Here is a 57,671-nt window from a genome sequence, read left to right as displayed (position 1 = left end):
GGGCTGGTGGACGCGACCGTGCCGCAGGTGACGATTAACGACTTTGTCACCGATACCAACACCGTTAACCAAATCGCCCATTCACAGGCGCAGATCCTGAGCGGCTCCGTCACCGGTGCGGCTGCGGGCGACAGGGTAACCATCTCCATTAATAACGTGGATTACACCACCGTGGTCGATGCGGCAGGTCACTGGAGCCTGGGACTGCCTGCGTCAGTGGTGCAAGGTCTGGCTGACGGTACCTGGACGATTAACGTCTCCGTGACCGACCAGTCCGGTAATACCGGAAGCCATTCACTGGATGTGGTGGTGAATACCGTGACGCCTGTCATCGGCATCAACACGCTGGCGGCGGACGATGTGATCAATGCTACAGAGAAAGGCGAAGATCTGCTGCTCTCCGGCACCAGCAACCAGCCGGAAGGCACCACCGTTACGGTGACCCTGAACGGCATTCACTACACAGCCACTACTGACGCCAGCGGAAACTGGAGCGTCACCGTGCCGGCTTCCGCGGTGAGCGCGCTGGGTGAAGCCCATTACACCGTGACGGCGGACGTCACCGACAGTGTGGGTAACAGCGCGTCAACCTCACACGACGTGCTGGTGGACAGCTCGCTGCCGGCTGTCACGATCGATACGCTGGCGGGCGACAACATCGTTAACGCAGCGGAAGTGGCGGCAGGGCAAACCCTGACCGGTAAGGTAACGAACGCGGCGTCAGGTGACACTGTCACTATTATCCTGGGCGGCCAGACATACACCGCTACCGTGCAGGACGATCTGACCTGGAGCCTGCCGTTAAGCGAGAGCCAGCTGACCGCGCTCGGCAACGGCGACCTCACCGTATCCGCCAGCGTCACCAACGCGCACGGTAATACCGGCTCTTCTTCTCTCGACTTCACCATCGACGCCCAGCTCCCGGGACTGCGGATTGATACCGTGGCGGGTGACGACGTGATTAACGTGATCGAGCACGCTCAGAACCTGATTGTGTCCGGCACCAGCACCGATCTGGCCGCGGGCAGCATCGTCACCGTAACCATTAACGGCAACACTTATTCTGCAACCGTGCTGGCGGACGGTTCCTGGCAGGCGGCGGTACCGGCGGCGGATGTATCTCAATGGGCGGACGGTTCGCTGAAGATCACAGCAAGCGCACAGGATACCTCCGGTAATCCGGTCGCTATCGGGACTGTCGTGGATGTCGATCTCGCACCTGTGGCTATCACCATCAACAGCGTGACCGATGACAACGTGCTCAACACGGCGGAAAAAGGCCAGGATCTGGTGCTGTCCGGCACCTCATCCAACGTTGAAGCGGGTCAGACCGTAACCATCACCTTCGCGGGTAAAACGTATACCACCACGGTGGATGCCAACGGGGACTGGACGTACACCGTACCGGCAGCCGATTTGAGCGGCCTGAAAGACGGTGACGCCAGCGTGCAGGTCAACGTCACCAATGCGAACGGTAACGCGGCGTCTTCGGCGCAGGAATTCAGCGTCGATACCACCGCGCCGACGGTGACCATCAACACCATCAGCCAGGACAATATGCTGAACGCGGCCGAGGCGGCTCAGGATCTGACCCTGAGCGGCACGTCTACTGCCGAAGCAGGCCAGACGGTGACCGTGACCTTCAACGGCAATCAGTACGCTGCGCAGGTGCAGGCCGACGGTAGCTGGACGCTGGACGTCCCGGCGGTGGACATGGCAGGCATCACCGACGGCAATGCGGCGGTCACGGCGACGGTGTCCGATAAAGCAGGCAACCCGGCCAGTGCGGGTGCTTCTGTGCTGGTTGACACCACCGTACCGCAGATTACCTTCAATATCGTCGCGGGCGACGACATCGTGAATATTGCCGAGCACGGCCAGGCGCTGATTGTTTCCGGTAAGGTTACGGGGGCACAGGCGGGCGACGTGATTACCGTGACCCTGAACGGTAAAGACTACACCGCGATGCTGGATGCGTCCGGAAGCTGGAGCGTGGGTGTTCCGGCGGCGGACGTGAGCGTGCTGGCTAACGGCGACCAGACAATATCGGCGACCCTCACCGATAAAGCGGGCAACAGCACCACTGCCACGCATGATTTTGACGTCTCCCTGACCGCACCGGTTATCGCCATCAATACCCTGGCGGGTGACGATGTGATCAATGCGGCAGAGAAAGGTGAAGATCTGCTTCTTTCCGGTACCAGCAACCAGCCGGACGGAACCACCATTACGGTGACGCTGAACGGTATCAATTACAGCGCCATTACTGACGCCAGCGGTAACTGGAGCATCACCGTTCCGGCGGCAAACGTCTCTGCGCTGGGAGAAGCAAGCTACGTCGTGGCGGCGAGTGTAACTGACGCCGCAGGCAACAGCGCGAGCACCAGCCACAGCGTACTGGTCGACAGCGCGTTGCCGCAGGTCACCATTAACCCTGTTGCTACGGACGATGTTATTAATGCAGCGGAAGTGGCTGCCGGGCAGACCCTGAGCGGCAAAGTGAGCGGCGCAGCGAGCGGTGACACTGTCACTATTAGCATCGGCGGAAATACGTATACGGCGACGGTTCAGGACGATCTGAGCTGGTCGGTCAACGTGCCGTCTACGGTCTTAACCGCCATCGGTAACGGCGAGCTGACCGTGTCAGCCAGCGTCACCAACGGCCACGGCAACACCGGAACAGTCGAGCGCGACATCACCATTGATGCCAACCTGCCGGGCCTGCGCGTTGATACCGTAGCCGGCGACGATGTGATCAACAGCATCGAGCACGCTCAGAACCTGATTATCACCGGCTCCAGCGAGGGCCTGGCAACGGGTGCGGTGTTAACCGTGACCGTCAACGGCAAAACCTACGCGGCGACGGTGCTCGCTGACGGCACCTGGGCGGCGGCCATTCCGGCGGCAGACGTCAGCGCGCTGAATGCTGGCACGCTCACTGTGACCGTTGAAGCCCAGAGCGCAGCGGGTAACCCGGTTTCTATCAGCCATGACGTGAAGGTGGATCTGGCGGCAGTCGCCATCAGCATTGACCCGATTGCCACAGACGACGTGATTAACGCGGCGGAGAAAGGCGCGGACCTGGTGCTGTCCGGCAGCACCACTAACGTGGAAGAAAACCAGACCGTCACCATCTCATTTGGCGGTAAGTCTTACACCGCGACGGTGGATGCGGACGGCAACTGGACGGCGACCGTACCGTCTGCCGATTTGGGCAGCCTGAAAGACGGCGACGCCAGCGTGCAGGTAAGCGTCACCAATGTGAACGGTAACAGCGCGTCGGCGGGCCGCGAGTACAGCGTGGATGCAACCGCACCGACGGTGTCTATCGAAATTATCAGCGATAACAACATCATCAATGCGGCCGAAGCGCAGCAGGATCTTGTGATTAACGGTGTGACCAACGCCGAAGCGGGCCAGACCGTTACCGTCACGCTGAACGGCGCGAATTACACCACCACCGTGCAGGCAAACGGCAGCTGGAGTGTGACCGTACCGTCTGCGGATCTGGGGGCGATTGCCGACGGCAACTATACCGTCAGCGCCGCCGTGTCTGATAAAGCGGGTAACCCGGCCTCAGCGGATCGCGATGTGCTGGTTGATACAACCGTACCACAGCTGACCATTAATACCGTTTCTGACGATGACGTGATCAACAGCGCCGAGCATGCGCAGGCATTGATTGTTACCGGCTCTGTGACCGGCGCGGCGGCGGGCGATGTGGTCACCGTCACCATCAATAACAAATCTTACACCGCCACGATCGACGCCGCTGGCAACTGGAGTGTGGGCGTGCCGGCAGCAGATGTTACGGCTCTGGCCGCCGGGGATTACACCATCACCGCGGCGCTGACGGATAAAGCGGGCAACAGCAACAGCGCCACGCACAGCGTGGAAGTCAACCTGACCGCACCGGCGCTGACCATTGACACCGTTTCCGGTGACGATGTGATCAATAGCACCGAGAAAACGCAGGATCTGATCCTTTCCGGTACGGCGTCCGGGCTGGCTGCAGGCGCGGCCGTGACCGTGATGCTCAACGGCAAAGTTTACAGCGCTACGGTTGATAGCAACGGAAAATGGACCACGACCGTTCCGGCTAACGAGGTGGGGCAACTTGGCGAGGCGCTTTACACCGTTACCGCATCGGCAACGGATAGCGTCGGCAACAGCACCAGTACGTCGCACACCGTGAACGTGGAGTCCGTATTGCCGGGCGTGATTATCAACACCGTTGCGGGCGACGACGTGATCAACGCTGCTGAGCTGGCAGCCGGCCAGACCATCAGCGGCAAAGTGGTGAATGCCGAAGCGGGCAACACCGTGACCGTGACGATTGGCGGTAACAGCTACACCGCAACGGTGCAGAGCGACCTGACCTGGTCCGTTAACCTGCCGTCCGACGTTCTGACCGCGCTGGGTAACGGCGATCTGACTGTGACCGCTAGCGTCACAAACGGCGTGGGTAATAGCGGAACGGGCGAGCGCGATATTGCTATCGACGCTAACCTGCCAGGCCTGCGCGTGGATACCGTAGCGGGTGACGACGTGATCAACAGCATCGAACACGGGCAGAATCTGATTATCACCGGCACCAGCGACGGGTTGGCGACTGGCGCGGCGTTGATCGTGACCGTTAATGGCAAAACCTACCCGGCTATCGTGCTGGCTGACGGCTCCTGGAGCGCGGCGATCCCGGCGGCAGACGTGGGGGCACTGGCTGCAGGCACGGTCACGGTGACCGTTGCAGGCCAGAGCAGCGCCGGTAACCCGGTCTCCATTAGCCACGATGTGACGGTGGACCTGGCAAACGTCGCCATCAGCATTGACGCCATTGCCTCAGACGATGTGATCTATGCGGCTGAAAAGGGCGCGGATCTGGTGCTCTCCGGTGCGACTACGAACGTGGAGGAAAACCAGACCGTCACCATCACCTTCGGCGGCAAGAGCTACAACGCGACCGTTGGCGCTGACGGCAAATGGACCACCACGGTGCCCGCCGCCGATCTGACCAACCTGAAAGACGGCGATGCCAGCGTGCAGGTGAGCGTGACCAACGTGAACGGCAATAGTGCATCGGCGGGTCGCGAGTACAGCGTGGATACCACCGCGCCCTCCGTGACTATCAATACGCTTGCGGCTGACGACATTCTGAATGCGACAGAGGCTCAGGCTGACCTGACCGTGTCCGGCACCAGCACCGCCGAAGCAGGTCAGACGATAACGGTGTCACTGAACGGCAAAGACTACACCACAACCGTGGGCGCTGACGGCGGCTGGACGCTGAACGTCCCGGCGGCGGATGTTGCGGCGCTGAAGGACGGCAGTGTGACCGTCACCGCATCGGTAAGCGACAAAGCGGGTAACCCGGCATCGGTTGATCACAACCTGACGGTGGACGTCACCGTGCCTGCAGTGACCATCAACACTATCGCTGGCGACGACGTGATTAACGTGGCTGAACACGCGCAGGCGCAAATCATCAGCGGCTCCGCCACCGGCGCGGCAGCAGGTGATAAGGTGACCGTCACGATTGGCGGGCAGACTTACACCACCGTGCTGGATGCGGCGGGTAACTGGAGCGTTGGTGTACCGGCGAATGTAATTTCCGGCCTCAGCGACGGCACCGTTACGGTCACTGCGTCAGTTACCGACGCAGCGGGGAACACGGGCAGCGGCACCCATAACGTGACCGTCGATACCGGCCTGCCGTCGGTTAACTTCAATGCCATCAGCGACGATAACGTGCTGAACGCGGTGGAAAAAGGTCAGGATCTGAGCGTCAGCGGCACCAGCGCCAACCTCGCGGAAGGCACCGTGGTGACCGTGACCCTGAACGGTAAAAACTACACGGCCACCACGGCGGCAGACGGCACCTGGAGCCTGACGGTACCGGCGGCGGATCTCACTGGTCTGGGCCAGGCCAATTACACCCTGAATGCGACCGCCACCAACGGCGTGGGCAACAGCGTGAGCAACACCGCGAACCTGCTGGTGGACACCGCGCTGCCGACCGTCACCATCAATACCGTGGCGGGTGATAACGTCATCAACGCGGCGGAAGTGGCTGCAGGTCAAACCCTGAGCGGTTCGGTGGCAAATGCCGAAGCGGGCAATACTGTCACCGTTACTATTGGCGGCAACAGCTACACCGCAACGGTGCAGAACGATCTGACCTGGTCCGTGAACGTGCCGTCTGACGTGCTGACCTCGCTGGGCAACGGTAGCCTGAACGTAACGGCGACCGTCACCAACGGTCATGGCAACACCGGAACCGGCGAGCGCGGTATCACCATCGACGCTAACCTGCCGGGTCTGCGCGTGGATACCGTGGCGGGTGACGATGTCATCAACAGTATTGAACATACGCAAAACCTGATCGTCACTGGCTCCAGCGACGGGCTGGCGGCAGGTACGGCGCTGACCGTCACCGTCAACGGTAAAGACTATGCGGCCATGGTGCTGGCGGACGGCACCTGGAGTGCGGCGATCCCGTCCTCCGACGTGAGCGCGTGGTCGGAAGGCACCGTCAAAATCAGCGTTACCGGCGACAGCTCAGCGGGCAACCCGATTACCATCAGTCACGATGTGACGGTGGATCTGGCGACCGTTGCCATCAGCATCAATGCCATCGCCACCGATGATGTGATTAACGCGGCGGAGAAGGGCGCGGATCTGGTGCTGTCAGGTGCAACCACCAACGTGGAAGCCGGGCAGACCGTGATCCTGAGCCTGAACGGCAAAATCTATACCACCACCGTGGACGACAGCGGTAACTGGACCTACTCCGTACCATCTGCGGATCTGGCACACCTTAAGGATGGCGATGCCAGCGTGCAGGTGAGCGTCACCAATGTGAACGGCAACAGCGCCTCGGCGGGCCGCGAGTACAGCGTGGATGCTACCGCGCCGTCCGTGACCATCAATACGCTTGCGGCTGGCGACATCCTGAATGCCACCGAAGCGCAGGCTAACCTGACCGTGTCCGGCACCAGCACCGCTGAAGCGGGTCAGACGGTGAACGTGAGTTTGAACGGTAAAGAGTACACCACAATCGTGGGCGCGGATGGCGACTGGACGCTGAGTGTTCCGGCGGCGGATCTGGCCGCGCTCGGCGACGGCAGCGTCACGGTGACGGCGAGCGTCAGCGATAAGGCGGGTAACCCGGCGTCGGTTGATCACACGCTGACGGTGGACGTGACCGTGCCAGCGGTGACCATCAATACCGTGGCGGGCGACGACGTGATTAACATCACTGAGCACGCTCAGGCGCAGATCATCAGCGGCTCCGCCACCGGTGCGGCAGCGGGTGATAAGGTCACCGTCACGATTGGCGGACAGACTTACACCACTGTGCTGGATGCGGCGGGTAACTGGAGCGTGGGCGTACCGGCGAATGTGATTTCCGGCCTCAGCGACGGCACCGTAACCGTTACTGCGTCAGTCACCGACGCGGCGGGCAATACCGGCACCGGCACGCATAACGTGACCGTCGATACCGGTCTGCCATCGGTCAACTTCAACGCCATCAGCGACGATAACGTGCTGAACGCGGTGGAAAAAGGTCAGGATCTGAACGTCAATGGAACCAGCGCCAACCTGACAGAAGGTACTGTAGTTTCCGTGACCCTCAACGGTAAAAACTACACCGCCACCACGGCGGCGGATGGCAGCTGGAGCCTCACGGTTCCGGCGGCGGATCTTGCCGCGCTGGGCGAAGCCAACTACACCCTGAGCGCGGTAGCGACCAACGCCGTGGGCAACAGCGTCAGCAACACCGCGAACCTGCTGGTCGACACCGCGTTGCCGACCGTTAGCCTCAACACCATTGCGGGTGATAACGTCATCAACGCGGCAGAAGTGGCTGCGGGGCAGACCATTAGCGGCAAGGTAGCGAACGCGGAAGCAGGCAATACCGTCACCGTATCCATTGGCGGCAACACGTACACGACAACCGTGCAGAGCGATCTCACCTGGTCCGTTAACGTGCCGTCCGACGTTCTGACCGCGCTGGGCAACGGCGATTTGACTGCGTTAGCTTCCGTCACCAACGGCCACGGCAACACCGGCACAGGCGAGCGCGAAATCGTTATAGACGCCAACCTGCCGGGTCTGCGTGTGGATACCGTGGCGGGCGACGACGTGATCAATAGCATCGAACACGGACAGAACCTGATCGTCACCGGCTCCAGCGACGGGCTGGCAGCAGGTACCACGCTGACGGTAACTGTTAATGGTAAAACCTATGCGGCATCGGTGCTGGCGGACGGCTCCTGGAGCGCGGCGATCCCGGCGGCAGACGTCGGGGCGCTGACAGCAGGCACGGTAACCGTGACCGTTGCAGGTCAGAGCGCGGCGGGCAACCCGGTAACGATCAGTCATGACGTGACCGTCGACCTGGCGGCGGTGGCTATCAGTATTGATGCAATTGCCACCGACGACGTGATTAACGCGGCGGAGAAAGGCGCGGATCTGGTGCTGTCCGGCAGCACCTCGAACGTGGAGGAAAACCAGACCGTTACCATCACCTTCGGCGGCAAGACTTACACCGCGAAGGTGGATGCCGACGGTAACTGGACCGCAACCGTGCCTTCTGCGGAGCTGGCGGGCCTGAAAGACGGCGATGCCAGCGTGCAGGTGAGCGTGACCAATGTGAACGGCAACAGCGCGTCTGCGGGTCGTGAGTACAGCGTGGACGCCACCGCGCCAACCGTGACTATTGATACGGTCGCAGGCGATAACGTGATTAACGCCAGCGAAGCGTCCGCAGGTGTGACCCTCTCCGGTACCACCACGGCGGAAGTCGGGCAGACGGTCAGCGTGACGCTGGGCGGTAAAAGCTACACCACGCAGGTACTGCAGGGCGGCATCTGGAGCGTGAACGTGCCGGGTACCGATCTGTCAGCTCTGACGGATAACGGCTACACCGTGCAGGTCAGCGTGAACGATGCTGCCGGTAACCCGGGCAGCGCGGGCAAAGCGATTACGCTTGATACCACGCCGCCAACCGTCAGCTTTAACGTTGTCGCGGGCGATAACGTCATTAACAGCGTGGAGCACGGACAGGCACAGATTGTTAGCGGCACGGCAACCGGTGCGAGCGTTGGCGATAAGCTGGTCATTACCATCGGTTCGAATCAGTACACCACTACCGTTGACGCCAGCGGTAACTGGAGCGTGGGCGTTCCGGCAAGCGTGATTTCCGCGCTCACCGACGGCACCGTGACCCTTAGTGCGACCATTACCGACAGCGCGGGCAACAGCAGCACCCAGACACACGATGTGGTGGTCAACACCGCGTCTGTGGCACTGACGGTTAACACCCTCAGCGGGGATGATGTGATCAATGCGTCTGAAGCCGGTTCGTCACTGGTGATTAACGGTTCCAGCGCCCAGTTCGCCAGCGGGACCCAGGTCACCGTGACCCTGAACGGCAAGAGCTATACGGCCACCATCCAGAGCGACGGCAGCTGGACGACCACCGTACCTGCCGCCGACGTGGGCGCGCTGGCCGATGGCGCGAGCTACCAGGTGTCTGTGTCGGCGCAGGACAGCGCGGGCAACAGCGCGTCGGCGACGCACAGCATCAGCGTAGATACCACGGCGCCAGTCGTGAGTATTGCGACGCTGTCGGGCGATGACATGCTGAACGCGGCAGAAGCGCAGCAGCCGCTGACGGTGCATGGTTCGTCCAGTGCAGAGGCGGGTCAGACCGTCACCGTGACGCTCGGCGGGAAAACCTACACTGCAACCGTAGCTAACGATGGCACCTGGACGCTCGACGTGCCGGCAGCCGATCTGGCTGCGTTGAGCCAGGGCGCTCTGACCTTGACCGCATCGGTCAATGACAAAGCCGGTAACAACGGCCAGACCACGCACACGTTAACGGTCGATACCGTCGCGCCAACCGTGACCATCAGCACCGTGGCCGATGACGATATCGTCAACAACGCAGAGCAGCTGGCGGGCCAGACCATCCGTGGCACAACCACAGCGGAACAGGGGCAGACGGTGACCGTCTCCTTCAACGGACATAGCTATCAGGCGACCGTCGGGGCAGATGGTTCGTGGTCGGTCTTCGTGCCGGGACGTGATTTCCTCGGTCTGAGCGACGGGGATTACACGATTACCGCCTCGGTGAACGATAAGGCGGGTAACCCGGGAAGCGCCACGCACGACGTGACGCTGAACGGCGATGTCCCAACCATCACCATTAACACCTTTGCGCAGGACGATATCGTCAACGCCGCCGAGCACGGCACGCCGCTGGTTGTCAGCGGCACCACCGACGCCCCGGCGGGCCAGACGGTGACCATCACGCTGAATGGTAAAACCTATGCGGCGACCGTGCAGGCGGATGGCAGCTGGAGCTATACGGTCGGCAGTGCAGACGTGACCGCGCTGGCAGACGGCGGTTCGTACGTGATTAACGCGCAGGTGAGCAACGCCATCGGCAACAGCGCCAGCGAAAACCACAGCGTTACCGTGGATCTCACCGCGCCGTCGATGGGCATCAGCATTGATTCGCTGCAAAATGACACTGGCCTGAGCGCGAGTGATTTCATCACTAACGATAATCAGGTGGTGGTGAATGGCTCGCTGACCGCGCAGCTCGGCAATAACGAGAAGGCGCAGATCAGCCTTGACGGCGGGTTAACCTGGATTGACCTGACGGTGACGGGTACCACCTGGCGCTACACCGATGGCCGCAGCCTGACGGACGGAACGTATCAGTACCAGGTTCGCGTGATCGATAACGCGGGTAACGTGGGGGCAACGGACAGCCAGGACGTGGTGATTGATCTGACGAAGCCTGCGGCAACGACCATTACCGTGGATTCCATCACTCAGGATACCGGTCTGTCCGGCAGCGACTTTATCACCAGCGACAACCAGATCAGCCTGAAAGGGACGCTTGGCGCGGCGCTGGGCGCTGGCGACCACGCGCAGATCAGCCTCGACGGTGGCGTTACCTGGACAGATGTGAGCATCAGCGGCCTGAGCTGGACCTATGTGGATGGGCGTACCCTGGCCGACGGGGATTACAACTACCAGCTGCGCGTGATTGACGACGCGGGCAATATCAGCGCCACCGCCAGCCAGGTGGTGACCATTGATACGGTGGCACCGGACGCCAGTAAAACGATCGCCATCGACAGCATCAGCGACGATACCGGCCTGAGCAGCAGCGACTTTATCACTCGCGACACGTCCCTGACGCTGCACGGCTCGCTCGGCGCGACGCTTGCGGACGGCGAGTATGCCCAGATCAGCATCGACGGCGGTGTGACCTGGCAGAACGTGATTGTCACCGGCAACAGCTGGTACTACGTGGACGGCCGCACGCTGGGTAACCAGACCTATGACTACTATGTCCGCGTGGTAGATGCCGCCGGTAACGTGGGGGCCAGCGCCCATCAGCAGGTGACTGTCGATACGGTCGCCCCGGATGCGGCCATTACGGTGACCGTGGATAACATCACCGTGGATACCGGCTTCGACAATAACGACTTCCTGACCAGTTCGACCTCGTACACGCTGCACGGAACGCTCGGCGCAGAGCCTGGCGCGGGTGAATTCGTGCAGGTGAGCATGGACGGCGGCAGCACCTGGGTGTACGCCACCGTAAGCGGTACGCAGTGGAGCTACAGCGACACCCGTACCCTGACCGACGGTAGCCATAACTATCAGGTGCGGGTCGTCGACCAGGCGGGGAACGTTGGGGCAACCACCTCGCAGGCGGTAACGGTGGATACCCAGGCGCCGCAGTACGGCATCACAGTTGACAGCATCAGCGAAGATACTGGCCAGTCCGGCAGTGACTTCATCACCATGGACACCACGCTGACCATCAACGGTTCGCTGGGCAGTGCGCTGGCAAACGACGAGCGCGTGCAGATCAGTCTGGACGGTGGAAACACCTGGCTCGATACCACGGTCACCAACCAGCGCTGGAGCTACACGGATACCCGCGTTCTGCCTGATGGGGACTATACCTACCAGGTGCGGATTATTGACCAGGCGGGCAACGTGGGTTCCACCGCCTCTCAGGTGGTGACGGTGGACACCACGCCGCCAACCACGGTAGGCACGGTAGTGAGCTATACCGATGGTGAAGGCGAGCGTCAGGGCACCTTTGGCAGCGCGGTGGCAACAGACGATAACTCGCCGCTGATCAACGGGACGCTTAACCGCGCTCCGGACGACGGTGAAATTGTGCAGCTCTATCGTGACGGGGTCCTGCTCGGTCAGGTGACCATGAACGGCAGTGCCAGCTGGTCCTTCCAGGACAACGGCCTGAGCGACGGCAATCACACCTACATTGTGCGCGTCACCGACAAAGCGGGTAACTACACGGAATCGGACGGCTTTGTGCTGAACGTTGATACCAGCATCCCGACCACCACGGCGGCGATTACCGCGCAGACCACATCGGATACCACGCCGATTGTCAGCGGTACCGTCTCTGCCGATCTGGTGAACGGCGAATACCTGGTGGTAACGGTGAACGGCAAAACCTACACCTCCCAGACGGGCGGCGCGGTAGTGGTCGACCCGGATCACAACACCTGGTATCTGCAGATCCCGGACGGCGATGCGCTGAGCGTGTCGAGCTACAGCGTGACGGCGCAGGTGAAGAGCAGCGCGGGTAATGGCAATACCACGGGTACAGCGACCGGTAGCCTGGTGATTGATACCACTTCGGTGAATACCGACTGGGCAACCACGGCAGGGAACAGCAACAACTCCACCATGATCCTCGGCATGAACAGCAGCGGTCTGTGGAATATCATTGCTAACGGCCAGTCTTACTCCAGCAGCGATAGCTCGAGCTATGCCGGAAATACGCTGACCAACACCCGTAATTACTACATGGTGAGCCAGACCGCCGCCGACTTTGACCGTAACGGCACGCAGGATATTTTCGCGACGGAGAACACCTACTCAGGCTCAACGCAGGTGATGTGGACCTACGATGGCAGTACCTATAACGCCAGCCAGCTGGCGGTGGGGACCACCATCTGGTTCGGCGGTGTGATTGCGTACGACAAAACCGGCGATGGCTATCTTGATCTGGCGTACGGCGACTCCGGAGCTGACTCTATCACCTATTTGATCAATAACAATGGGGTACTCTCGCCTGATGGTACCTACGGCGGTGCGGGATTCTGGGGGCAATTCACTACCATGCGTGAAATCTCCGGCGTCGATATTAACAATGACGGCACCGTGGATGTGGTTCAGCACACCAACCGCAGCGGCGCGAACTCGTTAACCGTGATCAACAACAACGGTAACGGCACGCTCTCCATCGGTCAGAACCTGACCAACGTGTTTGTGACTAACGCCTCGAATACCACCACGGCGGCATCCATGACGTGGGCGGACTTCAACGGCGATGGCTACATGGATCTGTACCTGGGCAGCAGCTACAACAACAACGGAGGGGTGATCTACTACAACGACGGCACCGGGAAACTCTCCACGACTAAGAGCGCGGTGGAAGCCTCTAACGCCACGGCAGGTTATCTGTCAGTGGCGGTGGACTGGAACGGCGATGGGCAGATGGACATCATCAAGCTCAGTACCTATGGCGCTTCACAGACAGCCACTCTGTTCACCAACAACGGTTACGGTTCCACCTGGACCTCAAGCCAGTTGGCGTCAGGACTGGCGAACGTCACCGGCGTGGCGGCCGTGGACTACAACTGGGACGGCGCACAGGATCTGCTGGTGTCTCAGCAGAATGGCAAGGTGGTGCTGGTACAAAACAGCAAAACCATTGCCGACGGTACCGCGATGCACCTGCACATTGTCGACAGTGAGGGCATCAACGCCTACTACGGCAACACGGTCAATCTGTATAACGCCGCGGGCGTGCTGGTGGCATCGCAGATCATCAACGCCCAGTCCGGTATCGGTTCGAACGATACCTCTGCACTGGTGAGCTTCTACGGGCTGGATCCGAATGAGACCTACTCGGCGGAGATTGTGAAGATCACCAACGGCGTGTCGGACAACGTCACCTGGAGCGGCCTGGAAGCGGGCAACGGCAAAGAGGGCTATGTCCTGACGGCCGAAGCCGCTACCGGCGGCCACAGTGGGACCATCACCGGAACCGGATATAACGACACCTTTATCGCAGAGAATGGCACCTATACCTGGAACGGTTCTGGCGGCTGGAATACCCATTCCGACTACGATACCTGGAGCAATACCGGCGGGATGGACGTGGTGGATTACCGCAACGCAACGTCCGGGATTACGGTTGACTTACGCCTCTCAACCGCCCAGGACACCGGGTTCGGTACGTCGCGACTGCTCAATATTGAAGGGATTAACGGCTCGGATTACGACGACGTTATCACCGGCAACAGCGGTGATAACCGGTTCGAAGGACGCGGCGGAAACGACACCTTCAACATCGGCAGCGGCGGTCACGATACGTTGCTCTATAAGTTGATCAACGCGTCGGATGCCACGGGCGGTAACGGTCACGATGTGGTAAACGGCTTTACGGTAGGGACGTGGGAAGGGACCGCGGACACGGATCGTATTGACCTGCGCGATCTGCTCTCCGGCAGCGGCTACACCGGCACGGGCTCGGCGAGCTATGTGAACGGCGTGGCCACGCTGGACAGCAGCGCGGGCAATATCAGCGATTACATCCGCGTGGTGCAGAGCGGCAGCAATACCGAAATTCAGGTGGATCTGGACGGTACCGGCGGTCAGTTCACGCCAACCACCCTGGTGACACTCAACGGCGTACAGACGGATCTGGCGACGCTGCTGGCGAATCATCAACTGTTAATTGCGTAAAACAACGCCGCGGGGAGCGATCCTCGCGGCTTTTTGCGTTTCTTTACAGGAATGGTAATAACCCTATATTTCACAAGATTATTTTGCGGGCTCGTTTAGAGAAGGTTCGATTTTCAATCATCCCGCAAAGGTATCATTTCAGTGCGTAATTATCGCACTGGACAGGACGTAGCATTATGAAGACACATCCACAGTACGAACCCTGGCTGCAGGGCATGTTCATCATCGCGAAGCATTATCGGCTGGATTTTTCGGCGGAGCATGTTCGGGTCACTATTAACCATGAAAGTCAGTCTCCGCGCCAGCTGGTGCTGGAGGAGATGGCGCGCCAGCTTGGGCTGGGGATGCGTATGGTCGCAGCAGATGCTGTATCCCTTGACCCGTGGCGCTTGCCGATGCTGGCGGAATTCACCGGCGGGCAAATCGCGGTGATCGCTCGCATGGACGGTGAAGGTAATGTCAGTCTGCAGTTCAGTGGCGACGGAGGTCTGGAGACAACGCTAACGCGTGAGGAGCTAGGTTCACGGTTAACAGGACTGATGGTGCTGCGCCCGCTTGAATCCGCGCCGGATGCCCGCGTGGATGACTACATCAAACCGTATGAAAAAAACTGGTTCTGGCAACTGGCGCTGAAGGACTGGCGACGCTACAGCGACATTATGCTGGTGGCGCTGGTCGCTAACGTGCTGGCGCTTTCCGGCATGGTCTTCTCCATGCAGGTGTACGACAGGGTGGTACCGTCGCAGTCTGAAGCCACGCTGTGGGTGCTGTTTGGTGGCGTCATGATCGCCATCGTGTTCGAATTCATCATGCGTATGCTGCGCGTGCATATTTCTGACGTGGTGGGGAAGCGTGCCGACCTGCGCATCTCCGAACGCGTTTTTGCACATGCGCTACGGATTAAAAACGGCGCGCGCTCTAAATCAACCGGATCGTTTATTGCCCAGATCCGCGAGCTGGAGTCGGTGCGCGAGCTGATCACCTCCACCACCATTGCGGCACTTTCCGATCTGCCGTTTTTCCTGCTGTTTGTCTTTATTCTGTGGATGATTGGCGGTCCGCTGGTGCTGGTGGTTCTGCTCGCCGTACCGTTACTGCTCATTCCGGGTCTGCTGGTGCAGCGTCCGCTGGGTAAACTCTCCAGTGAGGGGATGCGCGAATCCGCCATTCGTAACGCCACGCTGGTTGAAGCGGTGCAGGGCATTGAGGACATCAAGCTGATGCGCGCCGAGCAGCGTTTCCAGAACCAGTGGAATAACACCAACGACGTTGCCGCCAGCGTCGGTATGAAGCAGCGCTGGCTGACGGGCCTGCTGCTCACCTGGACGCAGGAGGTGCAGTCGATTGTCTATGCGGTGGTGCTGCTGGTGGGCTGTTATCTGGTGATCAGCGGTGACATGACCACCGGCGCATTGGTGGGGACCTCGATTCTGGCGTCGCGCACTATCGCGCCGTTATCGCAGATTTCAGGCGTGCTCTCGCGCTGGCAGTCGGCAAAAGTGGCCCGCAAGGGGCTGGACGACCTGATGCAGCGTCCGATTGACGATCCGCAGAACGGCAAAAAGGTGCACAAAGCGCACCTGCGCGGCGACTACAGGCTTGAGGACGTCGGGTTTTATTACGACGAAGAAGAGAAACTCACCGTACTCAACATCAGCAAGCTGCAGATCCGTGCCGGAGAACGGGTTGCGGTGCTGGGGCGAAATGGTTCCGGTAAAAGTACGCTGTTACAGCTTCTGGCGGGTATGCAGGAGCCGCAGCAGGGGAGCATTCTGCTGGACGATATTGCCCTGAACCATCTTGATCCGGCCGACGTGCGTCGTGATATGCAGTTGCTCAGCCAGCAGGCGCGCCTGTTCTTTGGCTCGGTGCGTGACAACATCCTGATGGGGAACCCGCTCGCCACTGACGATGAAATTCATCATGCGCTGGTCAACAGCGGTGCGCTGGAGTTTGTGCGCAAACAGAAAATGGGGTTGAACACCATCATCAACGAGGGAGGCACGGGGCTATCGGGCGGCCAGCGCCAGGCGCTGTTGTTGGCGCGCGCCCTGATCACCTCACCGCATATCCTGCTGCTGGATGAGCCTACCGCCTGGCTGGATGAAGTGAGCGAGAAGCAGTTTATTCAACATCTTCACAAGTGGCTGGGTAAACGTCGGACGTTGGTTGTGGCAACTCACCGCTTGCCTATTCTGGACCTGGTCGACCGTATCATTGTGCTGGAAAACGGTAAGGTGGTGATGGACGGTCCACGTGACGCGATCCTGCATCAGCACGGTATGGCACCGCAAAAAGCGGCTCAGCGCACCGTGACCATGAAACCGGCAGCGGTGGCAGAGGAGGGCGCGGCATGAATGATTTCTCACGTTTCAATAGTCGTCTGAAGGAGCCGCGCTTACCGCGATCGTCCCTGGTGGCATGGTCGCTGTTCGCCCTGCTGGCGGTGTTTATCATCTGGGCGAGTCTTTTCCAGCTTGATGAAGTCACTACCGGCAACGGCAAAGTTATACCTTCATCGCATGAGCAGGTGATTCAGTCTCTTGAGGGCGGCATTATTCACAGCCTGATGGTGCGCGAAGGTGACATTGTTGAACGCGGTCAGCAGCTTGCGCAGCTTGACCGGACCAAAACCGAGTCGAGCGTGCTGGAGAGTGAGTCTCGTCTGAATGCCGCGCTGGCAACGGCTGCGCGCCTGAAGGCCGAAGTGAACGATACGGAGCTCGCATTTCCTGAGGAACTGGATGACGACGTTGAGCTGGTCAAGCAGGAAACGGCGCTCTACCAGTCCCGTCGCGAGAGTCTGGAAAAAGGGCTGGCTGGTTTGCGTCAGGGGGCTGAACTGGTGCAGCGAGAGCTGTCGTTAACCCGACCACTGGTGACCCAGGGGGCGGCCAGTAAGGTTGAGGTATTACGTCTTGAGCGTCAAAAAAATGAGCTTGAGAATAAAATCACCGAGATGAAAAACCAGTACTACGTTCGCGCCCGTGAAGAGCTGGCAAAAGCCAATGCGGAAATTGAAGCCCAGCGTTCGGTGATGAAGGGCCGTGAGGATTCCCTGACCAGACTGACCTTCAATGCGCCAGTTCGTGGGATCGTTAAGGATATTGACGTTACAACCGTTGGCGGTGTTATTCCCCCCAACGGCAAACTGATGAGCCTGGTTCCGCTGGACGACCAGATGGTGGTTGAGGCGAAAATCTCACCGCGTGATGTGGCGTTTATCCATCCAGGCCAGAAAGCGCTGGTGAAAATTACGGCCTATGACTACTCCATTTATGGTGGGCTGGAAGGGGAAGTGACCATGATTTCCCCGGACACCTTACAGGATGAAGTGAAAAGAGACGTCTACTACTATCGCGTTTACATCCGTACCGACAATAACCATCTGACCAATAAGCAAGGCAAAGAATTTCCGGTCTTTCCGGGCATGATAGCCACGGTTGATATTAAAACGGGCAGTAAAACTATTCTGGATTATCTGTTGAAACCATTGAATAAAGCGAAAGAGGCGTTACGAGAGCGATAGGTGAATGGCGTTCGGAACACCGAACGCCTCCTGAGTTAAGCGGTTGACGTCACGTGATGAGCGTGGCGGCGATCTTTAGGAACAACGTTAATGTAATGCGTGACATATGCAAAATATAATCCGGCATAATTTTCGACGAGTTCGATAAACGCCGGGTATATTGACATACGCCCATCGCCACGATCTTTCAGATAGCCTGCCTCTTGTGCCGATTTGATGATTCGGTTGACGTGAATTCTTGAAACAAAAAATTCTTTTGCGAGTGTGCTTGCTGAATATTCAATAGTTGCACCATAGGCAGATTTGTTTTTTATGGCCTGCAGGTATAGATAGAGCATAATCATTCGACCGCCATCTTTATCGATAAATAATCCCACTTCAGGTAAAACCTTTCTGAACGTTAATCCCCGAAAAAGATATTCTGCCGCGCGACGGAAAAAATTATTTCTCAACACGTCATTATCCAAAAGGTTAACATCAATATTAAATGCCGGATAAAGAATGCTGACCGGCAGAAATGCCCCGGACATATATCGCTTTAGTTCATTCAGGCCTTTTTCAGTTGGCGCTATTCTCGTTTTACGCCTGTCTTCCGTGCAGCGCCAGGTGCTGATGCGCCCGGTGGTTCTGAGTATCGTAATGATTGCAATAACGCTGTTGGGGCTGGCTATTTTATAGCGAGAACATAACTCTTTTATTTCCGAGACAGATTCGGCCTGATTTCCAAAAATAAAACAACACATGGAAAGGATAATGTTAAATCGAGATTCCTGCAGCATTGTTTTGTAGAACAAAGGTTGTTTTTTGTAGATGGTGTCATTAATTGTGTAGTGCTCTAATATTGCCTCACTGAATCGCGGGTTGTTCTTTATAACATCCCTTCGATGTAGTAAGGCCCTGGATGAGATATGATTATCCATAGCGTATTTCTCGTATTTGAATGAGCCGATAGATGAAGTATCCAGTCTTCTTTTTCGGAATTTTCATTATACCCTGAGAATGAAGGATTTGCCGTGGTTATTTGAAAAGAAAAGTATATTTGCACGTTGTGTGGCGTGAGGTGATTAACGCAAAGAAGTTCCAGTAAGGACTGTATCTTACCTTGAAGTTGTACGGTAAAATTAATATTCACATCAGGTGCATGACATTTTATGCATTCACAAATGGAAATGGCGCGTTGGTGCCCGGGAGCAAGTTATGACCCACAAAATTTCTCTCAGAAATGGGGCTTGCGATGAACAAAAATTTGTCATCTCAGCCTGCGGTTTCACATTTCAGGGGTATCGTCTGATCCTGGAAAAATACGGGGTAGAGGCTTCGCTTATTCGCTTTGTCGGGGATGAGATATCTCAACGAGACAGAAAAAATATTCTTATAAATCAGAGTGCTCACATTGTGGTGTTCCTGGGGAAAGGTATTGTCAATCTCCTTGAGAGTCTGAAACGACTGGCATCCGTACTTAATTCGCTACCCGTTATTCAACGCGTCACCCTGTATGGTGATATACCGGACAGTTGGCTGTATCGCACCCTGGGTAGCCTTTTAAATAGCAACCGTCAGTTATCATTGATCCGCATCGCCCGTATTTCTGATGTAATGACCTGTTTCAACATACACAATGATATATTTAAGGATGGTTCACGCTTATTACGGGATCGCTATCTGAATTTTTCTTCTAACGAAAACTTAAAATGGCTAACCAAAAGAGAAATTGATGTTTTATTAAATTTCTACCGAGGCATGTCTGTTAAAGAATTGTGCGACAAAATGGAACTTTCAAATAAAACGGTTTATACTCACCGTAAGGAAGGTATGCAGAAATTACATTTGATCAAGCAATGGGTAAACGACCCACACAATTTCAATGTGAGTGATAGTATTAAGCGCAAAAGTCAAAAAACAGGGTTTACGGTTAAAGAAACGGAAATTTATAATGCGTTACTTAAACGGGAAATATTTCCTGTGTATCAGATTATTACCGATCGGGACAAGAAAGGTGTCGGTTTTGAAATACTTATACGCTGGAATAAAAATGGTAAAATTGTCAAGCCAGCCAGTTTTTTGACTGATATTTCAAATAATGAAATATGGCTAAAGATTACGGCGCTAGTTATCCATGCTGCAGTGTCAGGTATTAATAAATATAACGGTAAATATTATTTTTCAGTTAATATACCACCCCGACTGGCTTCCGGGAATGCATTGCCTGATATGGCAAGGAAAGCCATCGATATGCTACTCAAACCGCGTTGGGCCGAAAATTTAGTCTTTGAATTCGCTGAGGATATTGATGTCACGAAGGACACCAGGATCCCTGAAACCATGCGACATTTACGGAGCACTGGGTGTCGATTGTTTTTGGATGACTGCTTCTCTAACCATCAAACCATGTTCCCGGTGCGACAGGTACATTTTGATGGGCTCAAACTGGACAAGGACATTGTTAAGCACTTCGTAGCAAATGACAATGACTATCACCTTATTAAAGCGATACAGCTTTATAGCGATATGACCGGAACGGATTGCATTGCAGAGGGAGTTGATAGCGAAGAAAAATTTGAGAAATTAGCTGCCCTGGGCGTCAAAAACTTTCAGGGGTATTATTTATCTCGTGCTGTGAAAGAAGATGAGTTAGACCGTATGGTTAGGATTTTTAGTTAAATAAAAATAAAGCCCCGAAGGGCTTTTAATGATTTCCATGCTGGTGGTGAACCTGAGACTTGTGGTGCAAGTTACTGTCTCTGAACGCACATATGTATCAACAATGTTTCGACTGAATTTATTTCAGTGGAAGATAGATATCCGTTTGCAACTCATATTCCGGCACCTCATTAATAAAATTAAGGTAGTGGAAAAATACCGGTGCATCGCGTAGCGTTTCGCCGCTGCCCGGTAACCAGTTACGGAACAGCGCCCAGACCGTCTGGGAAATGTTATCCAGCGTGCCGGTATGACGCCCAACGGCGTATCGTCCACCTTCAATCTCACCATTGGTTACACCGAATTCATTCTCCGCAATGGCTTCAGAAACGCTGCCACAAATATCGAAGCGGAAGGCGTCTGCTGCTGTTGTTGCAGGGTCGTCCCATGCGATGCCAAATGTTCTGCTTTCGCGTACTGGCGATAAGCCCGTACTTTTGCGCCAGGCGATAAATTTCGCCGCGCTCTCATTCACCAGATCGGGGCTGCCGCGGTGATGCAGTATCGCCACTTTAGTTTGTGGGAAATCGACAATTTTTACTTCCATCGTTTGTTGCTCCTGAAAGGTCATTTTCGGTACGCGCTGGTGCCAGCTCAGCCAGTCCGGCTGTTGCCGAAACTGACGGGGGCTTTTTCCAAATGCGTTTCTGAAGGCGCGGCTGAACGATTCGGGGTTCTGGAATCCGGCATCGAGCGCAATATCAATCACCTTGTCCTGTGGATTAAACGCCAGTCGCCAGGAAGCACGACGAAGGCGTAGCCACTGGATATAGCGATACAGCGGCTGGCCGCTGAATGCCAGAAACTGCCGGTGAAAATGATAAGGCGAACAGCAGGCTATCGCGCTGAGCTTCTCCAGCGTGAGCGGCTCATCGAGATGGTGAGCGATATAGTCGCACACCATCGTGAAGCGCTCGCGGTAGGCCGTTTTAATTGCATCGTTCATTGCATCCTCCTGATGACCCACTTTGCCTCACCAAACGGCCAGAATCCTGACCGATCTTGCTAATTATGGAGAAGTTATACTGGCCGCATATCGTTGTGCGGCAGCAATCGCCCTGTCGTCAAAAATATACTGTTCGAAATGATGGCTCGTATCGGTGACGCGATAAATTTTCCATTTACCGTCTTCATTGCGCAGATACACGTTTAACCGCTGTTTTTGCCCATTACCTGCACCCAGCTCGACGTTAACAACTTTTCCGGACACTGAGTTTATTGCGCTGCTTACGCTCAGGTCAGGGATCCACTCCGCGGCATAGTCTTGTGTATAGGTAAAATAATCGGAACCGATAATTTCCTGCTCATTGAGAGAAAGAATTTTCTTCAGACGGAAGAGCGTGTCGTGCGCAATATACTCACGCATTTTTGGTGAATCGAGATTATCTTCATGGGTATCTGTAACGAAGGCCGTAAGGTAGAACGAATAAAAATCATTGATACGTTTTTCCGGCGAATCCATCTGTGCTGAACATCCCGCCAATAACAGGCACATCAAAAGAACGTTACGCATCAGTTTTTCCTGTAAATTTTGTAAGAAGGGCGCGCAGAACGATATCCCGGACCACCCCACATATCTCTTTGTCTGAAATCTGAGTACCAGGTAGTGCCGTCGTAAATTGCCATGTGACCCGCAGGATTACCGCCATCATAGGGCTGAATAACAACCACATCGCCTTCCTGTAATGTTTCGCCTTGTCCTAAAATTCGAAAACCTGCCCGTTCAATATTACCGCCGTAATCTTTTGCGTTAGGTGCATTGCCAATATCCACGCCACCTGCACGTATAGCCTTACGCGTAAATTCTCCACAGCGTTTTTGCGAGGAAGTACCGGCATTCTGTCGTGCATACAGGGCCGCTGCGTGTTTGTTCCATGCCATGTGTTAACTCCTGTTGTAGATGAAAGTGTCACTAAACAACGAGAGTTTCAATCCGATTAGGCAAATAATGCTATTGAAAAATTATATATTTCAGCGGGTTATTGGTTTTTATATTTGATATGTGTAGTTAATCAAATGCTGAAAATGATCTGTTGTTATCACAATCCAAAATGGATGGTTTACATCGCCTGGTAAATACAATTACGCCCTCATATGTAAGGTGAAAGTCATCAGTCTAACTTAAATTTTATGACAAAATAAGAGCTTCTGATGGTGGGGAGTATAAAGAACGAAGTCCAAATCAAGCATTATTTATCATTTCCACATGTTCGCGATAGAACCCTTTAACCCAAGTTAGATAAATGAGATGCGCTCTATTAAAACTTTATCTGCTTAAACCAGATAGAAAAAGTAACTCGCACGAAAGCGAGTTGTGAGGCGCGAGAATGTGCTGGACGAGGAAATTTTTATATGTTGCAGTCTGAATTATGTAAAATATGTGACAGAAAAATTATTGGGCCTGCAAAAGCATTTTTCCATTTGGTTCACAATTCCATCATGCCCATTAGGATGTTATCTTAGTTCCTCATCATCATACAGACGTAAGGATAATCTATGTCTTGGCAAGGCGTACCATTCAAGCTTCTTGAAGCCGGCAGTGTTGAACAGCTTTTTTTGAAACTAACGTCTCTTCCTAAAATAACTATCGACACGCCTACTGACTACAGTCAACTCTGGTTAACGGTTGGAGCTACTTTTCTTGGCGGTATCATTCCTGCACTGATTGCTTGGAGAACGTTTCACGTAAATGCAAAAAATGTAAGAAAAGAAAGAGATGAGCAGCAGCGGTTCTTAAAATCTGAAAGGGCAAAGCAACAGTTGTTTATGATGGGAGAGCGTGCTTCTCAATTTGCCTCATTGAAAGAAGAACGTGAAATACAAAAAATGCTAACCCAAAAGACAATTAATGCACAAGTTATTTCTGCTAACAGGCAGAAATGGATTAATGATTTTCGTGATAATATTGCTGAGTTTTGTTTGTTAATGTTCAATCACTACGATGCCCGTTCAAGCTATCTGATTACTGAGCGTAAGTTGCGGGTAATAACTGATATCTATAAAGGCACTAATTACTCAGAGGATTTTAGAGCTCGTTATCAGGATGCAAGTGATGAATTTGCAAGTTGCCTGGAGAGATCTCAATCAACTCACAATGGAATGGATAAAATGAAATTCCTTATACTGCTAAGTTTGAATCCTAAAGAAAAAGAAACTCACGAAATTAAACGATTGATGATTTTTTTAAAGACTTCAATAAATAGATTGGTTATTGATGAAGCTTCGGGTGGATTGGCTAATGTAACCGAAGTTTATACAGACTTATTAAACGGTTCAGAGGAATTAATGGAGGTAGTGGGGGGGATTCTTAAGAGAGAATGGGAAAGAGTGAAGTTATGTGAATAGACTAAAGCTTTTGTGAAGGCTGAATATTAGATTTAACAATTTAGAATTGATGCATGATAACCACGGAAAACGTAATGTTTACAGACAGTTGTTTGTGATAGTACCATACCCCCCTATAGTATCAGGAGGGCGTGTGCCGCATTCACCCGAAGACAAAAAACGTATCCTTACCCGCGTCCGTCGCATTCGTGGGCAGGTTGATGCCCTTGAACGTGCGCTGGAGTCGGGCGAGCCCTGTCTGGCCATCCTGCAGCAAATCGCCGCCGTGCGCGGTGCTGCCAATGGCCTGATGGGCGAAATGGTCGAAATTCACCTCAAAGATGAGCTGGTGGCGGGGGAAACCACGCCGGATCAGCGAGCTGTACGCATGGCAGAAGTCGGCCATTTGCTGCGCTCTTATCTAAAATAAACCCACATACCTGACATAAAGGGAAGACAATATGAAATCTCGCGCTGCAGTTGCCTTTGGCCCCGGCCAGCCGCTCAAAATCGTTGAAATTGATGTGGCACCGCCAAAGAAAGGCGAAGTGTTGATCAAAATAACCCATACCGGCGTCTGTCATACTGATGCGTTTACGCTGTCGGGTGACGATCCGGAAGGTGTCTTCCCGGCGGTACTCGGTCATGAAGGTGGCGGGATTGTGGTAGAAGTGGGCGAGGGCGTGACCAGCCTGAAACCAGGGGATCACGTGATCCCGCTGTACACTGCGGAATGCGGCGAGTGTAAGTTCTGTAAATCCGGTAAGACCAACCTCTGCCAGGCGGTTCGCGCCACACAGGGGAAAGGGCTGATGCCAGACGGTACCACCCGTTTCTCTTATAACGGCGAGCCGGTTTATCACTACATGGGCACCAGCACCTTCAGCGAGTACACCGTTTGCGCGGAGATCTCGCTGGCGAAGGTGAACCCACAGGCACCTCTGGATAAAGTCTGCCTGCTGGGCTGCGGCGTGACCACCGGTATCGGCGCGGTGCATAACACGGCAAAGGTCAAAGAGGGCGATACCGTGGCGGTGTTCGGTCTCGGCGGCATTGGTCTGGCGGTGATTCAGGGCGCGGTTCAGGCGAAGGCCGGCCGTATCATCGCAGTCGACACCAATCCGGAGAAATTCAAGCTGGCGGGTGAAATGGGTGCGACCGATTTCGTGAACCCGAAAGATCACGAAAAACCGATTCAGGATGTCATCGTTGAGCTGACCGACGGCGGCGTTGACTTCAGCTTTGAATGCATCGGCAACGTGAACGTGATGCGTTCTGCGCTGGAGTGCTGCCACAAAGGCTGGGGCGAGAGCATCATTATTGGGGTTGCCGGGGCGGGTCAGGAGATTAAAACTCGTCCATTCCAGCTGGTGACAGGTCGCGTGTGGCGCGGGTCTGCGTTTGGCGGTGTGAAAGGGCGTACCCAGCTCCCGGGTATGGTTGAAGATGCCATGGCCGGAAAAATCCAGCTCGATCCGTTCGTCACCCATCGTTTACCACTGGAGCAGATCAACGACGCGTTCGATCTGATGCACGAAGGGAAATCCATCCGTACCGTTATTCATTTCGGCGACAAGTAACTCTTCTGCCAGCGGTTTTTCACCGCTGGCATTTCTTTAATAATCTTCTCTAAAGTGTGACCAGTGCGGCGTTTTTAGCCGTAATCTAAATCTCTGCCGTGCCGATGACTATTTAACAGGCGTGTTTTTACGCATCTTACCTACAAGAGAGTCGACGGTCATGGACAACACTACTTCGATGCCGGCACAGCGCAAGCTGAGCTTCTTGCATCACATCAGGCTGGTTCCGCTGTTTTCCTCCATTCTCGGTGGCATTATTCTGCTTTTTGCCTTGAGCTCAGGTCTGGCGGGATATTTCCTGCTACAGGCCGATCGCGATCAGCAGGATGTCACATCCGAAATTCAGGTGCGTATGGGGCTGTCGAACAGCTCAAACCATCTGCGAACCGCACGTATCAATATGATCCACGCTGGTGCCGCCAGTCGTATCGCGGAGATGGATGCGATGAAGCAGAACATCAGCGAGGCAGAAACACGTATCAAGCAGTCTGAAGATAGCTTCACTGCTTATATGAATCGTTCTGTGCGTACCTCCGCGGACGAAGCGCTGGATGCTGACCTGAAAGCGCGCTATGACGCCTATATCGCGGGCCTGCAGCCGATGGTCAAATTTGCCAAAAACGGCATGTTCGAAGCGATTATTAACCACGAAAACGAAACTGCGCGTCCGTTGGACGAGGCCTACAATACCGTACTGCTGAAAGCGATTAAGATCCGTACCGACCGTGCCAATGCCCTGACGGCACAGGCACACAGCCGCACACAACTGGGGCTGATGTTTATGATCGGCGCGTTCGCGCTCGCACTGGTGCTGACGGCAATGACCTTTACTGTGCTGCGCCGCACGGTGATCCATCCGCTGCAGCGTGCAGCGAAACGTATCGAGAATATCGCCAAAGGCGACCTGACGATGCCGGACGATGTGGCCGGACGCAGTGAAATTGGCCGCCTGACGCGCGATCTGCAAACCATGCAGCACTCGCTTGAAAACACCGTGGGTACCGTACGTCAGGGGGCGGAGGAGATCTACCGTGGAACCAGTGAAATCTCTGCCGGTAACACCGATCTCTCTTCGCGCACTGAACAGCAGGCTGCAGCCATTGAGCAGACCGCTGCCAGCATGGAACAACTGACCGCAACGGTGAAACAGAACGCGGATAATGCTCACCATGCCAGTAAGCTGGCGGAAGATGCCTCCGGTAAAGCCAGCCGTGGCGGCCAGATGGTCTCCGGTGTGGTCAAAACCATGGGTAACATCTCCAGCAGTTCGAAAAAAATCTCTGAGATTACTGCAGTGATTAACAGCATTGCCTTCCAGACCAATATCCTGGCGCTTAACGCAGCGGTAGAAGCGGCGCGGGCGGGTGAACAGGGGCGTGGGTTTGCTGTGGTAGCAAGTGAAGTACGTACCCTGGCAAGCCGCAGTGCGAATGCCGCAAAAGAGATTGAGAGCCTGATCAACGAGTCGGTCTCGCTGATCGACCAGGGTTCTGGTGAAGTTGTCGCCGCCGGCAACACCATGAATGAAATCGTGGAGGCGGTTAAACGGGTGACTGACATCATGCTGGAGATTGCCGCAGCGTCTGATGAGCAGAGTCGTGGCATTGTGCAGGTGAGTCAGGCGATTTCTGAAATGGATAAAGTGACCCAGCAGAACGCCTCGCTGGTGGAAGAAGCCTCCGCAGCCGCAGCATCTCTGGAAGAACAGGGCGCACGTCTGACCGAGGCGGTTGGCGCGTTTCGTTTGAGCAGCGTGAAGCCAGGCCGAGTGGCTACACCAGCCTCAGTGACGAAGAGCACGCCGCTACGCCCCGCGGCGACGGTTTCCGGGGATAACTGGGAAACGTTCTGAGTTGCGCCACCAGAAAAAAAGGGACCTTTCGGTCCCTTTTTTCATCTGTTACTTCTTATCGGGTAAGGCATACGCGATAACGTAATCACCGCGATCCGGTGACTGACGGGCACCACCGGCGTTAATGATGATGTACTGTTTGCCGGTTTTCGGCGACACGTAGGTCATCGGGCCGGACTGGCTGCCCACCGGCAGACGGTCTTTCCAGATCTCTTTCCCGGTGGCGGTATCAAACGCGCGCAGGTAGAAGTCCTGAGTGCCGGCAAAGAACAGCAGACCAGACTGAGTAGAGAGCGAGGCACCCAGTGTCGGCATACCAATTGGGATCGGCATATGCATACGAATGCCCAGCGGGCCGGTATCTTCCACCGTACCGACAGGAACCTGCCACACCAGCTTGCCGGTTTTCAGGTCAACGGCTGACATGGTGCCAAACGGCGGCTTCTGGCATGGAATGCCCAGCGGCGACAGGAAACGTTCGCGCATGGCGCCGAACGGCGTGCCATCCATTGGTACGATACCCATCTCGATGCCGCTGGCGTTTTTCGCGACGTTTGCACGCGGCACCATGTAGTTTGCCAGCCCCAGGCGCATATCGTTGACGAACATCAGGCTGTTGTTTGGGTCAACAGAGACGCTGCCCCAGTTCATCCCGCCGAGCGAGCCAGGGAACTGCAGGGAACGGTCGAGACCTGGCGGCGTGAAGACGCCCTGATGACGCATCTCTTTGAACTGAATACGGCACAGCAGCAGGTCGACAGGCGTCGCTCCCCACATGTCGGACTCGGTCAGCGTCTGGTTGCCAATCATCGGCATACCAACAGAATACGGCTGGGTTGGAGAGTAGCGCTCACCTTCGACGTTACCCGCCGGGACAGGACGCTCCTCAACCTTCGCCACCGGCTTACCGGTTTCGCGGTTGAGCATGAAGATCATACCCTGCTTGCTGGTCTGCACCAGTACAGGCGTGGTACCGCCTTTACCGTCGGGCAGGTCGTACAGCAGCGGCTGGGAAGGCAGATCAAAGTCCCACAGGTCGTGGTGGGTGGTCTGGAAATGCCAGCGGACCTGACCGGTAGCTGCATCAACTGCCACGATAGATGAGCTGTATTTATCATCCAGCGCGGTACGTTCACCTGCCCAGAAATCCGGAGTGGCGTTGCCGGTTGGCAGGTAGATCAGGTTCAGTTTGGCGTCGTAAGACATCGCCGACCAGACGTTCGGCGTACCGCGCGTGTAGGTCTGGCCTTCCGGCGGCAGGCCGGTCAGGTTCGGGTTACCCGGATCCCACGCCCATGCCAGTTTACCGGAGTGAACGTCATACGCGCGCACCACGCCCGGCGGTTCGCCGGTGGAGTAGTTATCCGCGACGCGACCGCCGACGACAACGACATTCCCGGCAACCAACGGCGTGGATGTCTGCTGATAATATCCGGGCTTGATCTCGCCCATACCGACGCTCAGGTCTACGGTGCCATGGTCGCCAAAGTCTTCGCAGACCTTACCGTTATCCGCGTTGATGGCAATCAGGCGGGCATCGGTAGTGGGCAGGAACAGGCGGCGAGGGCACGCGGCAGGCTGCGTTTCAATCTGTGACGTTGTCACAGAAGAGCGATCCTCAAAATAGCCCAGACCACGACAACGCTGCCAGTTAGGTGCCGTGGCTTTGGAATCATAGCGCCACTTCTCTTTACCGGAGTCGACATCCAGCGCCAGCACTTTACTGTATGGCGTACAGACATACAGCGTGTCGCCAATCTGCAATGGCGTGTTTTGATCTTCCGCGCCAGAACCATTGCTCTGCGGGATATCACCCGTGTGTGCAACCCAGGCAACTTTCAGGTCACTGACATTCTGCTTGTTAATCTGGTCCAACGCGGCGAAGCGGTCGCCGTGCGTGGTGTTGCCCCAGTGCTCCCAGTTTTTTTGCTGCTCGCCGGGTGCGACGGGTTTAACCGGAACGGGCTCGTTAGCCGCCACGAGGGTTTGCGGTTTAAACATCCAGCCCAGACTGACCAGCATAGCCACCGCAAGCACGGCCGCGATACCGAAAGCGGGAGCCTTGTTCGGTGCGTTATGGTTTGCTGCACGCAGAAAAGGCCACACGATGGCGCAAAGGAAGGCCAGTACGGCAAACGTGAAGAGGCGCGAGAAGAGCGGCCAGAAATCCCAGCCCGCATCGCTTACTGCCCAGAACAGTGAGGCGATAAACGCTATGCTATAAAGCACTATCCCACTGGTGCGACTGGTAAAAATGAGGATCGCGGCAATCATCATCACCACGCCCATTATCAGGAAGTACCAACTTCCACCTACGGTGGCGAGCTTAAAGCCCAAACCGCCGACGGCCAGACCGATGAGCATCATCAGTCCGGCAAGAAGCCACTGCAGAATACGAGGTATCCCGCGCGGCGCGCTGCCAAATGCCATTTCTGTCTCCTTTAGATCCCCCCGCTGTGCCGGGCATGTACCAGTTGGGTAATAATTACAGGGTGGGTAATGATTAATGCGAGTGAATTCGGGTTTATAAAATTATTTACGAACCATTTGGTGAATTCGCCGGTATGATAAAACTGTTAAATTGTTTTACGCAATTGTTAATGAATAATTTCGCATTAATTGATTAGAGCACAGGACTGCCCCTCGTCCCCTTTGGGGAGAGGGTTAGAGTGAGGGGAAAGGTTTCTAGACCGGCATAGATTTGCGAATGGCGCTCAGCAGCGTCTGTGCGCCTGTGGAAAGCGGGGTATCTACCCGAGTCAAAATACCGATGGGTTCACCGGCTCCAGGCGACGTCACCGGCAGTGCGGTAAGCGTACCCTGGCGTAAATCATCTTTTACTGCACCGGAGGGAACGAACCAGACGTAGTCATAATCCAGGGTAAGCTGGCGTGAAAGCGAGGCCGAAAGCGTTTCGATACAACCGGAAGGCAGCGAACATCCCTGCATTTTCAGCAGTGTCTCGGCAGTGTCTCGCGGGACTGTCCCTTTAGGGCAGACCACAACAGGCCACTCCATGACGCGGCTTAAGGTCACGGTATCCTGCAACAAAGGGTGGTCAGGACGCACCACCAGCTTCAGTGATTCCAGGAACAACAGTTCGTAATTCAGACCACCCATCAGTTCAGGATCGGACATTCGACCAATGCCAAGATCCAGTTCACCTGATTTCAACCCCGCGAGCAACATGGTGTTATTCATGGTGGCAACCTGAATCGTGGTATGTCTTTGCTGTTTGTGGAACTGACCGATGACCGGGGGCAGAATACCCAGCGCAGCAGTTGGCAGGGCTCCCACTCGCACAATTTCACTGGAGTGTTCTTCTTTACGATTCAGGGACTGGCCCGCGGTGTTAAGGGCATCAAGTACTTTTACGGCGTGCGTGAGAAATTGCTCGCCCACCAGGGTCAGTTGTGCCCCCAGACGACCACGGTCAAAAAGACGGGTACCGGTAAGTTGTTCCAGCTCATTCAGTGTCTTCGAGAGAGCAGGCTGGCTCAGGTTAAGAGTTTCAGCCGCACGCCCCAGCGTTCCCTGTTGAGCGACGGCCACAAATGTATGCAAATGGCGCAAGCGTATGCGCTGACTGAACAGACCATTTTTTTCCATAGGCGATGTTAAAAACAGAGCGATGCGGGTGACAAGTTAAGTTGTTTAATTTTGATAACTTGATAGCAAAATATTTTTAACATTTGATCTGTTTGAGTTACAACATGTTTTTCGGCAGGTGCCCAAAAGCGAACGTCCTTGTTCTTTTATTGCGCATTGTGAAGGGGGAGCGTTAAACGGTTTAAATCACTCCGTCACCACCGTCAGAACACCACACCTGACCGGATGTAAATGAACACTCATCCGAGGCCAGCGTGACATACAATGGCGCAATCTCGACGGGCTGGCCGGGACGTCCCAGCGGGGTGTCGCCACCGAACTCCTTCACTTTTTCCATCGGCTGACCGCCGCTGGATTGCAGCACTGTCCAGTAAGGGCCTGGGGCGACCGCGTTGACGCGAATGCCTTTCGGACCCAGCTGTTTGGCTAATGCTTTGGTAAATACCACCAGACAGGCTTTCGTCTGGGCATAATCCAGCAGCACGGGGCTGGGTTTCACCGCCTGCACGGAGGAGGTATTAATAATGACGCCTGGAGATTTCAGGTGGCGCAGAGCGGCTTTTGTGATCCAGAAAGGCGCATAAACATTCGTTTTAAATGTGGCGTCAAAATCTTCAGTGGTCAGTTCTTCTAGCGATTTCCGGAACTGCTGGCGACCGGCGTTATTCACCAGAATGTCCAGCCCGCCGAGTTGGGCGACGGCCTCATCGACCAGATTCTGGCAGAAAGTTTCGTCCCGGATATCGCCCGGAAGCGCGACGGCAGTGCGACCTTCAGCTTTAATCAGCTCGATAACATCCACTGCATCTTTCTTCTCTTCCGGCAGGTAATTGATGGCAACGTCGGCCCCTTCACGAGCATAGGCGATAGCCACCGCACGACCAATACCGGAGTCTCCGCCGGTAATCAGTGCTTTTTTGCCGGCCAGTCGGCCATGACCTTTATAGCTTTTCTCCCCGTGGTCGGGGACGGGTTGCATTTCGGATGCCAGTCCCGGTGGCGTTTGCGGCTGTTCCGGGAACGGGGGCTGCGGATAAGCGTTCGTACGTTGTTTTGTATCACTCATAGCTGACTCCTTAAGCCAAGGGGTGAGATTTGATGGATAACTGCAGCGTTAACGCTTCGCTGAATTATTTCTGCAAACGATCAACACGGACGACGGCAGGCGATGACTTTTTATCAAGCGAACCGTTGATACTGATCATCTGGTCGGGTTTTACCGTTCTGCCGTCGAAGACTGCCTGGGGAATAATAACGTCGATTTTTCCGGTTTTATCCTGAAATACAAACTTATCGCCGCTACCGTCAATAAGATTACCGCGTAATGAAATTGTCGCACCATCGTGCATTTGTTTTGCCTGAGTGATTGTCATAATACGCGCGTCATCGGTTCCTCGATATCCACTATCAAGCGAATGCGGTGGCGGCGGGGCTTCGCCTTTTTGTAATCCGCCGTTATTATCTGCCCAGGCGACTGGAGCCAGAAATATCAAAAAAGCAGAAATGCGTGATAATTTCATCGGATGTCCTTCATTTTGATTTCTTGACTTATTAAGTATTGTTGCTATTCCTTTATGTGGCAAATGTGATAAGTCCTAAAAACATTCGCGTTAGAAATCAAAATTATCGGATAATAAGCGAAACGGTGACGATGACCATGAAACGTGAAAATGAAAAGTTACCCGGGATAGATGAGAGTTATCGCTTGCTGACGTTTGAATACGCGTTTCGTCAGGTTGGTTTTATTGTTCTTTTGGGAGTTATTGTCGCGGCCATTGCCGGTCTGTTTTCAAGCGGGATGGTCAGCGACAAGGTCAAAACGAATTCCGCTAAGTCACTGACCATAAATTATGAACGCTTTGGCCGACGGGAGACAGAGACGCGGATGCAGCTCGTGTTTCCAGTGCAAACCGAGGGGAAGTATGTCCTCAGCATGACCAGCGAGAACAGTGATGTGTATGAACCCGACAGCATCTGGCCGCAGCCGGACACCATGTTCAGCCACGGCAAGACCCTTTTTTTTGTCTATAACAACCTGAAAAAGTCAGACTGCTTCTCTGTGCTATTCTTCACGACGCCTACCAGAGCCGGTAAATGGAACACTGTCATCCGCGTAAACAGCGAGCCGGAGATTAACATCTGGCAATTTATTTACCCCTAGGAGGCTGATATGGATATGGTCTTTCGCGCGCTGGCTATTTACCTGTTCCTTGTAGTGGTATTTAAAGTGGCCGGACGGCGCGCACTGCTGCAGATGACCAGCTTTGATCTCATTCTGCTCTTGATAATTAGTGAAGCCACACAGCAGGCGCTTCTTGGGCAGGATTTTTCTGTCACCGGTGCTATAATTACCATTACCACGCTGGTGGTGGTGGATATTATATTTGGGCTAATGAAGAAGTATTTTTCCCCGGTGGAAAACATTCTGGATGGTACGCCTGTGATTCTGGTTGAGAACGGCGTGCCGTTAATCGATAAACTGGAGAAAGTTGATGTGTCTTGTGATGATATTCTGGTGTCAGCACGTCAAAATAATGGAATTACAAAAATAAGCGACATTAAATATGCCATACTTGAACGCAATGGACATATTTCAATCATTCCTTTCGGGAAATAAGAGGCGGCAAGATGAGCAATCTTTTTCACCACAGTAATAATACAGTGGGTGAACTGACGAAAAAACTGGCGAGTAAATTAACCGATCTCGGGCTTCGCTTAACCACGGCAGAATCCTGCACGGGGGGAAAACTCTCGGTGGCGTTCTGCGCAGAAGAGAACACGGCCGAATTTTATGATGTCGGCCTCGTTGTGTTCAGCGATGAAGCCAAAGCGCGGATCCTCCGCGTGTGTCCTGAGACGCTAGCGCGATTTACTGCTGTGAGCGAACAGACGGTAAGCGAGATGGCCACCAGTATCCGCGACATTGCCCAGGCTGATATCAGCATCGCTATCAGCGGATACGCAGGCCCGGAAGGGGGCGACGATGGTACGGCGGCGGGAACGGTTTGCTTTGCGTGGAACATACGGAGCGAAACGAAGACCCGCACCGTGCTTTTCTCCGGTGACTGCCAGGATGTGGTGGAAAAAGCGGTGCATTACGCGCTGGCCGAGCTGGTGACGACATTGTCTGACGGGAATAACGGTTAAACTCACGAAATGGTGTGATAAATTGCATGATTTGCAGCCGATATAAAGTAAAAAATAATGTCTTTATAGCCAGGTAACGAAACCCTAAATAATTATAAGGATAATCCTCATAACAAAAGCGAGGCGAAAGGGCGGTTCCGCCTGGCCTGGCCAGGGGTGGGTAGCACACGGTTTGACCACTGTCGTTGTAAGATCACAAATCAGAAATTCTTCCCCCCAGAAGGAACGGGTTTCTCTACACTCCAGGTAATATTCACTGGAGGCATGACATCATGGCGAACACCATCACGGCTGATGACATTCGGGAACGCTTTTCGCAGGCTATGTCGGCGATGTACCAGCAGGAAGTTCCGCAATACGGCACTTTGCTCGAACTGGTCGCGGACGTAAACCTGGCGGTTCTGGAAAATAACCCGCTATTACATGAACAACTGGCTAATGCCGATGAACTGGCGCGCCTGAACGTGGAGCGCCACGGGGCGATCCGCGTCGGCACGGCACAGGAACTTTCAACCCTGCGTCGTATGTTTGCCATCATGGGCATGTACCCGGTCAGTTATTATGATCTCTCGCAGGCGGGGGTGCCGGTCCACTCAACAGCGTTTCGTCCGATAGACGATGCGGCGCTGTGCCGTAATCCGTTTCGTATCTTTACCTCGCTGCTGCGTCTTGAGCTGATTGAAAACGTTGCGCTGCGCGAACGTGCGGCGGATATCCTGTCACATCGGAACATCTTCACTCCGCGCTGTCTGGAACTGATCGATCTCCATGAGTCGGAAGGGCACTTTACTGACGCACAGGCGCACGAATTTGTGCAGGAAGCGCTGGAAACCTTCCGTTGGCATCGACATGCGACGGTCGATCAGGAAACCTATCTGGCGCTGCACAACGAGCACCGGCTTATTGCCGATGTGGTCTGCTTCCCGGGGTGCCATATTAACCACCTCACGCCGCGTACCCTGGATATCGACCGGGTGCAGGAGCTGATGCCGAAGTACGGTATCGAACCTAAAATTCTGATCGAAGGGCCGCCTCGTCGAGAGGTTCCCGTCTTATTGCGTCAGACCAGCTTTAAGGCGCTGGAAGAACCGGTTCTGTTTGCCGGTGAACATAAAGGCACCCACACCGCGCGCTTTGGCGAGATTGAACAGCGCGGCGTAGCCCTGACCCCGAAAGGTCGTGAACTGTACGATAGCCTGCTCGCACAGGCCGGTACCGGTAAAGATAACCTGACCCACCAGCTGCATTTGCGGGAGATCTTTAACGCTTTCCCGGACAGCGAAATGCTAATGCGTCGTCAGGAGCTGGCCTATTTCCGCTATCGTCTGACGCCTGCGGGGGAAGCGCATCGCCACGCGTTTCGTCCCGGAGACGATCCGCAGCCGCTGATTGAACGCGGGTGGGTGGTCGCTCAGCCAATTACTTACGAAGATTTCCTGCCGGTCAGTGCTGCCGGGATATTCCAGTCCAATCTCGGGAATGAAACCCAGGCGCGCAGCCACGGAAATGCCAGCCGTGATGCCTTTGAAGCAGCGCTGGGCTGCCTGGTGTTTGACGAGTTTACGCTTTATCAGGAGGCTGAAGTACGTAGCAAACAGCGTTGCGGTTTGCTCTGAAATCGATACTCTGCTGGGGTGTGATGGAAAATATAAGGTCGTTATGCAAAATCCTTCCGCCCCTGTGGTTGAAACGCGCTGCGGCGCATTGTCTGGTTTAACCGATGAAAATATCCATGTCTGGTGCGGTATTCCCTACGCCGCACCGCCCGTGGGCGAGTGGCGCTGGCGTTCCCCGCGACGGCCTGAACCGTGGGATGGACTTCGCGAAGCCACCGCCTTTTCGGCCTCAAGCTGGCAAAGCAGCGAGTATTGTCAGGAGCTAGGGGGCGGCGATCCGGGCCAGTTTTCTGAAGATTGTCTCTATCTCAACGTCTGGTCTCCCAAAGAGCGCGCGGAATCGCTTCCGGTGATGGTCTGGCTGCACGGCGGCGGGTTTACCATTGGTGCTGGGGGTCTGCCGCCCTATAACGGCAAAGCGCTGGCAACGCGCGGTGTGGTAGTGGTGACGATCAATTACCGACTCGGTCATCTTGGCTTTTTCGCCCATCCTGCACTGGAGGGCGAAGAAGATCGCGTCGTGCATAATTTTGCCCTGCTGGACCAGATTGCCGCACTCGAATGGGTGCGGGATAACATTGCCGCGTTTGGCGGCGATGCCAACAACGTGACCCTGTTTGGCGAATCCGCTGGCGCACGCAGCGTGCTTTCACTGCTGGCCTCTCCGTTGGCAGAAGGGTTGTTCCATAAAGCGATTGTACAAAGCGGTTACACCTTACCTGACACGCCGCGCGAGCAGGCATTGCAGAAAGGGGAAGCGCTGGCCGCCCATTTTGGCCTGGAGAATGCGACAGCCGAGGAACTACGCGCTATTCCGCCCGACGCGTTCTGGCCATTAACCGCACCGCTGAACATTGCCCCGGCACCCATCGTCGGGGATTGCGTGCTGCCGGAAGCGATGCTCGATGTCTTCTTCGCCGCCCGACAGCATCCTGTCCCGGTGATGATTGGCTCAAACAGCGATGAAGCCAGCGTGATGGCAGTGTTTGGCATCGATCTCGCCGGGCAAATCCAGAAACTGCGACGCGAACGTCGCTTTGGTCTTGGGCTGATTAAGCTGCTCTATCCTGGCGTCAAAGGGGACGAAGAGCTGGGCCGACAGGTGTGCCGCGACATGGCGTTCACGACAATGGGATATGTGGTGATGCAGGCTCAGCAGCGCATCGGCGGATTGTGCTGGCGTTACTGGTTTGATTACGTTGCGGAAGCGGAACATGCCACCTATATCAACGGTGCATGGCACGGCAACGAGGTTCCCTATGTGTTTGATACCCTCGGTCAGGTGGAACCGTCGCGTCAGTATGTCAATGCACGCGATCTCCAGTTTGCTGCCCACGTTGCCGATTACTGGGTAAGTTTCGCGCGTGACGCCGGGCGTCGCGACATCCTGCCGGGGCCTACACACTGGCCTGCATGCCGCAAAGGGCGGGACGTTATGTTACGTATCGGAGTGAATAAACATGCAGATTTCAGGCTTGAAAACCGCTTTATGCGCGCCCGTATGAGTCTCTTCAAGCGGGTGATGAAACATCACGTCAGCCTCGACTAAGCAAACAAGCGCGAAACGCCGCCAGCCCATTTTCCTCGCCGGGCGTTTCGCGCAGCACCAGGCGGTAGCTCGCGCCGGTTTTTATACTTGTCTCATAGGGCCGCGTTAGCCTTCCGGCGCGGACATCTTCTTCCACCAGCGTTTCGTCGGCAATGGCGACACCCAGCCCCTGAATGGCCGCCGTAATGGCGAGATCCATCGTATCGAAGTGTTGATTTTTGTGCATAACAAAACCCGGGCCTTCCTGTTTTGCCAGCCATAATGACCAGTCTGTCTTATCCCTCGTCGGGTGAAGAAATGTCAGCGTTCCCAGTGCGGCGCTCGCGCGCATGGGGCTAAGCACCGGGGTTAACGCCTCTTCAAACAGCAGGTCGCCAGCACTCATGTGTGTGCCGAACACAATAGCCGCGTCGTAAGATTCGGTTTTGAAATTAACGTTGTGATCGGTGGTGGTAGTCAATGCAATTTGCAGATCTGGCTGTTCACGCTCCACTTCCAGCAGACGGGGTACCAGCCAGCGCATTGCACAGGTGGGGGCTTTTAAGCGGATGACGGTTTGCTGGCTACGGGCCCGATCGGCCACCGTCAGCAATTGCTCAAAAGACGATTGCAGTTCAGGAAGCAGGGCACTTCCCTGTGGTGACAGCCGCAGCCCACGCGCATGACGCTCAAAGAGCGGAAAGCCAAACCACGCTTCAAGGGAAGCGATCTTGCGGCTCACGGCCCCCTGGGTCAGGCAAAGCTCAGCGGCGGCGTGGGTGAGGTTCAGGTGACGCGCGGTGACTAAAAATGCGTCGATGGCATTGAGCGGGAGCGAACGGCGCGACATATAAACACCTCAGCTATGCATTTTTCTCATGGCTATTATGACAACAATTCGATTGTCCCGACAACTCACTTGTTGTTTGAATAGTTATGCAATGTCCATGAGAAGGGAAAGAGGATGACTTTACGAACGCCGGTGCAAACACGCTCTAAATTGCCTGATGTGGGTACCACCATTTTTACCGTTATCGGCCAGCTTTCGGCGCAGCATAACGCGATTAACCTTTCTCAGGGCGCACCGAATTTTTCCTGCGACCCGAAATTGATTGCGGGTGTCACCCGCGCGATGGAGGCGGGACATAACCAGTATGCGGCGATGACCGGTCTTCAGCCGCTAAAAGAGCGTATCGCGGATAAAATTGCCACCCTCTACGGCACGCAGTATGACCCGGGTAGCGAAGTACTGGTTACTGCCAGCGCCAGCGAAGGACTTTATTCGGCAATCAGCGGGTTGGTGCACCCGGGCGATGAAGTGATTTACTTTGAACCGTCATTTGACAGTTACGCCCCGATTGTCCGACTGCAGGGGGCAACCCCGGTCGCCATCAAACTCACGGTGCCGGATTTTGCCGTCAACTGGGATGAAGTCCGTGCCGCGATCACCCCGCGTACGCGTATGATTATCATCAATACGCCGCACAACCCGAGCGGTCAGGTTTTCTCAGCTAATGACCTGCAGCAGCTGGCGGCGCTGACGCGCAATACCGATATCATTATTTTGTCTGACGAAGTGTACGAACACGTCGTTTTTGATGGGGAACCGCACCACGGGATGGCCACCCACCCGCAGCTGGCGGAGCGTAGCGTGATTATCTCATCTTTCGGAAAAACCTATCACGTCACCGGGTGGCGAGTGGGGTACTGTGTTGCCCCGGCGGTACTGATGGACGAGATTTGTAAAGTCCATCAATTTTTAATGTTTTCTGCCGATACGCCAATGCAGCATGCCTTTGCTGAACATATGGTCGACCCGCAAACCTGGCTGTCGCTGTCGGCGTTTTACCAGCGTAAGCGCGATCTGCTGCAAAGCCTGCTTGAGGATTCGCCGTTTACTCTGTTGCCGAGTGCCGGATCGTTCTTCATGCTGGCGGACTACAGCCAGTTTAGCGATGAGTGTGACAGCGAGCTGGTGAAACGACTCATCGTTGAGTACGGCGTTGCTACCATTCCGCTGTCGGCGTTTTATGCGGACGGTACGGATAATAAATTGATTCGTCTCTCTTTTGCGAAAGATGAGGCGACGTTACGGGCAGGTGCCCAGGCCCTGTGTCGGGTTAAACCACGCTGAGGAGTATTGGATGAAATTACGCGCGTTAGTTGTCGGCATGGGATTGCTGTGTACTTTTTCTTCCTTCGCGGCTACCGAGCTGCGTTACGGTCTGGAAGCGGAATATCCGCCGTTTGAGAGCCGTAATGCGGCGGGCGAACTGGAAGGGTTTGACGTTGAACTGGGGAATGCCATTTGTAAAGCCGCAGCGCTGAAGTGCACCTGGGTTGAAACCTCGTTTGATGCGTTGATTCCGGGGCTGGTGGCGAAGAAATTCGACGCGATCAACTCGGCGATGAATATCACCGAACAGCGCCGCAAGAGTATTGATTTTACCCAACCGATCTACCGTATTCCGTCGCAGCTGGTCGGTAAGGCCGGAACGGCGGTAGAGGCGACTCCCGAAGGGCTGAAGGGAAAAACCATCGGTGTGCTGCAGGGATCCATTCAGGAAACCTATGCGAAAGAGCACTGGGAAAAGCAGGGTGTCACCGTGGTGTCTTATAAAGATCAGAATATGGCCTGGGGCGATCTGCTGAATGGTCGTATCGACGCCTCGCTGGTTATGTCCGCGGCCGGGCAGGCAGGTTTCCTCAGCAAGCCGCAGGGGAAAGGGTTTGGCTTCATCGGCAAACCGGTGTCTGACGACACTATCCTCGGCAGTGGGATCGGTTTTGGGTTGCGTAAAGGGGATGAGGTCACCAAAAAGCAACTTGATGCCGCGATTGATAAAGTACGTGCCGACGGCACGATCGCTAAACTCGCTGATAAGTACTTCCCGGGTATCGATGTCAGCGTAAAATAACCGCCTCATTGGCCCCGTCAGTTGATGTCCTGACGGGGCATTTTTATACACATTTTCCTGGCTTTCTTTACACCACTTTCGGGCCGTTCTGGTCGACAGAAAATATTTCACACTTTGTTCATATAATCACCGGCCAACAATTGGATTCTTAACCATTTTTGTTTAGGCTGTGCGTTCTTTCTTGCCGTCATTTCGCCGAGCGCGAAACACATTCACACGACCATAAGGACGTTTTTCCAGGCATGAATCGCAGACGTTTTCTAAAAGGCTCGCTGGCAGTGGCAGCCCTGAGCGGCACATCTGGCCTTGCTTCCCTGTTTTCCAAAGCGGCATACGCTGCCGACTCTGACATTGCTGACGGTCAGAGCCGTCGTTTTGACTTCTCCGTACTGCAATCCATGGCGCATGACCTGGCGAAAACCCCATGGGGTGGTGCGCCGCGCCCGCTGCCGGACACGCTGGCCACCATGACACCGCAGGCGTACAACGCCATCCGCTACGATGAAAAGCAGTCTCTGTGGAATAACATTGAAGGGCGTCAACTGGACGTACAGTTCTTCCATATGGGAATGGGCTTCCGTCGCCGCGTGCGGATGTTCTCGCTCGACCAGTCTACTTCTATGGCGCGCGAGATCCACTTCCGTCCGGAGCTGTTCAGCTATGGTGAAACGGGTGTGGATACCAAACAGCTGGAGGGGCAAAGCGATCTCGGCTTTGCGGGCTTCCGTGCGTTTAAAGCTCCTGAACTGGCGCGTCGCGATATCGTCTCTTTCCTCGGTGCGAGTTATTTCCGCGCAGTTGATGACACCTACCAATATGGTCTTTCCGCACGTGGTCTGGCGGTGGATACCTTTACCGACACGCCGGAAGAGTTCCCGGATTTCACCTCGTTCTGGTTTGAAACCGTCAAACCTGGCGACACAACTTTTACCGTTTATACGCTGCTGGACAGCCCAAGCATCACCGGTGCTTATAAATTCGTGATCCACTGCGAGAAGAGCCAGGTGATTATGGAGGTGGAAAACCATCTCTATGCGCGTAAGGATATTAAGCAACTCGGCATCGCGCCGATGACCAGCATGTTCAGCTGCGGCAATAACGAACGCCGCATGTGTGACACCATTCACCCGCAAATTCATGACTCCGACCGTCTGGCAATGTGGCGAGGCAACGGGGAGTGGATCTGTCGTCCGCTGAACAACCCGCAGAAGCTGCAGTTCAATGCCTATATGGACAAAAACCCGAAAGGGTTCGGCCTGCTGCAACTTGATCGCGATTTCTCGCACTATCAGGACGTGATGGGCTGGTATAACAAACGTCCAAGCCTGTGGGTTGAGCCGCGCAATGACTGGGGCAAAGGCTCAGTTGGCCTGATGGAAATCCCGACCACGGGTGAAACGCTGGATAACGTGGTTTGTTTCTGGCAGCCAGAAAAAGCCGTCAAAGCAGGCGACGAGCTGGACTTCAAATATCGCCTTTACTGGAGTGCCATGCCGCCAGTGCGTTCTCCGCTGGCAACGGTCTTCGCGACCCGCACCGGTATGGGTGGCTTCCCGGAAGGTTGGGCACCCGGCGAAAATTACCCGAAAGTGTGGGCCCGTCGCTTCGCTATCGACTTCGTCGGTGGCGACCTGAAAGCGGCTGCACCAAAAGGCATCGAGCCGGTCATTACGCTCTCCAGCGGTGAAGCGAAGCAGGTTGAGATCCTTTACGTTGAACCGTTTGACGGCTATCGCATTCTGTTTGACTGGTATCCAACATCCGATTCGACAGATCCAGTGGACATGCGTTTGTTCCTGCGCTGCCAGGGCGATGCCATCAGTGAAACCTGGCTGTATCAGTATTTCCCGCCAGCACCGGACAAACGTCAGTACGTTGATGACAGGGTAATGCGTTAACGATCAATACCCTCTCCCCAAGGGAGAGGGTTAGGGTGAGGGGTCATGACCGCAGCACAATCCGAAATTATCCCGGTGTCTGACACTGTCGAACTTCGCGCCGTCGAAGAGCTTTATGCCGCCGAACTGCACAGCCTCGTCGTCAAAAACAGAACCTTTCTGCAAACCGCCTTTGACTGGGCGCAGCACATTGGCAGCGAAGAAGATACCCGCCGTAACGTGCAGAGTAACCAGATGCTGCACCAGCGCGGCTACGCCAAAATGTTTTTGATCTTTAAGGATGATGGGCTGGTCGGCGTGCTGTCGTTTAACACGATTGAACCGGCCAACAAAGCCGGGTACATCGGCTACTGGCTGGATGAAGCGCATCAAGGGCAGGGGATCCTCTCTCAGTCATTGCAGGCGTTTATGCGTTACTACGCTGAACGCGGTGAAATCCGTCGTTTTGTGATTAAGTGTCGGGTCGCGAATCAGCACAGCAACAAAGTTGCCCTGCGCAACGGTTTTACGCTGGAAGGTTGCCTGCGGGAAGCGGAATTCCTCAATGGTCATTTCGATGATGTGAACATCTACGGCAAGATTTATACGCTATAGCGCGCCCAGCAGGGGCGTGCGGGTAATGCGCTGGTTGCCATTAATGACCTTTTCGCCGCGCAGATGAATATTCTCACCGGCAAACGCTTCAATCACCGCATCGTCGGTGATTTCAACCCGGTGCTCAATCAGCACATCGCCGCTGATCCTCGCCCGTCCCTGAATCACGACTTTATCATCCAGCATGATCGGCCCACCGCGTAGCCATGCCTGTCCCCCAATCAGAACGTGGTGTTTTATGATGCAGTTTCCTTCTACCACCGCATCCTCCGCGACCTGAGAGCTGTAGCGCACCGTCGGAATGGCATCGTCATCAAAACCGGCAATCACGCGGGCATTGCCATAGACCTTTGCGCAGTCGCACACCCAGACGTTATTGAGAGCGTTGCCTTCGAGGATTGCGTTGTCGAATATTTCGGCGCGGTGCTCAACAAAGGCATCATTCACCAGCGCATCGCCGTAAATTTGCGCCTGATGCACAATGCGTGACTGGCTGACCGTCGCGTTATCATAGATTTGCAGGATCTGTTCATGGTCCGGCGTCAGGCCTTTGGCGGCAATAACGACGCTGTTGTGAAGCACGCGGGCATTGCCATAAATATGACATTCACCCCGAACACAGGAGTGCTGAATGGTGACGTTGTCACTTATTCGGGCTCCATGGCTGACTTCAGCCTCGTCCAGCCAGCAATTGTCGCCGATATGCGCTTCGTGGCTGATGATGCAAGGCAGGGTAAGCCGCGCGTTGCCGGATACGGTGGCACCGGCGAACACCACGCTGTTTTCGTCGTAGATCCAACAGTCACCGTCTTGTGCGAGGGCGCGCTCATCGTCAATCCATCCACCTTTCGTACCTATCGTCACGTCGTTAAACTCCGCCGTGGCGATAATTTGCCGTAATGTGGTCGTGTGGGTTGTTTCGCCATTTTTCCATTGCCAAAGGCGTGTATCGTCGCTCAGGCGATATTTGTTCATCTTGATCTCTCTGATAACCGTCTTAACTAAACGTAGCAAATTTTTCGATTTTCGAACGGTGGCAACCAGACGGCAAACGCCTTAAAATGGCATTCAAAATGCACTTTAAATTTATGCAGGATCAGGAAAAAATAATGACCGTCGATGAGAAATACTTCACAGAGAAATATGGCTTAACCCGAACGCATTCCGAGGTGCTGTTCAGTGCTGAAAGGGTTAAACCGGGTAAAACCCTGGATCTGGGCTGTGGCAATGGCCGTAACAGCCTCTACCTTGCCGCTAATGGTCACGAGGTGACAGCCTGGGATAAAAACCCGCTGAGCATTGATAATATCGAGCGCATCAAGGCCGAAGAAGGGATCGACAACCTCCACACGGCGATAAAAGATCTCAACACCCTGAGTTTCGACGGTGAATATGATTTTATTTTGTCCACCGTCGTGCTGATGTTCCTGGATGCAAAAACCATCCCGGGTCTTATCGCCAATATGCAGCGCTGCACTACACCAGGCGGCCACAACCTGATTGTCGCCGCCATGGATACGACTGATTATCCGTGTACCGTCGGCTTCCCGTTTGCGTTTAGAACGGGTGAACTGAGCAACTACTATGAAGGCTGGGAGTTGCTCAAATACAACGAAGACGTTGGTGAACTGCACCGCACCGATGAAAACGGTAACCGCATTAAGCTGCGCTTTGCCACCCTGCTGGCGCGTAAGCCCACTTAACGGGCGGCCAGCAGGCAGAGTTGCAGAGCTGTCTGGTAAGAGGCCTCGAAAGACGACAGCGGCAGAAATTCAAACCTCGAGTGGAAGTTATGCGCCCCGGTGAAGAAGTTCGGCGTGAGCAGTCCTTTTGCTGAGAGTGCTGCACCGTCTGTGCCGCCGCGCATTGGCGTTGGTTTAGGCGTGATGCCGAGCGATTCCATCGCTTCAAACATCAGGTCGATGGCGCGCCTGTCTTCGCCAATCGCATTGCTGATATTGCTGTAGGTATCTTCAATGCGATAATCCACGTTGGCCGTTGGATATTGGGCGGCAATCAGTGCGGCCACGTCGGCAATCTGCTGCTTGCGGGCGGCAAAACGCGTTTTATCAAAATCACGGATATTCGCTTTGAGGACGGCCTCGTTTTGTCCCGCCTGAATGCCGTTAAACCAGATATACCCCTCACGACCTTCGGTACACTCGGGCGTTTGCTGGCGGTCAAAATGGTTGAGGTAATCGGTCGCCATCAGCAGGGGGTTCACCAGCACGCCTTTGGCGGACATGGGGTGTGCCGTTACGCCGGTAAAGCGGATCTCCGCTGCCGCGGCGTTAAAGTTTTCATAGACAATTTCCCCCAGCTCGCAGCAATCAATTGTCCAGGCAAAATCAACGTCGAAGCGTTTCAGATCGAGCGCCTTCGCGCCGCACAGGCCAATTTCTTCATCCGGGACAAATGCGACCACAATGTCGCCGTGTTGATGCTCCGCGGTCAGGTTTTCCAGCACGGTCATGACTACGGTAACGGCTGATTTATTGTCTGCGCCCAAAACGCTGGTTCCGTCGCTGAAAATAATCTCCTCATCAGGGTAGGCCAGAATTTCCGGGTGCTCTTTTACGCGTAACCAAATGTCTTTGTCTTTATTCAGACAGAGGTCTTCACCTGTAAATGTTAATATCTGCGGATGAATATCGGGCGATAAACCCACGTCGACGGTATCAATATGGGTAATAAAACCAATACGCGGCGCACCGGCGACGTTACCTTTTTTCACCGCGGTCACCGTGGCGAATTCATCAATCACAATGTCGTCTAACCCCAGCTGTGCCAGCTCCTGAGCAAGCTCCCGCGCCATGTTGTGTTGGCCTGGCGTAGAGGGCAACGTTTTTACTCTGGCATCGCTCTGGCTGGTGATGGAGAGATAGCGAAAAAAGCGGTGCGTTAATTGTCTGGAAAGTGGCGAGCCCATAGTGATTTATTCCTTATTTATTTTTCAGGTGTTTGCCACTTCACTTTAATGTTATTTATGAAATGGCAAAAGAATTAATTAGCCGTCGAATTAAAAAGACAGGAATAAATGATGAAAAGCAAACTCACAATCTTAACGCTTGCTCTTGCGGCGCTCACCGTCAGTTCCACTGTCGCTGCGAAAACGCTGGTGTATTGTTCCGAAGGATCGCCGGAAAACTTTAATCCTCAGTTATACACGTCGGGCACCAGCGTGGATGCCAGTGCCGTACCTGTTTATAACCGGCTGGTCGATTTCAAACCTGGCACCACGGAGCTGGTACCCAGTCTGGCAGAGAGCTGGGAGGTCAGCGACGACGGTAAAGTCTATACCTTCCATCTGCGCAAGGGGGTGAAATTCCAGAGCAATAAATTGTTCATACCGACCCGTGACTTTAACGCCGATGACGTCATCTTCTCGTTTATGCGGCAGAAAGATGTGAATCATCCTTACCATAACGTCTCTAACGGCAGCTATTCCAATTTCGAAAGTCTGGAGTTTGGCAGTCTGATAACCGCCATTGATAAAGTCGATGACCACACAGTGCGCTTTACGCTGGCACACCCGGAGGCGCCGTTTGTCGCGGATCTGGCATGGTATTTTGCCTCGATCCTCTCTGCGGAGTATGCCGACGCGATGCTGAAAGCGGGGACACCAGAGAAGGTGGATATGGAGCCGATTGGCACCGGGCCGTTTAAGCTCACACAGTATCAGAAGGACTCTCGCATCCTTTTCACCGCGTTTGCAGACTACTGGCAGGGTAAATCGAAACTCGATCGGCTGGTGTTTACCATCACGCCGGATGCTTCAGTACGATTTGCCAAAATCGAAAAGAACGAATGTCAGGTGATGCCGTTCCCGAACCCAGCCGATCTGCCGCGTATGAAGGCGAACAAAGACATCAACCTGATGAGCAAGGCAGGGCTGAACACTGGTTTTCTGGCGTTTAACACCCAAAAGCCACCGCTGGATAACGTGAAGGTTCGCCAGGCGCTGGCCATCGCCATCAACAAATCAGCCATCATTGACGCGGTGTTCCATGGCACGGGGACCGCCGCGAAGAACCTGCTGCCGCCAGGGGTATGGAGTGCCGACAGTGAACTTAAGGATTACGATTACGATCCGGAAAAGGCAAAGGCGCTGCTGAAAGAGGCTGGTTTTGCAAACGGGGTGAACATTGATTTGTGGGCAATGCCGGTGCAGCGTCCGTACAACCCGAATGCGAAACGTATGGCCGAAATGATTCAGGCCGACTGGGCGAAAGTGGGCGTACAAACTCACATTGTCACCTATGAATGGGGTGAATACCTCAAGCGCGTGAAGGGCGGGGAGCATCAGGCTGCGCTGATGGGCTGGACGACCGCAACGGGCGATCCTGACAACTTCTTTGGTCCGCTATTTACCTGCACCTCTGCAAATGGCGGTTCGAATTCGGCGAAGTGGTGCTATAAGCCGTTTGATAAAATTATTGCGGAGGCAAAAACAATAACCGATCACGATAAACGTGTGGCGCTCTATAAAGAGGCTCAGCAGATGATGCATGACCAGATGCCAGCGGTGATGATTGCGCATTCAACCATTTTTGAACCGGTGCGCAAAGAGGTGACGGGTTATGAAATTGACCCGTTTGGTAAACATCTGTTCTGGCAACTGGATATACATCAGTAATTTTTCACTGCCCGGCACGCATCCGGGCAGTCTTTTTGCAATTTGTGCTCCCGACATCATTTTTTGTCACAACAAACCCCCCAGTCTTTTGCTATAACTTCAAATGCATACTTGCAGATAACATGGAAAACCATCATGCGTACTCAAACTTTTTTTAAAGTTGCAGTGCTTACTGGTCTGTTGGCTTTGGCGGGCTGTTCATCAAAAGTGGCCGCTCCCGATCAATACTCAGGCTTTTTAAAAGACTATTCTGGTTTAAAGGAAACAACTTCTGCAACGGGTAAACCGACCTTACGTTGGGTTGATCCGTCATATAACGAAGCTAATTATGACAATATTGTCTGGAACCCGATTACTTATTATCCGGCTCCAAAACCAACCACACAGATTGGTCAAAAAACACTGGATGAGCTGCTGAGTTATACCAACAACAAAATGAAAACCTCGATTGGTCAGCGTAAACCGATCGTTACCACACAAGGGCCGCGTAGCCTGATCTTCCGTGGTGCGATTACAGGTGTAACCTCTAAGCAAGAAGGTTTGCAGTTCTATGAAGTGGTGCCAGTGGCACTGGTTGTTGCGGGTACGCAAATGGCGACCGGTCACCGCACAATGGATACCCACCTGTACTTTGAAGGTGAGTTGATTGATGCAAAAACCGGTAAACCTGTTATTAAAGTGGTTCGTAAAGGCGAAGGTAAAGAGCTGACGAACAAAAATACTCCAATGGGCTTTGCAACCCTGAAACAGGTTGTTGATGACATGGCGACCGATGCCACCATGTTTGACGTGAAAAAGACCATGAAATAACCAAGAAATAACCAGGAAAGGCCTGCATTGCGCAGGCCTTATTTATTTACGCTGTTCGTAAGCGCCTGATCCAGGTTTCGGGTTTAGTAAACATCACCATATTCCCCCCCAGAATCAGCAACAATCCGACGATACCGTTAATATGCCACACGTAACCTTCATAAACCGTTGAGATGGAGAGGGCGACCAGCGGGAAGAGCAGCGTACTGTATGCTGCTTTACCAGGGCCAATACGTCCCACCAGCGTAAAGTAAGCGCCGAAAGCAATCACCGAACCAAACAGGGCCAGATAGAGCAGCGCACCAATGTAGCTCACCGTCCATTCCGGGGTGAAACTGTCGCCTCTGAAGAGGGCAATGCAGCCCATCACCAGTGTGCCATACAGCATCGCCCAGGCGTTGGTAGTCATAGTTTCAAGGCCTTTACGCTGATGGCGCATGCTGATCATATTGCCCAGCGAGAAACCGTAGGTACCGAGTGCGGAAAGACCAATACCTGTCAGGAGTGATGTGCTCCAGCCGCTGGCCAGAAGGTCGTCCCAGAAGAGGGTGATAATACCAATTAGCCCCAGAGCCGCTGCGGTCCAGAACCGCGCTGGTGGGCGTTGGCCGAAGAAAATAAAGCTGTTAATGGCGTTATAGAGCACCGCCATTGAGAAAATCACCGATTCCAGCCCGGTGTTGATATGCGAGGCCGCGGTATAAAAGCACCAGAAGTTAAAGCAAAAAACGCAGCATCCCTGAAGTATGCAAAACAGATGATCCCGCAGCGCCAGTTTGCGCAATCGACGCAGGACGAGTAACACCACCATCATCGTGAGGCTGGCAACCGCGAAGCGCCAGAAAATGGATACGGGTGCTGCCACAGGACCCTGCTGCAGGAAAATTGCAATCCAGGTGGTTCCCCAGATAATAACCACCAGTCCGTATAATAATGCGTTCATACTTTTTCTCTTCTCAAACCACGGAAGTGGGCAGTATGGCGCGCTGATCCACAAGGGGCTTGCACTGCCTTGCGGTAGACTTGCAAATTCTTGCGCTTTTTTCTTTTATGGGGACTGGCAACCGGCGGCAACAATTCTTAGACTGATATTCTGATCAATAACACGCTAACGGTTATGTCTCACGCTTACGATACCTTTGAAACGCTGTGCCAACAGAATGCAGTCCTGCGGGAAACCGTCTCGCTGAACTCGGGTATTCAGCTGGCAGCGTGGTACAACAAGCACGATACGATAACGGTAAAAAGCAATCATCATACCCTTAGCCTGTACGTGGCTGACGGTTACGAAAGTTATCAAAAAACGCCGGGCGGCTGGAAAAATGGCGGTGGTCCGGATCGTTTCTGTTTGATGCCCAAAGAGAGCGAATCAACGTGGGATATCCGGGATGACCTGTCGTTTGTGCATCTCTACTGCACCGATGAACATCTGCGCGACGTGGGGGAAAAAATCTGGGACAAGCGGCCACTTTCGCTGACCCTGGACGAGCGTATATTCGGCAGCGATCCGAAGATAACTGCGCTGTACCGTCAGTTTTTACTCGGCTGCGACTGGCAGCAGCACGCCAACCAGCTCACCCTGAGCACGGCCTCTACGCTGCTGTTAACCCATCTGCTGCAAAACTACTCAAACGTTCAGTGGAAGCTGCCGGTTGTCACGGGCGGGTTATCCCCCTTCGTTCTGCGTAACGTGCTGGCCTTTATCGAAGAGAACCTGGGGCAGCCGCTGACGCTGGCAGAACTGGCGGCGCAGGCCGCCCTCAGCGAATACCATTTTGCCCGCATGTTCCGCCAGTCGACGGGGCTGGCGCCGCATCAGTACGTGATGCAGCGCAGAATGGAAAAGGCGAAAGCGCTGGTACAACACACGACGACACCGCTGACGGACATCGCGCTCGCCTGCGGGTTTAACTCCGCCAGCCACTTCAGTAACCGTTTTCGCAGCGTGACGGGAATGACGCCCTCACAGCTACGTGCGGCGAGTGCGTGATAACAGGGCGTAGCATACTCCTCCCAGAACCAGTCCCCAGAATGCCGAACCAATGCCCAGGAGCGTCACACCGCTCGCTGTCATCAGGAATGTGACTATCGCTGCGTCACGTTCCGCTTCGTGATTCAGTGCCTGATACAGACTCCCGCTGATGGTCCCCAGTAACGCCAGACCTGCCAGCGTCTGGATCCAACTGAGCGGTAGCGCCGTCATGATTGTAGTAATAGAACCACCGAAAATACCGGCTAACAGATAAAATCCCCCGGCAGCGATGGCTGCCAGCCAGCGTTTAGCTGCATCCGGGTGCGCATCCGGGCTCTGACAAATGGCGGCGGTAATCGCCGCGATACAGATGGAAAAGACGCCAAAGGGCGAGAACAGCAGTGCCAGCCCGCCTGTAAAGATGATGAGCGGCGAAACCGCCAGTGGGTAGCCGGAGGCTTTCATCGTGGCGAACCCAGGGGCATTTTGAGAGGCCATAGTCACCAGGAAGAAAGGGATACCCACGCTCACCAGGCTGGTGAAGGTGAAGGAGGGGGCAATAAACTCTGGCATAACGAGGGAAAGGGTGAATTTATCCGTGACAACGTCACCACCCGCCCAGGCCACGATGCCGCCTGCCAGAAGCGTAACCACAATGGCATAGCGGGGGGCCAGCGCTTTTGCCATTAGCCACGCGGCGATCATGCTGCCGCACAGCAGAAAGTGCCCCTCCAGATGGGCAAACGCATGCAGCCCAAACTGCAAAAGCACCCCTGCCAGCATGGCAGCCGCAAGCGAATGGGGGATCAGCTTCATCAGCCTGGCGAATAACCCGGTGATGCCGCAGAGTAAAATGAGCGCATTGGCAAAGATGAACACGCCGATTGTTTCAGCCAGCGTGACACCGTGCAGGCTGGTCGCGAGCAGCGCCGCACCGGGCGTTGACCAGGCGGTAAGCACTGGCGCTTTATACCACCAGGAAAGCACCAGCGTGCTGACTCCCATCCCGATCCCGAGTGCCGTCATCCAGCCCGCAATCTGTTGCGCATTTGCGCCGGCTGCCGCTGCGGCTTGCCAGATGATGGCAGCAGAACTGGCGTAGCCGACCAGGACGGCGACAAAACCCGACAGAACGGCTGGAACAAGGTGTGTTGAAGAAGCGCGCATGGAAACTCCGTTGTGCGTTATAACGTCCGAGATAAGGTAACACTGTGCGTTATAGCGTACAAGTGGTATGCTCATCCTCACCAGGAGGGCACATGGACATCACACAACATCTTGCAACCACACTGAAAACACTGCGCCATGATCGCGGCTGGAGTTTGTCGAAGCTGGCAGAAGAGACAGGGGTTTCAAAAGCGATGCTCGGGCAAATCGAGCGCAATGAATCCAGTCCCACGGTATCAACACTGTGGAAAATCGCCACCGGGCTGAACGTACCGTTTTCCACCTTTATCACCCCAGAGGCGGACAAGCAGGCTGTTTTTGACCCGCAGCAGCAGGCCATGGTGGTAAAACCGCTGTTCCCGTGGGATGAGACGCTGAAGTTTGATCATTTCTCCATTACCCTGGCACCCGGCGCGCTGAGCGAGTCAACGCCCCATGAAACGGGGGTGATTGAGCATGTGGTGGTGATAAGCGGCGAGCTGGAGATGCAACTGGAGGGTGAGTGGCAGACAATTCCTGCCGATTCAGGCATCCGTTTTGCCGGGGACAAACCCCACGCGTACCGTAACAGCAGCGACCGGACGGTGCATTTTCACTCCCTAATCCATTATCCCCGCTGACGCTACGCAAAACTGTTTCGCTGTCGCATACTTCTGACTACAATAGCCGCCATTTTGACCATAACGGATAACGACGAAGTATGCGCCTGCAATCCCATCATCTTGAACTTTTAAGCCCGGCCCGCGACGCCGCCATTGCCCGTGAAGCGATCCTTCACGGTGCAGATGCCGTCTACATTGGCGGTCCTGGCTTTGGTGCCCGCCATAACGCCAGCAACAGTCTGCAGGATATTGCTGAACTGGTACCGTTCGCCCACCGTTTCGGGGCGAAAGTGTTCGTGACTCTGAACACCATTCTTCATGATGATGAACTGGAACCTGCGCAACGTCTGATTACCGATCTCTACCAGACCGGGGTCGATGCCCTGATTGTTCAGGATATGGGCGTTCTTGAGCTGGATATCCCACCTATTGAACTGCACGCCAGCACCCAGTGCGATATCCGCACCGTTGAGAAAGCCAAATTCCTCTCCGACGTCGGCTTTTCGCAGATCGTTCTGGCGCGTGAACTGAACCTGAACCAGATCCGTGATATCCACCAGGCGACAGACGCGACGATTGAGTTCTTTATCCACGGCGCGTTGTGCGTGGCCTATTCCGGCCAGTGCAATATTTCTCACGCCCAGACCGGGCGCAGCGCTAACCGTGGCGATTGCTCTCAGGCGTGTCGCCTGCCGTACACCTTGAAAGACGATCAGGGTCGTGTCGTGGCGTTTGAAAAACACCTGCTTTCCATGAAGGATAACGATCAGACCGCCAACCTCGGTGCGCTGATTGATGCAGGCGTGCGGTCCTTCAAGATTGAAGGGCGGTATAAAGATATGAGCTACGTGAAGAACATCACCGCTCACTATCGTCAGATGCTGGATGCCATTATTGAAGATCGTGGTGACCTGGCACGCGCGTCAGCCGGTCGTACCGAGCATTTCTTTATTCCGTCAACGGATAAAACCTTCCACCGTGGCAGTACCGACTATTTCGTGAATGCCCGTAAAGGTGACATCGGTGCGTTTGACTCGCCGAAATTTATCGGCTTGCCGGTCGGTGAAGTCCTGAAAGTGGCGAAGGATCATCTGGACGTGGAAGTGACGGAGCCGCTGGCGAACGGCGATGGTCTGAACGTAATGATCAAACGCGAAGTGGTCGGTTTCCGTGCCAATACGGTCGAAAAAACTGGAGAAAATCGCTATCGCGTGTGGCCGAATGAAATGCCTGCCGATCTCTACAAAGCGCGACCGAACGCGGCACTCAACCGTAACCTGGATCATAACTGGCAGCAGGCACTGCTGAAAACCTCCAGCGAGCGTCGCATCGCGGTGGATATTGAACTGGGCGGCTGGGAAGAGCAGCTGATTTTGACCATGACCTGTGAAGACGGCATCAGCGTGACGCATACACTTGATGGCCAGTTTGAGGTTGCCAACAATGCGGAAAAAGCGCTAAACAACCTGAAAGAGGGTGTGGCGAAGCTGGGGCAGACAATTTACTACGCGCGTAACATTGAGGTAAATCTGCCGGACGCACTCTTTGTGCCAAACAGTCTGCTTAACCAGTTCCGTCGTGAGACCGCGGAAATGCTCGATGCGGCTCGTCTGGCTCACTACCCGCGTGGTAGTCGTAAAGCCGAAGCCGTCCCTGCACCTGTTTACCCGGATACGCATTTATCGTTCCTGGCTAACGTCTACAACCATAAAGCACGTGAATTCTATCATCGTCACGGTGTGCAGTTGATCGACGCGGCCTATGAAGCGCATGAAGAGAAGGGTGATGTGCCGGTGATGATCACCAAGCACTGCCTCCGTTTTGCCTTTAACCTGTGTCCTAAGCAGGCGAAAGGGAACATCAAGAGCTGGAAGGCCACACCTATGCAACTGGTGAATGGTGACGAGGTGTTGACCCTCAAATTTGACTGCCGCCCTTGTGAAATGCATGTAATTGGCAAGATGAAGAACCATATTTTCAAAATGCCAGCGCCGGGGAGTATTGTGGCTTCAGTGAGTCCGGACGAGCTGCTGAAAACCTTGCCGAAGCGTAAGGAACGTTAATTACCGAAAGTGTGTGTCCGGTTTGCGCGATTTCTGCCACAGGTGGTGTTCGCGCAAACCTTCCGCTGATTCTTCCGCTGCACTTCGTAATTCATCACTGTCTGCCTCATGACGAAGTTGATGTTCGACATTTTTCACCCACAAATATTCATGGCCTTTATGTCCCGCCATCAGCTGGCCGGAGAAAAGGGCGCAGACCAGCATGACGAGCGTTAACCCCTTTTTTAGCATTGACTTACCCTTAGAGAAATATTCCCCGCCAGCATGCACGTAGTTTCGTAGGGTTATTATTGGCTTTTTCAAATTAGCGCAAAGAATATGTCATCGTCTCCGACAGGATTTATTTCCGGGTAGTGGTGCGGATTTATCCTAAAATACGAATTATCTTTGTCATATCCTAAAATTTGGTATCAAAATATGGCAGTGATTTAAGGACTAATCTTATATAATAAGATTTCTCTGACAAAGGAATGGGTCTGATTCAATGAAAAAAGTCATGTCAATAGCGCTTCTTGTCGTTGCCGTTGGTGCTGTTGTAGGTATGAATGTTAACTGGAGTGGCGAGCCGGATTATATCCAGTCAGCGGAAGCACGGGTCGGTTCATATTTAACCAGTGATTACGGACGCGTAGCGTGTAATAGCAAGAAAATTGATGACCAGCATTGGGAATTAGGGTGTACCAATCCGTCGAAAGGTAAAACATTCCAGTTTGCTGTTTTCTCAGCCGACAGAGCGCCTTATGGTGTATCGCGCCCATTCTATCTGGAAGCAATCAACGATGATGCAAAAGAGAGTGCTGAACAGGGGCTGATGCGTTATTTGCAAATCAATACCAAAGCGGGTTAATGGCTCTGTTTAGCTTTTGTTGAGTTCAGGCATGCTAGGTTGTCATTGATCCGCCGCCCGACCATGGAGTGTCGGGACGTAGACATGAAAATACAAATCTATCCATGCAAGCATTTACCGCCAGATAATGGCGGTTTTTTTTTGCCTGTAAACGGGCCGTCAGCGCGCGGGCCGGGCAAACTGTTTACGATACTGGGCAGGGGAAAGCGCGAACTGCTGACGGAAATGGTGGCGCAGGGTGGCGGCCTGGCCAAATCCGGTTTGCTCAGCAATGCTGTCGATGCTTAAACGGCTGCTTTCCAGATAATCTTTCGCCCGCAAGAGTCGTTCATTGAGCAGCCAGCGCGCAGGTGTGGTGCCTGTCGCTGCCTCAAAGCGGCGCAGAAAGGTGCGCTGGCTCATACCGACGCGACGCGCCAGCGAGTCAACGCTGTGAGAAACGGCGAGGTGATTGTGCAGGAAATCAAATAACTGGCCCAGTCGCTGACTCTCCCGTAGTTGCGCCACCGGGCGACTCAGTTGCTGCGGTAAAGACCCGTCCCGGTGAGGGGGAATGACCAGCCGACGCGCAACGCTATTGGCCGTTTCCATTCCATAATCTCGTCGCACAACGTGCAGGCAGAGATCAATTCCTGCCGCACTGCCTGCGGAGGTAAGAATATCTCCCTCATCCTGATAGAGCACATCCTCGACCACCTGGATGTCAGGATAACGGGCTTTAAGCGCGTCAAGGTAGCGCCAGTGCGTCGTGGCTTTACGTCCGTTCAGCAACCCCGACGCCGCCAGCACAAAGACCCCCGAACAGATGGACAGTAGCTGGCAGCCTCGCGCGCTGGCCTGGCGTAATGCCTCGCAAAGTGTGTCCGGGACAGGTGAATCCAGGCCTCTCCAGCCAGGAACCACGATCAGATCGGCAGATTCAAGCAGGCTTAAATCGCCGTCGGTTATGATACGGATCCCACCGGTTGCCCGAAGTTCACCGCTATCAATACCCGCCACCGCAAAACGATACCATTTGTCCCCCAGTTCAGGACGCGGCAGACCAAATATCTCCACCGCCACGCCAAACTCAAAGGTACACAGACCGTCATACGCCAGCACAACCACCAGCGGCCGAGTTATCTGTCTTAAGTTTGTCATCTTTTTGCTGTTTTCTGGCATACGCGCGGGCATTCACGGGCTGAATTTGTGGATAGAGTAGTGTTAACACAAACGCCAAAGATGAGGAAGTATCATGAGTTATGTTACTGAATTTCCGGCTGCGGAACCGCAGGAAGCTGTCACCCATTTTCTGCGCCGCCTGAGCGTCGAAACCGACTGCGCTGATGTGCATCATGCCATCGTCAACCAGGAACAAGACTTTGTGCTGCTGCACGTCGTAGGGAGTCCGGAGCAGTTTGCGCACCGTCATGTGCCGGGTGCATTACATCTGCCGCGTAGCCAGATTACTGCTGAGCGCATGGCGCAATGGCCTGAAGGTACGCTTTTCGTTGTCTACTGCGCCGGGCCGCACTGTAACGGCGCGGACAGAGCGGCGCTTAAGCTGGCACGACTCGGGCTGCCGGTCAAAATCATGCTCGGGGGGATCACCGGCTGGGAAGATGAAAAGTTCGCCTTTGCCAGCAGCGAAACAGCTGCCGCGCTGTGAAGATGAATTTCGTGAAAGATTCTCGTTTGCCGAAGGGATAAAGACACGTCTGGTGACGCAGATCGCCAGCGAAGTCTGGTAAACCCTTCATCCCCGGCGCTGCATTATAAAAGTGCAGCGCTGTGCCATTCTGAGTCGTTCTCTTTACATCCTGCTTTCATTTTCCCTGCAATCGCGCTTTTTCCATTCTGGCATCCTTTTTGCTCCTGCTTAGCTGACACCTTTTTTCCGCGTCCACGCCGTAACGGACGTCTTCGCACAGCGTTCTTTTTCAGGAGTGAAAATATGCACCGTCGTACCTTATTGAAAGCCTTCGCGTTGTCAGCTTCTGTTGTTGCTATGGGAATGAGTTTTGGCGTGCAAGCGGCCGATACCATCAAAGTGGGCATCATGCATTCTTTGTCCGGCACGATGGCTATCTCCGAGACCCCGCTGAAAGATGTTGCGCTGATGACGATCGATGAGATCAACGCCAAAGGGGGCGTACTGGGTAAAAAGCTGGAACCGGTCGTGGTTGACCCGGCGTCGAACTGGCCGCTGTTTGCTGAGAAAGCTCGCCAGCTGTTAAGCCAGGATAAAGTCGCGGTCGTGTTCGGTTGCTGGACATCGGTGTCGCGTAAATCGGTTCTGCCGGTGTTTGAAGAACTGAACGGCCTGCTGTTCTACCCGGTGCAATATGAAGGCGAGGAGATGTCACCGAACGTCTTCTATACCGGCGCGGCACCGAACCAGCAGGCGATCCCGGCGGTGGAATACCTGATGAGTGAAGACGGCGGTGGGGCAAAACGCTTCTTCCTGTTAGGTACCGATT

The 57,671-nt window shown here is 54.5% G+C and carries 41 protein-coding genes (2 of these 41 running past the window's edge); 26 read left to right on the top strand and 15 right to left on the bottom strand.

Annotated features, from left to right (window positions below; all coding sequences use genetic code 11):
- The 3 genes from WB237_RS05860 to WB237_RS05850 all read left to right on the top strand — a co-directional run.
- On the top strand, positions 1-14,820 hold the 3' portion of the coding sequence (locus WB237_RS05860) for an Ig-like domain-containing protein (RefSeq protein WP_336211362.1). 3,186 nt of this gene lie to the left of the window's left edge; the window shows 14,820 of its 18,006 coding nt (coding positions 3,187-18,006); the start codon falls outside the window, past its left edge; its stop codon occupies positions 14,818-14,820.
- A gap of 176 nt (positions 14,821-14,996) precedes the next feature.
- Complete coding sequence (locus WB237_RS05855) at positions 14,997-17,177, top strand: type I secretion system permease/ATPase (protein ID WP_108089958.1); 2,181 nt, start codon at positions 14,997-14,999, stop codon at positions 17,175-17,177.
- Entirely contained in the window at positions 17,174-18,349 is a 1,176-nt protein-coding gene (locus WB237_RS05850) for an HlyD family type I secretion periplasmic adaptor subunit (protein ID WP_028017475.1), read from the top strand. The genes WB237_RS05855 and WB237_RS05850 overlap by 4 nt, the downstream gene beginning before the upstream one ends.
- 35 nt (positions 18,350-18,384) lie before the next feature.
- Here WB237_RS05850 and WB237_RS05845 read toward each other — a convergent pair whose 3' ends face one another.
- A complete protein-coding gene (locus WB237_RS05845; RefSeq protein WP_336211353.1) occupies positions 18,385-19,269 on the bottom strand; it encodes a MarR family transcriptional regulator in 885 nt (294 codons plus the stop codon).
- Positions 19,270-19,546: 277 nt separating this feature from the next.
- On the opposite strand from WB237_RS05845, the gene WB237_RS05840 reads away from it, so the two are divergent.
- Complete coding sequence (locus tag WB237_RS05840; protein ID WP_336211350.1) at positions 19,547-21,010, top strand: EAL domain-containing protein; 1,464 nt, start codon at positions 19,547-19,549, stop codon at positions 21,008-21,010.
- A gap of 118 nt (positions 21,011-21,128) precedes the next feature.
- Here the strand turns inward: WB237_RS05840 and WB237_RS05835 are convergent, their stop codons facing one another.
- The 3 genes from WB237_RS05835 to WB237_RS05825 form a co-directional block, all read right to left on the bottom strand.
- Positions 21,129-21,995, bottom strand: a complete 867-nt coding sequence (locus tag WB237_RS05835) for an AraC family transcriptional regulator (RefSeq protein ID WP_336211347.1) — start codon at positions 21,993-21,995, stop codon at positions 21,129-21,131.
- Positions 21,996-22,058: 63 nt separating this feature from the next.
- Positions 22,059-22,562: a YbjP/YqhG family protein gene (locus WB237_RS05830; RefSeq protein ID WP_336211345.1), complete on the bottom strand. Its 504-nt coding sequence runs from the start codon at positions 22,560-22,562 to the stop codon at positions 22,059-22,061.
- Positions 22,562-22,930 (bottom strand): NlpC/P60 family protein, encoded by a 369-nt coding sequence (locus tag WB237_RS05825; protein ID WP_129324986.1) that lies wholly within the window; start codon positions 22,928-22,930, stop codon positions 22,562-22,564. Before WB237_RS05825 ends, WB237_RS05830 begins: the two co-directional genes overlap by 1 nt.
- A 615-nt stretch (positions 22,931-23,545) precedes the next feature.
- Between WB237_RS05825 and WB237_RS05820 the strand changes: the two genes are divergently transcribed.
- The 4 genes from WB237_RS05820 (at position 23,546) to WB237_RS05805 (ending at position 27,805) form a co-directional block, all read left to right on the top strand.
- A complete protein-coding gene (locus WB237_RS05820; protein WP_336211340.1) occupies positions 23,546-24,394 on the top strand; it encodes a hypothetical protein in 849 nt (282 codons plus the stop codon).
- A 133-nt stretch (positions 24,395-24,527) separates the two neighbouring features.
- Entirely contained in the window at positions 24,528-24,803 is a 276-nt protein-coding gene (locus WB237_RS05815; protein WP_080327146.1) for a metal/formaldehyde-sensitive transcriptional repressor, read from the top strand.
- 31 nt (positions 24,804-24,834) lie between these two features.
- Complete coding sequence (locus WB237_RS05810; RefSeq protein ID WP_336211333.1) at positions 24,835-25,953, top strand: S-(hydroxymethyl)glutathione dehydrogenase/class III alcohol dehydrogenase; 1,119 nt, start codon at positions 24,835-24,837, stop codon at positions 25,951-25,953.
- A 160-nt stretch (positions 25,954-26,113) separates the two neighbouring features.
- Positions 26,114-27,805, top strand: coding sequence for a methyl-accepting chemotaxis protein (locus WB237_RS05805; protein WP_336211331.1), 1,692 nt, complete (start codon positions 26,114-26,116; stop codon positions 27,803-27,805).
- A 48-nt stretch (positions 27,806-27,853) separates the two neighbouring features.
- On the opposite strand, the gene WB237_RS05800 is transcribed toward WB237_RS05805, so the two are convergent.
- The 4 genes from WB237_RS05800 to WB237_RS05785 all read right to left on the bottom strand — a co-directional run bounded on the left by WB237_RS05800 (position 27,854) and on the right by WB237_RS05785 (position 32,934).
- Complete coding sequence (locus tag WB237_RS05800; RefSeq protein WP_336211328.1) at positions 27,854-30,235, bottom strand: glucose/quinate/shikimate family membrane-bound PQQ-dependent dehydrogenase; 2,382 nt, start codon at positions 30,233-30,235, stop codon at positions 27,854-27,856.
- A 255-nt stretch (positions 30,236-30,490) separates the two neighbouring features.
- Complete coding sequence (locus WB237_RS05795; RefSeq protein ID WP_336211326.1) at positions 30,491-31,414, bottom strand: LysR substrate-binding domain-containing protein; 924 nt, start codon at positions 31,412-31,414, stop codon at positions 30,491-30,493.
- A 181-nt stretch (positions 31,415-31,595) separates the two neighbouring features.
- Positions 31,596-32,480, bottom strand: a complete 885-nt coding sequence (locus tag WB237_RS05790; RefSeq protein WP_336211324.1) for an SDR family oxidoreductase — start codon at positions 32,478-32,480, stop codon at positions 31,596-31,598.
- A gap of 64 nt (positions 32,481-32,544) precedes the next feature.
- Entirely contained in the window at positions 32,545-32,934 is a 390-nt protein-coding gene (locus WB237_RS05785) for a YdeI family stress tolerance OB fold protein (protein ID WP_114977284.1), read from the bottom strand.
- Positions 32,935-33,071: 137 nt separating this feature from the next.
- On the opposite strand from WB237_RS05785, the gene WB237_RS05780 reads away from it, so the two are divergent.
- From WB237_RS05780 to WB237_RS05760, 5 genes are all read left to right on the top strand, one after another.
- On the top strand, positions 33,072-33,575 hold the full coding sequence (locus WB237_RS05780; RefSeq protein WP_336213490.1) for a hypothetical protein: 504 nt from the start codon (positions 33,072-33,074) through the stop codon (positions 33,573-33,575).
- Between the two features lie 9 nt (positions 33,576-33,584).
- Positions 33,585-34,031, top strand: a complete 447-nt coding sequence (locus tag WB237_RS05775; RefSeq protein WP_336211320.1) for a DUF421 domain-containing protein — start codon at positions 33,585-33,587, stop codon at positions 34,029-34,031.
- A gap of 11 nt (positions 34,032-34,042) precedes the next feature.
- On the top strand, positions 34,043-34,561 hold the full coding sequence (locus WB237_RS05770; protein ID WP_336211317.1) for a 2-oxo-tetronate isomerase: 519 nt from the start codon (positions 34,043-34,045) through the stop codon (positions 34,559-34,561).
- Between the two features lie 272 nt (positions 34,562-34,833).
- Positions 34,834-36,177 carry a 2-oxoadipate dioxygenase/decarboxylase HglS gene (gene hglS, locus WB237_RS05765; RefSeq protein WP_336211314.1) on the top strand — a complete coding sequence of 448 codons (1,344 nt, stop codon included), beginning with the start codon at positions 34,834-34,836 and terminating at the stop codon, positions 36,175-36,177.
- Between the two features lie 43 nt (positions 36,178-36,220).
- Positions 36,221-37,726: a carboxylesterase/lipase family protein gene (locus WB237_RS05760; protein WP_336211311.1), complete on the top strand. Its 1,506-nt coding sequence runs from the start codon at positions 36,221-36,223 to the stop codon at positions 37,724-37,726.
- Here WB237_RS05760 and WB237_RS05755 read toward each other — a convergent pair.
- Entirely contained in the window at positions 37,713-38,555 is an 843-nt protein-coding gene (locus WB237_RS05755; RefSeq protein ID WP_336211301.1) for a LysR family transcriptional regulator, read from the bottom strand. The genes WB237_RS05760 and WB237_RS05755 overlap by 14 nt on opposite strands.
- Before the next feature lie 114 nt (positions 38,556-38,669).
- Here WB237_RS05755 and WB237_RS05750 point away from each other — a divergent pair, with 114 nt between their 5' ends.
- The 4 genes from WB237_RS05750 to rimL all read left to right on the top strand — a co-directional run bounded on the left by WB237_RS05750 (position 38,670) and on the right by rimL (position 43,115).
- Complete coding sequence (locus WB237_RS05750; protein ID WP_108089944.1) at positions 38,670-39,839, top strand: pyridoxal phosphate-dependent aminotransferase; 1,170 nt, start codon at positions 38,670-38,672, stop codon at positions 39,837-39,839.
- Positions 39,840-39,849: 10 nt separating this feature from the next.
- Complete coding sequence (locus tag WB237_RS05745; RefSeq protein ID WP_336211298.1) at positions 39,850-40,623, top strand: transporter substrate-binding domain-containing protein; 774 nt, start codon at positions 39,850-39,852, stop codon at positions 40,621-40,623.
- Positions 40,624-40,865: 242 nt separating this feature from the next.
- Positions 40,866-42,521: a glucan biosynthesis protein D gene (locus WB237_RS05740; protein WP_129995835.1), complete on the top strand. Its 1,656-nt coding sequence runs from the start codon at positions 40,866-40,868 to the stop codon at positions 42,519-42,521.
- A gap of 45 nt (positions 42,522-42,566) precedes the next feature.
- A complete protein-coding gene (rimL, locus tag WB237_RS05735) occupies positions 42,567-43,115 on the top strand; it encodes a 50S ribosomal protein L7/L12-serine acetyltransferase (protein ID WP_336211292.1) in 549 nt (182 codons plus the stop codon).
- On the opposite strand, the gene ydcK is transcribed toward rimL, so the two are convergent.
- Positions 43,110-44,090, bottom strand: coding sequence for a YdcK family protein (gene ydcK, locus WB237_RS05730; protein WP_336211289.1), 981 nt, complete (start codon positions 44,088-44,090; stop codon positions 43,110-43,112). The genes rimL and ydcK overlap by 6 nt on opposite strands.
- A gap of 134 nt (positions 44,091-44,224) precedes the next feature.
- Here ydcK and tehB point away from each other — a divergent pair, with 134 nt between their 5' ends.
- On the top strand, positions 44,225-44,818 hold the full coding sequence (tehB, locus tag WB237_RS05725) for a tellurite resistance methyltransferase TehB (RefSeq protein WP_336211287.1): 594 nt from the start codon (positions 44,225-44,227) through the stop codon (positions 44,816-44,818).
- Here tehB and pepT read toward each other — a convergent pair.
- Positions 44,815-46,044, bottom strand: a complete 1,230-nt coding sequence (gene pepT, locus WB237_RS05720; protein WP_336211284.1) for a peptidase T — start codon at positions 46,042-46,044, stop codon at positions 44,815-44,817. The genes tehB and pepT overlap by 4 nt on opposite strands.
- Before the next feature lie 111 nt (positions 46,045-46,155).
- On the opposite strand from pepT, the gene WB237_RS05715 reads away from it, so the two are divergent.
- Complete coding sequence (locus WB237_RS05715; protein WP_336213488.1) at positions 46,156-47,751, top strand: ABC transporter substrate-binding protein; 1,596 nt, start codon at positions 46,156-46,158, stop codon at positions 47,749-47,751.
- Positions 47,752-47,886: 135 nt separating this feature from the next.
- Positions 47,887-48,561, top strand: a complete 675-nt coding sequence (locus WB237_RS05710) for a DUF3313 domain-containing protein (protein WP_336211281.1) — start codon at positions 47,887-47,889, stop codon at positions 48,559-48,561.
- Between the two features lie 46 nt (positions 48,562-48,607).
- On the opposite strand, the gene WB237_RS05705 is transcribed toward WB237_RS05710, so the two are convergent.
- Positions 48,608-49,504, bottom strand: coding sequence for a DMT family transporter (locus WB237_RS05705; protein WP_336211278.1), 897 nt, complete (start codon positions 49,502-49,504; stop codon positions 48,608-48,610).
- Positions 49,505-49,678: 174 nt separating this feature from the next.
- Between WB237_RS05705 and WB237_RS05700 the strand changes: the two genes are divergently transcribed.
- The gene (locus WB237_RS05700; protein WP_336211275.1) at positions 49,679-50,551 is read left to right on the top strand and encodes a helix-turn-helix transcriptional regulator; all 873 of its coding nucleotides are present in this window, start codon (positions 49,679-49,681) and stop codon (positions 50,549-50,551) included.
- Here the strand turns inward: WB237_RS05700 and WB237_RS05695 are convergent.
- Complete coding sequence (locus WB237_RS05695) at positions 50,531-51,700, bottom strand: benzoate/H(+) symporter BenE family transporter (RefSeq protein ID WP_336211271.1); 1,170 nt, start codon at positions 51,698-51,700, stop codon at positions 50,531-50,533. The genes WB237_RS05700 and WB237_RS05695 overlap by 21 nt on opposite strands.
- A 92-nt stretch (positions 51,701-51,792) precedes the next feature.
- Here WB237_RS05695 and WB237_RS05690 point away from each other — a divergent pair, with 92 nt between their 5' ends.
- Positions 51,793-52,320: a helix-turn-helix domain-containing protein gene (locus tag WB237_RS05690; RefSeq protein ID WP_336211269.1), complete on the top strand. Its 528-nt coding sequence runs from the start codon at positions 51,793-51,795 to the stop codon at positions 52,318-52,320.
- A gap of 80 nt (positions 52,321-52,400) precedes the next feature.
- The gene (locus tag WB237_RS05685; RefSeq protein ID WP_336211267.1) at positions 52,401-54,365 is read left to right on the top strand and encodes a peptidase U32 family protein; all 1,965 of its coding nucleotides are present in this window, start codon (positions 52,401-52,403) and stop codon (positions 54,363-54,365) included.
- Here the strand turns inward: WB237_RS05685 and WB237_RS05680 are convergent, their stop codons facing one another.
- Positions 54,366-54,596, bottom strand: a complete 231-nt coding sequence (locus WB237_RS05680) for a DUF2554 family protein (protein ID WP_114977257.1) — start codon at positions 54,594-54,596, stop codon at positions 54,366-54,368. It abuts the gene before it with no gap.
- A gap of 253 nt (positions 54,597-54,849) precedes the next feature.
- Between WB237_RS05680 and WB237_RS05675 the strand changes: the two genes are divergently transcribed.
- Positions 54,850-55,212, top strand: coding sequence for a hypothetical protein (locus WB237_RS05675; protein ID WP_114977256.1), 363 nt, complete (start codon positions 54,850-54,852; stop codon positions 55,210-55,212).
- Between the two features lie 159 nt (positions 55,213-55,371).
- On the opposite strand, the gene ftrA is transcribed toward WB237_RS05675, so the two are convergent.
- Complete coding sequence (gene ftrA / locus WB237_RS05670; protein ID WP_336211265.1) at positions 55,372-56,373, bottom strand: transcriptional regulator FtrA; 1,002 nt, start codon at positions 56,371-56,373, stop codon at positions 55,372-55,374.
- Between the two features lie 73 nt (positions 56,374-56,446).
- Here ftrA and WB237_RS05665 point away from each other — a divergent pair, with 73 nt between their 5' ends.
- The gene (locus WB237_RS05665) at positions 56,447-56,860 is read left to right on the top strand and encodes a rhodanese-like domain-containing protein (protein ID WP_336211263.1); all 414 of its coding nucleotides are present in this window, start codon (positions 56,447-56,449) and stop codon (positions 56,858-56,860) included.
- A 285-nt stretch (positions 56,861-57,145) separates the two neighbouring features.
- On the top strand, positions 57,146-57,671 hold the 5' portion of the coding sequence (gene urtA, locus WB237_RS05660) for an urea ABC transporter substrate-binding protein (RefSeq protein WP_108089932.1). Its footprint extends 746 nt past the window's final position; only the first 526 of its 1,272 coding nucleotides appear in the window; it begins with the start codon at positions 57,146-57,148; the stop codon falls past the right edge of the window.

Origin of the sequence: Enterobacter sp. P82, assembly GCF_037053385.1 — a bacterium.
Classification (GTDB): domain Bacteria; phylum Pseudomonadota; class Gammaproteobacteria; order Enterobacterales; family Enterobacteriaceae; genus Enterobacter.
The sequence above is the reverse complement of the archived record's forward strand: the minus strand, read 5'-3'. Positions and strand labels throughout refer to the sequence as shown.

Excerpts from the sequence above, each read along its gene's own strand:
- WB237_RS05755 (WP_336211301.1), bottom strand. The coding sequence starts at position 38,555 with ATGTCGCGCCGTTCGCTCCCGCTCAATGCCATCGACGCATTTTTAGTC.
- WB237_RS05665 (WP_336211263.1), top strand. The coding sequence starts at position 56,447 with ATGAGTTATGTTACTGAATTTCCGGCTGCGGAACCGCAGGAAGCTGTC.
- WB237_RS05685 (WP_336211267.1), top strand. The coding sequence starts at position 52,401 with ATGCGCCTGCAATCCCATCATCTTGAACTTTTAAGCCCGGCCCGCGAC.
- ftrA (WP_336211265.1), bottom strand. The coding sequence starts at position 56,373 with ATGCCAGAAAACAGCAAAAAGATGACAAACTTAAGACAGATAACTCGG.
- WB237_RS05770 (WP_336211317.1), top strand. The coding sequence starts at position 34,043 with ATGAGCAATCTTTTTCACCACAGTAATAATACAGTGGGTGAACTGACG.
- WB237_RS05760 (WP_336211311.1), top strand. The coding sequence starts at position 36,221 with ATGCAAAATCCTTCCGCCCCTGTGGTTGAAACGCGCTGCGGCGCATTG.
- WB237_RS05840 (WP_336211350.1), top strand. The coding sequence starts at position 19,547 with ATGACCCACAAAATTTCTCTCAGAAATGGGGCTTGCGATGAACAAAAA.
- WB237_RS05675 (WP_114977256.1), top strand. The coding sequence starts at position 54,850 with ATGAAAAAAGTCATGTCAATAGCGCTTCTTGTCGTTGCCGTTGGTGCT.
- WB237_RS05785 (WP_114977284.1), bottom strand. The coding sequence starts at position 32,934 with ATGAAATTATCACGCATTTCTGCTTTTTTGATATTTCTGGCTCCAGTC.
- WB237_RS05715 (WP_336213488.1), top strand. The coding sequence starts at position 46,156 with ATGAAAAGCAAACTCACAATCTTAACGCTTGCTCTTGCGGCGCTCACC.
- WB237_RS05695 (WP_336211271.1), bottom strand. The coding sequence starts at position 51,700 with ATGCGCGCTTCTTCAACACACCTTGTTCCAGCCGTTCTGTCGGGTTTT.
- WB237_RS05700 (WP_336211275.1), top strand. The coding sequence starts at position 49,679 with ATGTCTCACGCTTACGATACCTTTGAAACGCTGTGCCAACAGAATGCA.
- WB237_RS05835 (WP_336211347.1), bottom strand. The coding sequence starts at position 21,995 with ATGAACGATGCAATTAAAACGGCCTACCGCGAGCGCTTCACGATGGTG.
- WB237_RS05825 (WP_129324986.1), bottom strand. The coding sequence starts at position 22,930 with ATGGCATGGAACAAACACGCAGCGGCCCTGTATGCACGACAGAATGCC.
- WB237_RS05810 (WP_336211333.1), top strand. The coding sequence starts at position 24,835 with ATGAAATCTCGCGCTGCAGTTGCCTTTGGCCCCGGCCAGCCGCTCAAA.
- WB237_RS05795 (WP_336211326.1), bottom strand. The coding sequence starts at position 31,414 with ATGGAAAAAAATGGTCTGTTCAGTCAGCGCATACGCTTGCGCCATTTG.
- rimL (WP_336211292.1), top strand. The coding sequence starts at position 42,567 with ATGACCGCAGCACAATCCGAAATTATCCCGGTGTCTGACACTGTCGAA.
- ydcK (WP_336211289.1), bottom strand. The coding sequence starts at position 44,090 with ATGAACAAATATCGCCTGAGCGACGATACACGCCTTTGGCAATGGAAA.
- WB237_RS05680 (WP_114977257.1), bottom strand. The coding sequence starts at position 54,596 with ATGCTAAAAAAGGGGTTAACGCTCGTCATGCTGGTCTGCGCCCTTTTC.
- WB237_RS05750 (WP_108089944.1), top strand. The coding sequence starts at position 38,670 with ATGACTTTACGAACGCCGGTGCAAACACGCTCTAAATTGCCTGATGTG.
- WB237_RS05780 (WP_336213490.1), top strand. The coding sequence starts at position 33,072 with ATGAAACGTGAAAATGAAAAGTTACCCGGGATAGATGAGAGTTATCGC.
- WB237_RS05710 (WP_336211281.1), top strand. The coding sequence starts at position 47,887 with ATGCGTACTCAAACTTTTTTTAAAGTTGCAGTGCTTACTGGTCTGTTG.
- tehB (WP_336211287.1), top strand. The coding sequence starts at position 44,225 with ATGACCGTCGATGAGAAATACTTCACAGAGAAATATGGCTTAACCCGA.
- WB237_RS05740 (WP_129995835.1), top strand. The coding sequence starts at position 40,866 with ATGAATCGCAGACGTTTTCTAAAAGGCTCGCTGGCAGTGGCAGCCCTG.
- WB237_RS05830 (WP_336211345.1), bottom strand. The coding sequence starts at position 22,562 with ATGCGTAACGTTCTTTTGATGTGCCTGTTATTGGCGGGATGTTCAGCA.
- WB237_RS05705 (WP_336211278.1), bottom strand. The coding sequence starts at position 49,504 with ATGAACGCATTATTATACGGACTGGTGGTTATTATCTGGGGAACCACC.
- WB237_RS05820 (WP_336211340.1), top strand. The coding sequence starts at position 23,546 with ATGTCTTGGCAAGGCGTACCATTCAAGCTTCTTGAAGCCGGCAGTGTT.
- hglS (WP_336211314.1), top strand. The coding sequence starts at position 34,834 with ATGGCGAACACCATCACGGCTGATGACATTCGGGAACGCTTTTCGCAG.
- WB237_RS05775 (WP_336211320.1), top strand. The coding sequence starts at position 33,585 with ATGGATATGGTCTTTCGCGCGCTGGCTATTTACCTGTTCCTTGTAGTG.
- WB237_RS05745 (WP_336211298.1), top strand. The coding sequence starts at position 39,850 with ATGAAATTACGCGCGTTAGTTGTCGGCATGGGATTGCTGTGTACTTTT.
- WB237_RS05805 (WP_336211331.1), top strand. The coding sequence starts at position 26,114 with ATGGACAACACTACTTCGATGCCGGCACAGCGCAAGCTGAGCTTCTTG.
- WB237_RS05855 (WP_108089958.1), top strand. The coding sequence starts at position 14,997 with ATGAAGACACATCCACAGTACGAACCCTGGCTGCAGGGCATGTTCATC.
- WB237_RS05800 (WP_336211328.1), bottom strand. The coding sequence starts at position 30,235 with ATGGCATTTGGCAGCGCGCCGCGCGGGATACCTCGTATTCTGCAGTGG.
- WB237_RS05850 (WP_028017475.1), top strand. The coding sequence starts at position 17,174 with ATGAATGATTTCTCACGTTTCAATAGTCGTCTGAAGGAGCCGCGCTTA.
- WB237_RS05690 (WP_336211269.1), top strand. The coding sequence starts at position 51,793 with ATGGACATCACACAACATCTTGCAACCACACTGAAAACACTGCGCCAT.
- WB237_RS05845 (WP_336211353.1), bottom strand. The coding sequence starts at position 19,269 with ATGGATAATCATATCTCATCCAGGGCCTTACTACATCGAAGGGATGTT.
- WB237_RS05790 (WP_336211324.1), bottom strand. The coding sequence starts at position 32,480 with ATGAGTGATACAAAACAACGTACGAACGCTTATCCGCAGCCCCCGTTC.
- pepT (WP_336211284.1), bottom strand. The coding sequence starts at position 46,044 with ATGGGCTCGCCACTTTCCAGACAATTAACGCACCGCTTTTTTCGCTAT.